The following is a 56,658-nucleotide window of genomic DNA, read 5'->3' as shown; positions in this document are numbered from 1 at the left end:
CTTGATCATGCGCAGGCTGCGGCCGGGACACTGGGTCGCCGTCGACGTGTTCGTGGCCGTTGTCCTGGCGGCCGGGTTCTCGGTGGCCGCGGTGCTGGTGCCGGAGTCCGCCCGGGTGTCGCCGTACGCGGCCGTGCCGGTGATCGTGCTGGCCTGCCTGCCGTTGGCGGGGCGGCGCCGGTGGCCGGTGGCGGTCTGCGCGCTGCTCCTGGTGGCGGCGGCGTTCGCGCCGTTCGCCGGGTGGGAGGAGGCGTTCGTGCCCTTGGCTGTCGCGCTGCACGCGGTGGCGCTGCTGGAGGCGCGCCGGACGGCGGTGGCGGCGCTGTCGGCCGCGCTGGGGGTGACCGCCGCCGGCGCCGTGATCGGCGCGCCCTCGTGGACGGAGGCGGTGTCGGCGTGCGGATTCGCCTGGACGGCGCTCGGTCTGGCGTGGGTGATCGGCCTCGCCGTACGGGAGCAGCGCGCGTACGCCGCGCAGGCCGTCGCCCGGTCGGCGCAGGCCGCGGCCACGGCGGAACGGCTGCGTCTGGCTCGTGACGTGCACGACGTCGTCGCCCACAGCATGGGCCTGATCTCCATGAGGGCCGGCATCGCCAACCACGTCGCCGCCACGCACCCCGAGGAGGCGGGCGAGGCCCTGACGATCATCGAGGAGACCAGCCGGAAGGCGCTGGTGGACCTGCGCGGCCTGCTCGGTCTGCTCCGCGACGCCTCGGGGGAGCGGGACCGTCCGACGTACGTGTCGGACTCGCTGCGCGAGCTGGTCGCGGCGATCTCGGGCGGCAACGTACGGGTGGAGCTCGACGTCGAGCCCGGCCTGACGCTCGGCGACGAGGCGGCCGTCGTCGTCCACCGCCTCGTGCAGGAGTCACTGACCAACGTGCTCAAACACGCCGGGCCGGCCCGATGCCGGGTGGCCGTCGGCACCCGGGCCGAGGGCGAACTGCTGGTCGAGGTCGTCGACGACGGTCGCGGAGGTGCGCCGCGTGCGGGAGGCCACGGGCTGGCCGGGCTGGAAGAACGGGTGACCCTGCACGGCGGGACGTTCTCGGCGGGACCGGAGCCCGGCGGCGGCTTCGCCGTTCGCGCGAGGCTGCTGTTGCCGGACGGTTCCGGGAAGGACGAGAGGTGAGCACGTTCACGGTGCTGGTCGCCGAGGACCAGGCGTTGTTGCGCGCGGGGTTGTGCCGGCTGATCGACACCGCCCCCGACCTGGAGACCGTAGGCGAGGCCGGGACGGGGGAGCAGGCCGTGGAGCTGGCCCGCGGCCTCCGGCCCGACCTGGTGCTCATGGACGTCCGCATGCCCGGCCTCGACGGGATCAAGGCCACCGAGCTGATCCGGGCCGACCCGGTGACCGCCGGGACGCGAGTGGTGATGCTGACCACGTTCGATCTCGACGAGTACGTCTATGGCGCGTTGCGGGCCGGAGCCAGCGGATTCCTGCTGAAGGACACCCGGCCGGGCGACCTGCTGGAGGCGCTGCGCATCGTGGGGGAGGGGCAGGCGCTGCTGGCCCCGTCGGTCACCACGCGCCTGATCGGGGAGTTCGCCCGGCGCGCGTCCACCGGGATCCCGGCCCGGCCGGCGGCGGGGCTGGCCCGGCTGTCCGGCCGGGAGCGGGAGGTGCTCGTGCTGGTGGCACGCGGACTGACCAACCCGCAGATCGCCGAACGACTCGGCATCGGGCAGGCGACGGTCAAGACCCATGTCCGCAGCCTGCTGGCCAAGCTCGCCGCGCACGACCGGGCGCAGCTCGTCATCGCCGCCTACGAGGGCGGCGTGGTCACGGCCGGCGGGCAGGCGACGTCAGCGGCGGTAGGAGACCTCGGGGAAGGCGGCTGACGGGCCCTGCAACAACGCCTGCGGACGGCCGCGCAGGTGCTGCTCGAAGAAGGCCGGCGGGTAGGCGCGCTGGAAGGCCAGCGCCCGTTCGGCCGGGATCGTGCCGACGACCTCCTCGAGCTGCTCCTTCCCCAGCCCCAGCGGCCCGGCCGACATGGGGATGAGCAGGACGTCGTCGCCGAAGGAGTTGTGCGCCGCCCCCTTGAGCGTCACGTTGAGCCGCCAGCCCCGCAATCCGTCCCAGAATTTGCGCAACGTCGGGTTGGTCGCCATGCCGCCCTTCCCGTCGGTGTCGACCACCATGTACGGCCGGTCGAGACCGGACTGCGCGACCTTGCCGAACACGGCGCCGTCCAGGCCGAGCCCGGCCTTGATGCGCGGGTCGGCGTACATGGCGGAGGAGGTGGCCGCGCCGCCGAGCGAATGCCCGAACATGCCGATCCGCGTGAGGTCGAACAGTGGCCTGCCGTCACGTCCGGGCAGCTTCTCCTCCAGGGAGGGCAGGCTGTCCAGGACGAACCGTACGTCGGCCACCCGGACGTCGACCGCCTTGGCGAAGTCGGTCAGCTCGGCGCCCGCCTCCACCCGGCCGCCGGGGAACTCCACGACCGCCGCGTCATAGGGATGATCGATGGTGATCACCGCGTATCCGCGGCTGGCCAGCTCCTCGGCGAGGCCGGTGCCGTACGCGCGCGAGGCGTTGGCGCCCGGCGAGTACAGGACGACCGGCAGTTTGCCCAGGCTCGTGTCGGCGGGTGCGCCCTCGTGGCCGTCGGTCCTGTCCAGCAGCACCGAGCCCGGCTCCAGGTCGTTCATCTTCAGGTACTGATCGGCCGCCGCCTTCGGCATCCAGGGGGCGACCGGGTGGGCCTGCACGTCCCGGGCCGGGTACCACAGGCTGACCATCAGCTCGCGCTTCCTGCCTGAGCCGTTCCAGGGATCCGGGCGGGACCGGTCGACCAGGTGGACCGAGACGGTCCCCACCGGGTGCGGGCCCGTCGGCTTCGGGACCGTCAGGCGCTGCGGTGGGGTGGAGCCGCATCCGGCCAGTGTGAGGGCCAGGGCGGTGATGATGAGTGCACGTTTCACCCCATTTACGTTGCCGGTCGTGTACGGCCGCCGCCTCTGGCGTGGGGAGGATCTCCCGCTCAACCCAGGAGGGTAGAAGCCGCTCTCAGGAATGGCGCTCACGGACGAACCGAGCACGCGCCGTGGTCGGCGTGCAACGCGATCGCGTACCGTCGCGATAACCCCGTGAGAGGCGAGACCGCGAACGGAGGCGACGAAGGTCCATGCCGGGGCGTCGAGGCAGGCGGAGGGCCGCCGCCCTGGCCGTTGCCGCAGTTGGGGTGGCCGCGGTGTCCGCCCTGCTGACGAACTTCGCCACCGCCGGTCCGCCGCCGGAGCCGTTCGCCTCCAGCCCGTGGCTGACCTACGTGGCGCTGGCGGCCGTCACGGTGATCAGCGCGACGCTGGCGGTCCGCATGCTGGCGAGCGGGGAAGGGCCCTCGGCGCAGGACGGCGGCCCGCCCGCCTCGAAAGCGCGCTCACGCGCGCTCGGCGACGTACGACGCGAGGCGTCAGAACGTCTGGAGATCGGGCTCCCGCCCCTGCGCCTGCGCTTCCGGGAGGCCCCCGAGCTGGTGCTCGCGCCGGTGGAGGACGCCGGGCACCGGACGCTGCGTCCACGGCCGGATGCGGAGATCGTCTCGGTGTTCGACGACCTCCGCGGGTCGATGTTGCTGGTCGGCGCGCCGGGAGCGGGCAAGACCACGGAACTGCACCGCCTGGCGCTGGCCCTGGCCGAGCGGGCCGAGGCCGAACCGGAGGATCGCGAACCGGTACCGATCGTGCTCTCGCTGGCCAGCCGTTCCGGACTGCGCGGCGACGTCTCGCCGCGCCGACGGCTGACGGGCGTGCCATGGCTGCGGCGGTGGTCCGGCTGGTCCAAGGTGTGGCCGTTCCGGCGGCGGGAGCGCGACACCCGGCAGCGGCCCGCCGGTCCGCCCGCGCTGACGGTGGAGGATCTGAAGGAGTGGATCGCGCGGGCCGCGCGGGCCCGCTACAAGATCCCGGCCGGCGTCACCAAGCGCTGGCTGGCCGACGGCGCGCTGGTGCGGGTCGTCGACGGCCTGGACGAGATCCCTCCCGGGGAGCGGGAGGTGATGGTACGGCTGGTCAACGAGCTGCATGCGGGCGATGCCGCTCCGCCCGTCGTCCTGACCTGCCGCAGCGGCGAGTACGAGAGCCTGGACGCGCGCCTCCGGCTGGAGGGCGCCGTACGCATCGAGGCGCTGACCATCGAGGAGGTGCGTGCCTACGCGGACGCGGGCGACGAACGCTTCGAAGCGCTGCGTGCGTTGTTGCGGCAGGACAGCGACCTCGACGCGCTGGTGACCACACCGCTGTGGTTGCAGATCGCCGCCGACGCGAGCACCGGCGGCTCCGGTTCCGGGCTGCCCCGGCGCGTGCTGCCCGGCGAGCTTCTGGCCCTGTACGAGCAGACCATGATCACCTCACGCCCGTCGCCGCGCATGCCGCCGGCCCGGGCGCGCCGCTCGCTGCGCCGGCTCGCGGCCGTGGACGGGGAGGACGATCTGCGCACGGTGTACCGCTGGATCGACCCGTCCCCCGAGGCGAGGACCCTGGCGCTGCTGCACGGCCTGCCCTGGGCGGGAGCGGCATGGGCGGCGGCCGGCCTGGCACTGCCGCTGGCGAGCCGGCTGGGTTTCACCGTGGCCGGTTTGGCCTACCTCGTCGCGATCTTCGTGCTGGTGGGGGCGGCCCGGGAGGTCTTCGCCCGGCTGCCGTTCGTGACCGGCTCGCCGTCGACGGGGACGCGGCATCTGATCGCGGTGCACGCGGTGGGCGCGGCGCTGGGGGTCACGTCGGGCGGCCTGCTCTGGCTGGGAACATGGGCGCTGACCGAGCTGGCGCGCCCCCTGCCCGGGCCCGTCCACTGGCTTCTGCTGCTGTCCGCCCTGGTGGCGGCATCAGGCTGGGAGACCGTCACCGCGCCCACTCCGGCGGGCCGGGCCGTGACGGGCGTCATCCTGGCGGGCCTGTTGACGGCGTGCTTCCTGCTGCCCGCCCTGCCCGTGTTCTACGTGGAGATCTACGCGGCCTTGCTGGTGGCGTTCCTGGCCGCGGTGGTCCTCGCCGGCGCGGTCGTCCTGCTCGTCCCATCGGCCGCGTCCGGCGCGGAGGGGAACGACGGCCCCGCGCGCGCCGTGGACGCCTTCCCCGAGGTGGTGACCAGCCGGAGCATCCTGCAGAACGCGGTGAGCAAGCGGATCGTCGTGCTGGCCGCGGCAGCAGCGGCGGCGGTGGTCCTGGTGACGGACGAAGGCGACTTCGACGGAGAGACCGGACTGTGGTCGATCGCGGTCCTGGCGCTGGCCGTCTTCTGGCTCGTACCGATCGCGATGATCGAGCCGGGGTCGCCGGTCAGGGCCGTGCACCACCTGATCATGCGGGTCGCGTTGCCGCTGGGCGGCTGGCTGCCGTGGCGGCTGATGCCGGTCCTGCGTTTCGGCGCCGAGCGGGACCTGCTGGTCGGCGCGCTGGGCCAGTACCGCTTCCGCCACCCGCTGATCAAGGAGCATTTCGCCGGCGCACTCGACCGGCGGGACGCCGAGGACGCGGCCGGCTACCCGGCGTCCCACGCGCTGCTGGCCGCCCGGGTCCGCGACCTCCTGGCGGAGGAGGACCGGCTCGGGATGGTCGTGATGTCGCAGGCGGCGGACGGGAGGCCCGGCGAGCCGATCCCCGTGACCGACCTGCCGGGCCGGCTCCAGGCGGAGACGCTGCTGGTCGGGCCGCCCGACAGCGGCGGCCGCATCGTCCTGGCCGAACTGGCCGCGGCCCTCCTGGACCCGGCCGACGCCACGCCATCGGAGGCCTTGGCGATGCCGGGCGGGCTGCCCGTTCTTGTGGATGTCCGTTCCTGGAGGCCGCCGCCGGAGTGGCGGCGGGGCGAGAGCGCGGACCATCCGCTGGTGGCCTGGCTGGCGACGCGCGTCGCCGCCGGCCACCGGATCCCGCGTGACATGGCCGCGCGGTGGCTGCGCGCCGGACGCCCGACCCTGCTCATCGACGGCCTGGGCACGTTGGCCGAACGACGCGTCAAGCCGCTGCTGGCCCTCCTCGCCGAGCTGTGCGAGCGGTACGGGCTGCGCTACGCCGCCCTGTCGCCCACGGCCGTCAAGGGACCGCAGGCGTTCACCATCCTGCCGCTGCCCGGACCGGTCCGTGCCGCCTACCTCACGCCGGAGCTGCTCAGGATCGCGGCCGGCGACACCGGCGTGTGGGACCTGCTGATCCGGCCGGGCCGGCTGCTGCCGATCGCCCGGGGCGCGGGCCGGCATCCGGCGCGCTACGGGTTCCTGGCCGGTCTCGTGGCCCATGGCCTGGCCCGCCGTCCCGATGACGATCCCGTACGGACGCTGCGGTCCCTGTCTCTGGCCGCCCGCGCGACCTTCCTGTCGACCGCGTTGTCGCCGGTCAGCGCCGACCTGGTCCGGCGTCTGTGCCTTCCGGTGGTGTACGTCGCCGCGATGATCACCGGGCTCGGACTGCCCCTGGCGCACCGGTATGGGTGGCCGGCGGCAGCCGCCTGGACACCCCTCGCGATGCTGGCTGCCTGGCTGACGGCCGCCTCCCTGCTCCGGCCGCGCTCGCGCTGCGCGATCGCCACGGCCGGCCGGCGGCGGCGGATCGTGTACGGGCTGTGCGGCGTGCCGCCGGGCGTGGCGCTGGGCCTGATGGTCGCGCCGCTGGCACACGTGCTGGGGCTCGCGATCCCGGCCTTGACCCGGTACGTCACGGGGCAACCCGATGTCCTCACGCCCGTCCTGAACGTCTTCCGCACCGCCTTCGAGGCCCTCGGCTGGACGGACACGGAGATCTCCACCTGGACGGGCCCGGACCTTCGTGTGCTGGTCATGCTGCTGTTCTGGGTCATGGTCCAGAACTTCGCCGACCTGTTCCACGGCCGATTGGACTTCGGCGCCAGGCTGGTGGTGCAGCTCCTGGTGCTGGGCGCGGTCTTCCTGCTGTTCGACGGGATGTCCCCGGCGCGGCTCACGGGCACCTTCTGCCTGGGGGCGGCGTTCGGCGCGTCCATGGTGGTTCCCGTTCTGTGGCTCAGGCTGGCCGAGGGGGAGGAGACCGGATCGCCGGACCGGCCGCGGGTGAACCGGTCCGTGCTCGCGGCGCTCCTCGTGATCCCTCTGCTCGCCGGGGCCGTCGAGCGGGGTCTGCTGCCCGGCGTACTCGGTGACCTGCGTCTGCTGCTCCTGGGCGTACCGGTCGGAGGGGCCGTGGCGCTGCTGCTGACGACGCCGATCTTCCTTGTCTGGGACATGGTGGTGCGCGCTCTGCCGGGGGTGCCGCGGTTCCGGTCCGACCGGTTCCTGGCCGGGCTGCGCGCGGAAGGTCTGGATCTGAACCATCCGCTGGTCCACGCGTTCGTACGGCGCATCGATCCGGACGAGGGACTGCCGCCGCCGGACGGGCACGACGCCGCCGTACGGGCGGAGCTGATCGCGAGTGTGCGGGCGGGACTGCCGGAGGTGCCCGCCGATCCCGGCCTGATACGGCGCTTCGACGCCGCAGCCGGCACGCTCATCCTCTCCGGCACGCACGCTCCCTCAGACACCCGGCACGACCGGCGCCAGGCGTTGTACGTGCTCGCCGCCGAGTTGCTGCGGCGTGCCGAAGCCGAGCCCACCGCCCCCGTCCCCGTCGTCCTGCCGGCACCGCGTGCCTTCCCGCGTACCGGACCGGCGCGCCGCCGGGTCACGTCCTGGGTCGCGGGGGAGTTGGCCCGCGAGCACGGCGTGGACGTGGAGACCGCGATCCGCTGGCTGGGCGAGAAGCGGCTCGCGCTCCTGATCGACCTGGGCCCGTGGACGCCGATCCGCCTCAGGCGCCACTTGCGGCTGGTCACCGAATGCGTCACGGCGCTCGACCTGCCGTACGCGCTGACCGCGGAACCGGCCCGCCGCCGGCGACGGGACCGTCGTACGTGGCGCGGCGGTACCTGTCACGCGGGTTCGGCGCGGCCCCCAGGGGGCGGAGGGGCCGTGACCTGCCGGGAACCGAGCTAGCCGAGCACCGGGTAGTTCGCGCGGAACACGTTGTGCGGGTCGCGGGCCCGCTTGATCTCCCGCAGCCGCGCGAGCGCACTGCCGGAGAAGGACTTCTCCGCCGTCTCACCGGGGGCCAGCAGGGTGTACGGCTTGCGACCGCTGACGTAGGCCTCCAGGTCGGCCACGACCTCGGCCTGCTTGGCGCGCGTCGCATCGGCCACGTGCGGCAGGCCGAGACCCAGCAGGCCGAGCAGGTAGGGCTCGGCCACCGCGCCGCTCGCACCGGCCCCTCCACCCGGCTCGGCGAGCGCCCCACCCAGGTGCCTGATCTGCAGGTTGATGAGCGGTTCGACCGGCTTGGCCAGCAGGAGGTCCACCGCGTCGGCGTCCAGGCCGGTGAGCAGCTCCGCACGAGTGATGGACGGGACCGGATCGGTGGGCTCGGCGGTGATGCGACCCAGGTCGGCGACCGGGACGACGCCGCGGTTGTCGGAGATCGCGCCCTCGATCTTGTCGAGGCGTCTCAACAGGTCCTCACCCTGAGCCGCCTCACCCAGGTAGGCCAGGTCCAGCGTCACCATCGGCGGCGCGCCGGGAGGCTGGAACCGGTTGATCCAGACACTCAGTTCACGCGGCGCCTCGGCGGTGATCTCCAGGAACGCGTCGTACACCTCCCTGGTCCGGTGCTCCGGCCAGATCACGCGGCCGCCGTACAGGGACGGCGCGGGATAGAGGTCCAGTTCGAGGGCGGTCACCATCGCGAAGTCCCCGCCGCCGCCGCGCAGCGCCCAGAACAGCTCGGGATCGGACTCGGCGGTCACCCGGCCCGGCTCGCCGTCGGCGTCCACGATGTCGAACGCCCGCACGCTGTCGGAGGCGAAGCCGTACTTGCGGCTGAACCAGCCGACCCCGCCGCCCAGGGTGTAGCCGGTCACGCTGACCCCCGGCGCGCTGCCGGCCAGGCCGGTGAGACCCAGGGGACCGGCCGCGGCCAGCACCTGACCCCACTTCACGCCCGCGCCCACGCGGGCCACGCGCTCGTCCGCGTGTATCTCCACCTGGTTCAGCAGGCCGGTACGCAGCAGGATCAGGCCTTCCACATCACCCGACGCGCCATGCCCGCTCGGCTGCGCGGTCACCGTCAAACCCGTGCGCCGCGCGTGACGTACGAGCGCGGCCACGTCATCGGCATCCGCGGCCTCCACCACGGCCGCCACCGGCTGCCTGACAGTCAGGTTCCATGCGGCGGCCGACTGTTCGAAGCCGTCGTCACCGGCCAGGAGCACGCGCCCCTTGAGCACACCGCGCAGGTCGTTGATCGTCATCGTCGTCTCCATCGAGTTCTCAGAAATGTGAAGAAATGCGCCGGATGTTCTAGCGGCGCTAGCTGTGATAGCGATGGTAGTCCTACCGAAGGCAGAATGTCTAGCGCCGCTAGATTGACCATGTCTGCCACAGTCCGAAGATCGAGGAGCGCTGACGACCGGCGTCCGGAAACTTCGATGAAGAAATCCGGGTGGCGGTGTCGGATCGGGGTGGTGGTGTTCGCAGCAGGGGTGAGGCCGGCGTGTACCGGCGCGCTGACCCCGCGGTGTGCGCCGGCCGAAGCACCCGCACGATGAACCACAATGTCTTGACACCACAGGAGATGATCTTCAGATGCAGTACCTGATTTCCGTGATCCACGACCAGGCCGGCCTTGCCACCCCGGACGAGGACGCGGCGATCGACGTGTTCAACGACCGGCTCCGGACGGAGGGCCACTGGGTCTTCGCCGGCGGGCTCGCCTCGCCCGCCACGGCCACCGTCATCGACAACCGGGGTGCGGAGGCGCTGGTCACCGACGGGCCCTTCGTGGAGTCCAAGGAGTACCTCGCCGGCTTCTGGATCATCGAGGCCCCCGACCTCGACGTGGCGCTCAAGCTGGCCGCAGAGGGGTCGAAGGCCTGCAACCGGAAGATCGAGGTTCGGCCGTTCCTGTGAACGGGATCGACGTACGCGAGGCGGTCACCCGGGTCCACCACGAGGAGTGGGCCCGGGTGGTCGCCGCCCTGACCAGGCGCTTCGGCGATCTCGACGTCGCCGAGGAGGCGGTGGCCGAGGCGTTCGCGACGGCCGTGGAGCGGTGGCCGGCCGACGGCCTGCCGCCCAACCCGGGCGCCTGGCTGACCACCACCGCCACCCGCAAGGCCATCGACCGGCTCCGGCGCGAGAACAGACGCGACGACAAGCACAGGGAGGCTCAGATGGTGCACGACGACACCCCACCCGAGCCGCTGGGCGCCGTCGACGACGACCGGCTCCGGCTGATCTTCACCTGCTGTCACCCGGCGCTGGCGATGGAAGCGCGGGTGGCGTTGACGCTGCGCCTGGTCGGCGGTCTGACCGTGCCCGAGATCGCCCGCGCGTTCCTGGTACGGGGGACCACCATGGAACAGCGCATCACCCGCGCGAAGGCCAAGATCAAGGCGGCTCGCATCCCCTACAGGATGCCGTCCGCCGACGATCTGCCGGCTCGTGTCTCCGGCGTCCTGGCCGTGCTGTTCCTCGTCTTCAACGAGGGCTATCTGGCCAGCGGCCCCGGCACCGATCCCGTACGACACGATCTGACCACCGAGGCGATCCGGCTCACCCGCCTGATCCGCGCGCTCCTGCCGCGGGACGGAGAAGCGGCCGGGCTGCTGGCGCTGATGCTGCTCATCGAGGCCCGCCGTCGCGCCCGGGTCTCGACGAGCGGCGAACTGGTCCCCCTGGCCGAGCAGGACCGCGGAGCCTGGGACGCGGAACTGATCGCCGAAGGTCACCGGCTGGTGCGCGAGCGCCTGGCCGCTGCAGCCGCCGGGGCGGCCCCGGGCCGCTACCAGATCCTCGCCGCGATCAACGCGGTGCACACCTCCGCCCGCGACATCCGCGACACCGACTGGTCGCAGGTCCTGGCCCTGTACGACCAGCTCGTCCGCCTCGACGCCTCACCGGTCATCGCCCTCAACCGGACCATCGTCGTGGCCGAGCTCGACGGGCCGGAAGTGGCACTGGCCATCCTCGACCGCCTCGCCGAGGTACTGGCCGGCTATCACGCCTACCACGCCACCCGCGCCGACCTGCTGCGCCGGCTGGGCCGCAGTCAGCAGTCACGCGCGGCCTACGACCGGGCCATCGAGCTGGCCGGCAACACCGGCGAGACCGCCTACCTCACCCGCCGCCGCGACCAGCTGCGCTAGCGTCCGCGCTTGATCGGCGCACGTGACTCGGCTTCGCCTCCTCAGGGAGTCGGGGCCGGTCAGTGATCTGGACTCCGGTTTGCGCTGCCCTGGCGTGTCGGTCCGCGAACGTTACCCGGCGGCGGCGTCCAGGAAGATCGCATGGGGCATAAACGCGTGCGGCTGCCTGGACCGCGGGCCGCCGCTGCGCGTGCGTGTGGATGGGATCTGATGAGCAACGCGACACCGCCGATCGGACCAGGGCAGTTCGAGACCGGTGACATCGGCAGGCTCTCACGGGACGTGAACCTGTTCCGCGGTGACGTCAACTATCCGCAGAAGCTCGTGCAACTGCCCGGCGTGCCGGGTGACGACACGCTCGCGGTCGGCGTCGCGCTGCACTACCGCAGCAACGTCAGCGACCAGGTCACCCAATGGAACCTGGACGCCCCCACCGGGATCGCCGGTCTGGGCTGGTACCTCGCCTGGGACAGGATCGAGGCCGTGGGCACCGGATCCGTGAGCGCCGCCACCCGGTACGTCTACTGGTCGGCCGGCGTCTCCAACGCGCTGGTCGCGGACTCGACGCCATGGCCGCGGGTGAGCCTGGACGCGGCCGCCACCGCCACGCTCGCCGCCGGCACGGTGTCGGCGGACGTCGTGGCCGCCTTCGCCGCGCAAGGCGTGCCGCTCGACGCGGGGGCGACGGTCGCCGGCGGCGGCACGGACTGGACGATCAGCGACGACACCTGGGAGCGCGTGTTCTCGGTGGCGGCGACCGCCACCGGCGCCGAGGTGTGCGACGGGGGATCGCGCTTCCAGTTGCAGGACTACGAGTTCTGGCAGATCTCCTACTACGCCGGCTACGAGAAATGGGAGATCACGACGGACTCCGGCGAGGTGCGGACGTTCGGCGGCGGGCTCGGCAGGACGGCGAAGCAGTATGCGACCAGCGCGGGCAACAGCGTCGAGTGGGCGGTCAAATGGGGCGGGCCGTCGGGCACGTGGACCGGGCCGTCGACCGTGGCCACGGATCAGCAGCAGTACGCGAGGGCCTGGAACCTGAGCACGCGCCGTGACCGCTGGGGATCGTCGGTGTCCTACGCCTACAACGAGTTCCCCAGGGGCGCGGACGGCCTGCTCGGGAACAACGCCGAGCAGCTGGTCGGCACCGGACTGCCGTACACCAAGGCGATCTATCCGACCAGCGTCACCAGCGTCGCCGGCCAGGTCGTGACGTTCCGCTACGGCGACAAGACGTTCACCGCCGACGCGCAGGAGTACCTCGACCCGCACAAGCAACTGCAACCGGCCGGGGCGCCGGAGACGCCGCCGGCCGATCTCGGCACGGCGAACGCCTATCAGGACCGCTACGAGACCCTCTACCTGAGCGGTCTCGAGGTGAGCGCCTCGACCGGTGCGCCGCTGTTCGCGGTCGACCTGGACTACACCGCGCCGCGGGTGGTGTCGACGACGCCGGCGGAGCTGTCGGCGACGGCCGTCAAGCGATATCTCGCCGGGGTCAGCGAGCGCAACGCCGCCGGGGCGACGCTCCCCGGCTACGCCTTCGACTACTACGTCGACGCCGCCGACGGCCCGAACCTCGGCGCGCTGCGATCGGTCACCCACCCACAGGGTGCCGTCGCCACCTGGTCCTACGCCGAGTCCAGCCTGGACGTCTGTGATCGCGCCACGCCGGACATCGCGCCGGCGGCGGCGCTCGGCGCGGGCGCGACCCCGCTGGTCTGGAGCGGCGCGGACTACGTCGTGTCGGTCTGGCTCAACGCCGAGCGGACGATGGCGACGCTGGACGTGTACACGTGGCTGGGCCGCTGGTCGCACTGGTCCGGCGGCACCGTCTACGACGACCAGGACAACCCGCTCGACGCGGGCGACACCGAGGTCGTCACGGGCGACGACACGTTCGCGCTGGCACTGGTCGCCGAGGACGACAGCCGGAGCCACGTCACGCTCTACAGCCGCACCCCGACGCGACCGGACCAGTGGGCGGCGACCGGCGTACCGGCGCTGACCGGCGTGGCCACCCTCACCGCCGGCAGCGCCTTCATCGCCGCCGTGCTGGCCGACGGCTCGTCCTACGACCTCTACCGGTGGGCGTGGGACTGGCGGACCGGATGGTCCGGGACGGACGAACCGGTGCAGAGCGGATCTTCGCCGCTGTTCGCGCTCGCCGCCGCGGAGTGCCTGCTGGTGGCCGAGACCTCCGTCGACGGCACCGACGTGTCGCTGGCCTGGCTGGACGGGTACGCGACCTGGCACGACGGCGACACGATCGCGTTGCCGGGACACACCGTCGGCGACAACGACGACCATCAGGTGCTCTGGGACGCCGGCCCGTCGGTGGCCGCGCTGTCGTTCGCGGAGGGCCGGCCCGGCATGACGTACGGGGTTCAGCTGCTGCGCTGGGACCTGACCTACCACTTCACCGACACCGACTACGCCGGAGGGCTGCAGGCGGAGCCGATCGACGCCGACCAGCCGGTGTCGTGGCCGCCCCAGCCGGAGGTGGTGGACGGCGCGTTCGTCGCCGTCCGCCAGAACCTGTTCCGCTTCGACGCGGGAACCTGGCACAGCACGAGTTTCGCCACCTCCAGCCAGGGGTGCGGCTGGCTCGCGTTCGCCTACGGCGACGACGTCGCGGTCCAGGTCGTCAACGACTACACCGACGCGGCCACCGAGCTGATGGCCTACGACCCGGACGGCGACGGGTTCGCCGCCCAGCCGACGCCGATCACGACAGCGCTGCCGCAAGGCGGCGACATCGAGACCCAGGGCTGGCCGTCCGCGTCGGGCGGGGACTTCATCGTCGCCCGCAACTCCGTCTTCTACCGGGGCACGTCGACGACCTGGGCCGAGCCGGTGCGGCAGCCGGTGTTCGCGCTGACGTCGACCTCACAGCTGGCCACGGACGTCGACTCGCGCAGCATCGTCAACCAGGCGCCGGCCTTCCTGGCCTATCTCGTCAGCGACGCGGCGGTGGCCGCGGACGACGCGGTCCAGCTGCTCGTCCTGCGCAACGGGGGCGTGCTCCAGCCGCTGCCGGACACGCTCGGGAGCTCGGCGTACTACGTCCCGGGCGTGTCGCCGGGCTCCGCGGACGGCCAGTGGCCCGCCGGGCCGTTCTCCCTCGTCGCCTACGCCGCCACGGAGGGCGGGTTCAGCCAGGCGGCGTCCTACCGGGTGTACCGGTACGCCGGTCAGGCGATGAGCGGCCCGGTCACCGCCTACCCGGTCAGCACGCTGGTCATCGGCGACGGCTTCGGCGCCACGTACACCACCGCGTACGAGTTCGACGCGGCGACGGCGGCGTGCGATCCGACGGGGCAGGTCGTCAAGTACTACCGGTCGGCGGTGTACGACGGCGCCGGCGATGCCCGCACCTCGGCCTTCGGGCGCACGGTCTACTCCTACCTCAACGGCACCCTGCCCGGGGCGAGCGATCTGTGTTTCGACGGGCTGCTGCGGCAGACGGCCGCGTTCGCCGGCGCGTTCACGTTCGCGACGGCCATGTCAGGCGCGCTCGGGCTCGACCCGGACGCCGCGCCCGGCCCGCCGCAGCCCGTACCCGACGGCCTCGCGCAGGCCTTCGCCGGCGCCGGCAGCACCCTGGGCAGCGGCGCCACGGTGCAGTACCTGCAGATCGACGGCACGTACCGCTACTGGGCGGTGGCCGACCCGGCGTCGGGCCAGGTCTACAACATCGACTACACCGGCGACCCGAGCGCGCCGGACGCGGTGCGCGTCTTCACGGGGACGCCGGTGCACAGCCGCACGACCACGTGGACGCTGTTCGATCAGCGCGGCCGGTCGCCGCAGGATCCGGCCCCGCAGCCGATCTACGGCACCTACGTGCGCCCGGCCGAGGTCGTCGAGCGCCGGGACGGCGTGCCGATGACGACGACGCTCGACTACGCCCCGATCGACCCGCTGCGCCCGTTCCTCGTCCCGGCTCCGTTCTCCGGCGGCGTCGTGGGCCGCGGCTGGCAGCTCACCACGATCACCGGGAGCGTCGAGACGCACGCCGAGCGGCTCACCTACGGCTACGAGCAGTATCCCGGGCTGCTCGCGGCGAACCTGCTGAAGCCGGTGGTCGCCTCGCTGCACACCGTGAGCGTCGACGGCGCCGCGACGGTCACCGTCAACTCCACGGCGACGACCTGGTCGTCCTGGTCGCAGCCGGGCACGGGGCTGGGCGTCATGGCCGCCGCCCGGCAGTGGGCGTGGACCGGCGACCCCTCGGGCGGCGACGACGGGAGCTTCCCGTTCGACGGCACTCCGGACCCTGCGTACTGGGTGACCACCAGCACCGCGACGGCCGTGAGCGCCCGGGGCGCGGTCTCCGAGTCCGCCGACCCGGCCGGGACGGTCCACGCGACGCTGGCCTCCGCCGACGGGCTGCTCGACATCGCGCATGTCGCCAACGCGAGCTTCACCGCCGGTCAGGCCGCCTACACCGGGTTCGAGACCTACGAGGACCTGACGGGGTGGACGCTCACCGGCGGGGCGGAATGGGACGACACCGACGCGCACACCGGTTCGAGCAGCCTGACGCTGCCGGGCGCGGGTGCGGCGGCCACCCGCGCGGCCCTGTCGCCGAAGGCCGACCAGACCTACGTCTTCACCGCCTGGTGCAAGACCGGCGCGGGCTTCACCCCGGGCACCTCGGGCTGGACGTTCACCGTCACCGCGGACGGCACGCCCGCCTCCCGGTTCCTGCCGTTCCCCGACACCGGTGGCGCCTGGGCGCCCCAGTCGGCGGCGATCGCCGTGCCGGCGGGCGGCGACATCACGCTCACCATCGAGGCCGCGAACACCACCACGGCGGCGGTGCACACCGACGACGTCACCGTGGTGCCGCTGACCGCGCAGTTCACCGCCCGGTCCTACGACGCCGCGAGCCGGCTGCCGCTGGCCCGCATCGACCGCGCCGGGCACACCTGGCACATGATCCGCGACACCTTCCTGCGCGTGATCGGCGGCACCACCTCGACAGGGGCGCCGTCGTCCCTGCAGCTCAAATACCTGTCCCGGCAGGGCAATCCGGACGGCTTCGACTGCGCCGACCCCAACGGGTCGCTGGCGGTGAGGTGTTTCTCCGGCGGCAGCCACCAGACGTTCCGGGACGGGACCGGATGGCAGGCCGACTGGACGCCGTCGGCCGCCACGGCGTTCACCGCGGCCGGCGGCGTGCTCGCCCATCAGCCGTCCGCGCAGAGCGACTCGCTCGGCTACGCGGAGTCGCCCGGGCCGACGTACGCGCTCTACGTCGAGCTGGCCCCGCTCGGCGACGGCCCGCTCCGGCTCACCGACGACTTCGCGATCACGGCCGGTGACGACGCCGCCGTCACCTTCGACCCCGCCACCACGCAGTGGCGGCTCACGCTCGACGGCACGCCGGCCGGCTCACCGGCCTCCGTCACGGGCCCGCCCACGTGGTGCCTGCTCGTCCTGATCGGCGGCCGGCTGATCTTCTACGCCGACGGCCGGCAGCTGTTCGCCGAGCAGACGCAGGCGGGCGGCGCGCCGGCCGCCGTCGTCGGCCGCAACGGGCTCGCCATCGCCAACCTCGTGCTCCTCGACGGCCCGGCGCTACGGCTCAAGCACAGCGACGCGACGGGAGCGGCCCGCCAGGATCACATCCTGACGAACGAGGACTACCTGGTGTCGCAGACCATCCGCGACGGGCGCGCCCGAAAGATCGCGCGCACCGAACCGGCGCCGGGACTGTTCGGCGGCGGCGCGTCCCTGCCGGTCCTGGCCTACCGCGGCGGGCTGGTCGACGTACCGGCCTTCCTCGCCGGGCTCGACGGCGACGCGACGATGACCGGGGACGTCGCCGACTGGTACGACGGGACCTACGACACCGACGACGGCGGTTACCCGTACACGCGCACCGTCCTGGAACCGGCGCGGCACGCCCGCCCGGTCGAACTCGGCTTCCCCGGCATCGACCACGCCGTCATCGACCGCGGATCGACCACGCCGGCCGCCCGGGCGACCGTCCAGTTCGGGTACGACGCGAACGAGGAGGCGCTGCCGTACGGGCTGAACCCGCCGGACGCGACGTTCCGGCTCACCACCCGCACGGGCCAGACGAAGACCGCGATGACCACGCTGCGCGACGCGAGCGGCCGGCCCGCCGCACGCTACGCCCCCGCCGGCGCGGACGCGGCACTCGACACGGTCGCGCCGCAGTACGCGAACGGGACGGCCGACACCGTCACGGCGTTGCCCGACTCCTACACCTACAGCGAGCCGGCGCAGTCGCTCACCCACCGGGAGAACGCGGTCGGGCAGGTGGTCGAGGACCTCTCGCCGGACACCGGGACCACCCGCTACCTGTTCGACCGGGGCGGGCGGGTGCGCTTCGTCCAGGACGCGGCCGCGGCGGCCGCCGGTCTGTTCGCCTACCACACCTGGGACGTCCTCGGCCGGCGCCTGTCGTCGGGCACCGTCACCCTCGGCTGGGACTCCGGCTCGCTCCAGCAGTACGCCGACGAGCCGTCGTGGCCGGAGGACCAGACGGAGACGCCGTACCAGGTGACGCGGCGCTGGACGTACGACGGCGACGGCGGCGATCTCGCGGCGCTGGACCACGTCGTCGGCACGGTGGCGGTCACCGGCTCGGGCGCGTCGTCGTACGAGGTCGCCGAGAGTTTCGGCTGGGCGCCGGACGGCACGCTCGCGAGCCGGACGGTGCGGATGAGCCAGAGCGGGAGCACGCTCGGCACGTTCACCACCACCTACGAGTTCGACAACCAGGGCCGGGCCACCCGCGTCGGCTACCCGTGCGCGGCCGCCACCGGGCTCACGGCCGTGCGCTACACCTTCGACGGCCGGGACAACATCGTGGGCGTCGCCGACGACAGCGGCACCCTGCTGGCGTCCTACGTCTACGACCCCCGCGGGCGGCCCGTCACGCACACCTACCCCGGCGGCTGCGCCGGAGCGGCCTCCTACGACCCGCTCGGCCGGCTGGACTCCCTCGCGGTCACGTCCGGAGAGACGGCCCTGTCGCTCGAACTCACCTACGACGCCGCCGGAAATCCGCAGACGCTCGTCGAGTCGATCAGCGGCGACGGCGTCAAGGACACCGCGGCCGTGCGCTACAGCCACGACCCGCTGCAGCGGCTGCTGAGCGCCGACGACGCCGACGGGACACGGACGGTCGGCGTCGGCTACACCACCACCGCGGGCCTGACCGACCAGAACGGCAACATCCAGACGCTCGCGCGCGGCGGCGGCGACCCGGCCCGCTTCGGCTACGCGTCGGGCACCAACCGGCTCACCTCGGTGACCCCCGCCAAGGGAAGCCCGGCGACCTACACCTACCAGGCCAACGGCCTGCTCACCCAGCGCGGCGGCGACGACCTCACGCTGACCTACCTCGACGCCACCGCCCTGCCCGCCACGATCACCGGCGGTACGGGCGGGACGACGCTGACCTTCGCCTACGACGTCAACGGCTACCGCCGCGTCAAACAGTCCGCCGGCGACGACACGCCGGCGCTCTACGTGCACGCCGGCACACCGGGCCCGCTGCTCACCGTCGACGCGTCCGGCACCCCGACCGCCTGGGTGTACGGTCCCACCGGGCTGGTCGCGATGACGCGCGGCGGCCTGCGCCACACGATCGTGACCGACCACCTGCGTTCGCCCCGGCTGGTCCTCGACGGTGACGGCACGCTCGTCGCGGCCTACTCCTTCGACGTGTTCGGCCGTCAGGTGCTGGCCCACGAGCCGTCGCCGGGCTTCGTGCCGATGTTGTTCACCGGGCAGGAACTCGACGCCGAGACCGGCCTGTACGCGTTCCCGGCCCGCCTGTACGACCCGTCGATCGCCCGGTTCCTCAACCCCGACCCGGCCGGCCAGTACGCCAGCCCGTACGTCTACGCGGGCAACCAACCGGCGCTGCTGACGGACCCGACCGGCGCGATGACCGCCATGGGCGAGGCCGGCATCGAGACCGCCCTCACCCTGCTCATCCTGGCCACCGCGATCGCCACCGCCGGGGCGACCGCCGCACTGGTGCCGGCGGCGTTCACGGCCGAGGGCATCTTCGGCGGCCTGGCCGGCGCGGCGGTGACGGGAGCCGGCATCGGCGCCGCCGGTGGCGGCATCATGGGCGCGGCCGGCAGCGGGCTCGAATACGCCGTGACCACTCCGCCGGGCAACTGGAGCGGTAAGGCGTTCGGCCTGGAGTTCGGCATCGGCCTGGCCGCCGGCGCCGCCGGAGGGCTGGTGACCGGCGGCATCAGCGGGGGGCTGTCGTCCGTGCTGGAGCCGGCGGCGGCGGCCGCCGGCGCGGCCGCGGCGCCGGGTGCCGAGTCCGTCGAGGCCGCGGGGGCTGCCGAGGCCGCGGGGCCGCCGCTGGCGCAGGCGGTGCAGGAAGGCGGCGGTGCCATCGACGAGGTCGCGCCGACCACCGAGGCCGAGCCGCCCGGGGCGCAATCACAGGCCGGCGCGGCGCAGGAGCGGGCGCCGGCGCCCGCCCGGCCCGCCTCCGCCGCCACGCGCGCGCTGCAGTACGCGAAGCCGGGGCTGGTCCGCGGCCTGATCGCGGTGACCTCCGGCGGGCCCGGCGGCGCGGTGCAGGGGGCGGTGAAACAGGTGATGTGCAACGTGGCCGAGGACCGGCCGCTGCGCCAGGGCGTCGGCATGGAGAGCCTGTCCTACCTGGGCTTCGGCATGGGGACGTCGCTGCTGGGCGTGGTGGCCCAGAGCGGCGCCGAGTGGGGGGACATCACCGCCGGCACCCTCAAGACGGCCTGGACCAACGACCCGTGGGCGACCGTCGCGATCCCCGCCCTGTCGCTGGTGCTCCTCGGCGGCGGCTACCTGTGCTACACGAATCTACGGTTCGGCTTCTAGGAGGAGTAATGGCTCATCTCAGCGTCCGTACGCAGAAGATGCCCTCGGGCAACGCCTTCGCGTCGCCGGTCGTGTTCGACTTCAGCGGCGACATCGGACAGGGCGAGCAGATCCTCGCCTACGGCGTCGCGCTGAGCGGCTTCCTGCTCAATTACGTGACCAACTCGCTGGACTGGGCCGAACCGGTGGGAGCCGTCGGCGCGTCCCTGACGCCCAACCTGTTCGGCGACACCGTCGTCCTGGGCGGCAACGTCATGCTCACCGACTACCACGGCGACACCGCGCGCTGCTTCTGGGACGGGGAGTCGGACCCCGCCAGCGTCGTGCAGGCGACCGCGCTGGCCGTGATCGGCACCTCCGCCACGACCGCGGTCTGCGGGACGACCTTCGGCCTGAAGTCCGGCGCGGACTCGCCGCCGATCGACGTCCCCGACGGCGCCGAGAACCTGGCGTTCCTCTCCGGGTTCTCCGTCGCCAGCGCCACCGGCGCGCGCGGCTACATCGGCGGCCTCACGCTGAGCTCGGGCGTCTCCTCGCCGCTGAACGACCAGGTGCAGGTCAACGGCACCACCGCCCTGACGGACTTCCAGTCCGACGGCACCGTCGACATCGGCCTGCTGTCCTACCTGCCGGACCTGACGGGGTTCGACGTGGTGCGAACGGTGGACGTGAACTGGTCCGCGCCCGACAAGGAGAACGGCATGACGGGAACGTTCCAGGCGACGTTCACCATCCCCGACGGCTACTCGCAGATCGTGAACGCGGCCATCCTGCTCCAGGACGTCACGATCGTCTACGGGGACACCACCACTCTGGAGCTCATCGAGGCGATGCAGTCGTCCGACCTGACCATCTCCGGCGCCCAAGTATCCGGAAGTTTCATCCTCAACATCTACAACCCGGACTGGGGCGCCACAACCTACATCACCTCAGACAGCACCGCGACGCTGGCCGTCGTCGCCCAGTTCGCCTGACAGGAGCGCTACCATGCCGATCGCCATCCAGACGCAGAAGATCACCGGCAGCAACTCGGGGACCTTCACCTTCACCGACACGGTGGGCCCCTTCGTCTACGCGCTGAATTACCTGAACTGGCAGACGCAGCCGCCCAACGCGCAGATCCAGAACATCGGCGTGTCCCTCCAGGTGGGCAGCGACGCCGAAGCGGACCCGGCGACCGTCATCATCGACCAGACCCTGCTCATGGACGACGTCGACCCGTCCTCGTCCTACACCTACGTCACGGTCGTCGCCTGGATCGGTTCGGACGACCCGCCGGGGCTCGTCATGCAGAACCAGCACGGGATCCCGGTCGACCAGATGTCGTCGCAGGCGGCGCAGAAGCCGTTGCCGACGTCGTATCCGCCGGTGTACGCGGTCGCGGCCATCTCCGGTTTCTCCTACACCTTCGCCGAAGACGACTCCGACTTCCTGAGTCTCGGCGTCGGCGTGGGCGTCACGTACCCGCTCACGTCGCGCACGCCCGCGGTGTCGGCGGTCGCCACCGGCATCTGGACCGGCGACTCGGCCTTCTCGGGCACGGTCGACGCCGCCGTCATCGCGATGACTCCCGAAGGAGCCGGCCTCGGCCTCGGCCTCGCCTATCTGCCCAACGCGGCCCCCGTGACCCAGACCATCGGGCCGCTGCCCGCCCTCGGGGGCGCGAGCGTGGCCTCGGCGGCCTTCCTGCTGCAGTCGTTCTGGCCCCAGTTCGACCCCACGCTCGATCCCACGCCGGACATCTCGCAGATCTGCTTCGGAGTGTCCCCGACGTCGGTGATGCTCAACGAGCCGGACGTCGGGGAGGTGACCGCCGTCTCCGAGCAGGGACTCCAGGACAATGACTACAACGGGTCGGGGGCGACGGTCACGGCCTCGAACGCGCTCGTGAACTACCTCCTCGTGGAATGCTCATGACCTTTCCGCCTCGGCTCTCCGCACTCAAGATCTTGCTCAGCGCCTAACGGTGCGAAGCCGTCCTCAACGACCGCGAGGACGTCGCCGAGATGCTCCACCAGAGTGCTGAGACGGTCGGGAACGTCGGCGGGTCGCGATGGAGGGAGACGTTGACCGCCCTGCTGCGGCAATCCGAGCGGCAGTGACCGCGGCCGGTGAGGGGCGCGAGCCGGTTGCGGCCCGGCTCAGGGCATCCAGTTCTGCGCCCAGTACTCAATGGTCTGCTTGCGGTTGAGCACGAAGGTGGCGCGGTAGGTGCCGCCGATTTTCGCGTTGTGCACGCGCGGGCGGCGATCTGGAGCACGCGCGCCTTGGACTTCCAGCTTCGGGTCGTCCAGTCCTTGGTCGGGGAGTGGGAGTCGTGCCGCAGGGTTGTCCACGTCCCTGCGGCCTCGGCAGTGCTCTTCACGTTCTCGGTGACTCTGGGCGCCTGCGTCGCGCTCACGGGCGCCGAGAACGAGGTGAGACCCAGCGTTAGCGTCGCCGCACAGGCCAGGCCGGCCAGCGGCGCCTAGCGGCGAGAATCATGGAACTTTGTCAGCGTTCATGGCAATTACTCGTGTCATGTTCGAGGACATCCGAGAGGCGACAGATGCGACACGAGAGCCAGGCGGCTCCCTCCTCCTGGCCCCACACTGCCGAGGGCCCGTCGCCCTGGCACGAATCCGAGCGGTTCGCCGTCCTGTTCACCCGTCACGCCCCCGAGCTGAAGCGCTACGTCATCCGGCGTCTGGGCCCTGAGCCTGCCGACGACATCGTGGCCGAGACCTTCGCCGTGGCCCTGCAGCACCTGGCGTCGTACGACGGCAGCAAGGGCAACGAACGGTCCTGGCTCTACGGGATCGCCACCAACCTCGTCAGCAGGCACCGGCGCCGCGAGATCGGCCTGTACAAGGCGCTGAGCCGCACCGGCGCCGACCCTGTGATCGAGCCGTTCACGGACGAGGTGGACCGGCGGGTGAGCGCGGGCGTGGCGAACAGGCGGCTGGCGAAGGCGCTGGCCGGGCTCTCCCAGGCGCACCGGGACACGTTGCTGCTGGTGGTCTGGGCCGAGCTGACGTACGACGAGGCCGCGGCGGCGCTCGACGTGCCCGTGGGGACCGTCCGGTCGCGGGTGAACAGGGCGAGGACCAAACTGCGCCGGGTGCTGTCCGACGCCGATCCGGAAGAGGGGTAGACCATGGTCGACGAGATCGAGATGCTGCGCCAGATGCGTGACGAGGTTCCCGAGCGGCCCGACGTGTCGGAGGTCCGGCTCAGGATGACCGTGTACATGGAGCAGGCTCCCGCGCGACGGCCGCGACCCGCGTACCGGCTGAGGTTCGGGCTCGCGCTGGCCACAGCGGGTGTGCTGGCGGCCGCGACCGCGGCGGTCCTCGTCCCGGACCGCGGGGGCGAGGAGGAGACGCGGCCGACCTCGCCGAGCGCGGCGACGGTGCTGGAACGGGCCGCGCTCATGGCGACCCGGAGCACACCCGTCGAGATCAGGCCCGACCAGTGGTTCTATCTCAAGGAGTCGCAGCACATGGGAGCCGATCTGCCGACGTTCGAGAGCTGGGACCGCATGGACGGGACCAGGTCGGCGCTGCGCCCGGAGGGCCGGGAGCTGAAGGTGGGCCCGGCCGAGAAGGGACCGACGACCGTGCGGCGCACCCAGCAGGAGGTGGAGGCCCTGCCCACGGACCCCGACGCGCTGCTGCGACACGTCCGTGGCGACGTTCCGGAGCGTGCGCCGTTGTCGATCTGCGGACCGTCCTGCCCGCCCGAGATCGCGCAGGACGCCAAGGCGTTCGGGACGATCGGGTGGTACCTGAAGTTCGGGCCCGTGATTCCGCAGGACACGGCCGCGGCCATGTTCCGGGCGCTGGCGAAGATCCCGCACGTCTCCGTCGAGGAGAACGCCACGGACATGGACGGCCGCCCCGGCGTCGGCGTGGTCTTCGACGCGGGGGAATCCGGCAAGCTCTACTACGTGCTCAATCCGGGCGACTACCGCTACATGGGGGTGAAGACCGTACACGACGGTCAGAGCATGGGTATGTCGGTGCTCGGCTCGGGGATCGTGGACCGGCCGGGTGACGCGCCCTGAGTCAGCGCCGGTCGGTCAGAACCCCGTGGTGGGGCTTCCGGCGCGGGCACCTCGCCGGCTGAGGCGGTTGCCGGCGCCGCTCCCCGACGGGCGGGGTGGCGTACCGGATGTTGCGAAAGCGGCGAACGCCGTCCTGTTCCGTGCCTCGTACCTCGCCCGAGGTCGTCATGGCGGTGAGGAGCGCCGCGGCCGCTCGTGTGCGGCCGGTCATCGTCCGCGGCCGCTCTGCTTGGCCTTCTTGCTGCCCCAGCAGGCCAGCAGCGCTCCGAGGACGGCGGCCAGCGCGAAGCCCGCGAGCCGCGTCGCGAATCCGCCGGGCAACCAGGCCAGCAGACCGGCGTTGTCGTGGTCGGTCAGCAGCCGGATGGCGCCCTGTGCTCCCAGGACCAGGAGCAGCATGCCGATGATCAGCACGGTGACGTGCTTCATGAGGGGGTTCGTCTCCTCTCGCCCCGAAGGGCCGTGATGGCAGGCGTGAACACGCCTCCCACTGTTTTATGGTGCGTTCGAACCATAACACCGGTCTTGATACGATCGCACCACAAACGGGTCGCAGGGGAGGGACGGCATGCCGAAACTGGTGGACCATGATCAGCGCCGCCGCCAGATCGCAGCAGCCGTATGGCGCCTGGCCACCCGTGGCGGCCTGGAGGACGTCACCTTGAGGCAGGTTGCCGCCGAGGCCGAAGTCTCCGCCCGGCTGCTGCAGTACTACTTCGGTACCCGCGACCAGTTGCTGCTCGGGGCGCTGAAGATCCTCAACGACGACGCCGAGCAACGGGCCCGCGAACGCCTCGCGCTGCTCGGCGACGCGCCCGGCATGCACGCGATCGTTCGGGGAGTGCTGCTGGAGCTGCTGCCGCTGGACGAGGAACGGCGTAACCGGCACCTGGTGTACGCCGCCTACTTCGTCCGCTTCCTGACCGACCCCGCCCTGGCCGAGGTCGCCCGCGCCGCGCCGCTCGCGCTGGAGAACCTCGTCGCCGGCCTGATCGCGCAAGGGCAGGAGCTCGGCCAGGTGCCACAGGACGTCGACGCCGCGGCCGAGGCCGTGTTCCTGCTGGCGGGCGCCGAGGGGATTCAGTCGAGCGTCCTGCTGGGGCAGCGATCCGCCGCAGACGCCGTAGCCATGATCGACCACCAGCTCGCCCGCGTCTTCACCACGACGAACCACGAGTGACCGCCTCCATGAGCCTCGACGCAGACCGACGGTTGTCAGAGGCGGCGAATCGATCTGCCGTCAGCGCATGACCTGGCCGGCCTTCGTCGCCGGCTTCAGGTGCCTCTCCGGCCGGGCGTAGGCGCCGGTTCCCCGGTTCAGCCGGGGCGGGTCTCGGTGCGCCGGGCGGCGACGCGGGCCTGGATGCGTTCGAGCACAGGGCATGTTCGCCCAGGCCACCGAGACGGAGCGGCCGAGGTCGTGCGACCAGATGTAGGCGCCGACCAGGATGCCCTTGCGGCCGTGGATGCCCGCGCTCGGGTACCACACCTGGGTGATGTCCCGGGTGGTCCAGGAGATGCCGCCGTAGATCCCGTGGTCCTGCTCCCACCAGCGCCGCTGTGCCTGGAAGGCGGTCTTGACGGCGGGCGGGTAGACGCGGGCGCCCGCCTCCACGGCCGCCTTCACCTTGGGCGAGAGGTCGTTGTCGATCGAGCTGACGACCGGCAGGGGGACGGTCACGATCACGTGGTCGGCGTCCCACGTGCTCACCCGTCCGGTGGCGCGGTCGCGCCAGGTGACCCGGGCGCCGGAGCCCAGCCTGCGCAGGGCGGTGACCTGCGCGTCGAGTGTGATGAACCGGCGGGTGCGCCGGTAGAAGGCGTGGGCGACGGCGTCCATGCCACCGGTCGGTTCCATGATCGTCGCCTGCTGCTCGTACCCTTCGCCGAACAGCATGGTCCACCGCAGCATGCCGCCCTTGGCGATGTCGACCAGGTCGAGCGGTTCGAGGATCCGGCCCGGGGTGGGACCGCCGGGCGGCTCGGCGTACCCGGCCCGGGACGAACCGCGGTACCGGTAGCTCTCGTCGAGGTCGCCGTACGACCGGACGAAGTCGCGTACGACGGCCAGGTCCTCCCCCGAGAGCCGCTGGTCCAGGTCGCGGCCGACCCAGGGCGGTCAGCGTTCCGTACGCGGCTCCCGCGCCGCCGGCGCGGCCGACCAGGTTCACGAACGTCCGACGGGTCAGATCATGGCGGTTCACGGGGCCTCCAGAAACAGCAGACAGGTGGGTCGCACGCTGCTCATCCGATCTCGGAGGGCTCCCTCATGGCGGACCGCCGTACCGCTGACCTGGGCAGATGTTGCCTCCAGGCAGCTCGAAGCGGCCCCGGATCGCGGGGCCGCTGCCGTCGGGAACCCAGAAGGATGAAGTCACACGCGGTGATCACGTCAAGGATCACGGAAGGTGACGGGCGGGAGGGGCAGCGCGTCCGGGGCGGCGCCGTGGACGGCTCATCAGGCACGACCGGCCACCGGCCGGCGGGGCCCAGCAGCACCTGTCAGCGCTGCGGGGGCGGCAGGTGGGTACGTCAGGGGGCGAACATCGGTGTGCGTTACGCAGGGCAAAGTGCCTTCTTCCGTCATACGGGCCCTGTCGCTGACACTTTCTGTGCGAACAACACGTAACCAACGCACAGAAAGTGTGGTTTCTGGTGATTCTGAACGTCGATACCCTGCGGCGTCGTCCGGGGGTTCGTCCGGTGACGACGGGGCGGGAGATTCCGCATGACCAGCTGGACCAGTTCTCGCCGCCGGAGGTGAGGGCGGCGCTGGTGGGTGAGGCGGAGGCCCTGCCGGGGGTGTTCACCGGGCCGAGTCAGGTGTCGGAGCCGTCGTCGCTGGCGTTGCGGTTGCGGCGTCCGGTGGGGCCGTGGGAGGCGTTCCTGCATCCGAGCCGGGACGAGTTCGGGCACATCCACCGCGCGGGGTTCATGCATCTGACGGTGCCGTTGCCGCTGGTGGCGCCGCTGGTGGAGGCAGGGTGGGCGGAGCCGCACCCGATCAGCCTGCGGCCGGAGTGGCCGGACACGATCGTGATGCTCTACGCCCCGCGCGATGAGGACGAGTTGGCGGTCGCGGTGGCGGTCCTCCGGGCTTCATGGGAACAGGCGTCCGGCGTCTCCGGAGAGAAGAAGTGAGCGGGACGCTCAGGAAGATCGCCGTCTCGGTCGCGGTGTGAGCTGGAGGTTCGACGTGTTTGTCATGTTCGTTGCTTATATCGTGGTGGCCGTCCTGATGGCGGTGGTGCTGGCCGGGTCGGCGCGGGCGAAGCTGGTCCGGGATGCGAAGATCACCGCGGGGTTGACCGCGGTGGGGGTGCCGGAGGGGTGGTTCCCGCGGCTGGCGGCTCTGGAGATCGCCGGGGCGCTGGGACTGCTCACGGGGATCGTGTTCCGGCCGCTGGGGGTCGCCGTGGGGGTCGGTGTGGTGCTGTACTTCGCGGGGGCGCTGGTGACTCACCTGCGGGCGCGTGACGTCAAGGGCGCACCGGTCCCGGCGGTCCTGCTGCTGGTGGCCGTCGCGCCCGTGGCCTTGGGGCTCGCCACCGTCTGACGGGCCCCGTGGACGAACGCCCTGATCTCACCGGCGCCCGGGGTCGCTCGGGTCAAGGGCCAGGCGTACGAACTGCCGGGGGACGAGCGGGGCGCCAGGAAGCCTGCGGAGGTGTGGCGAGGCACTGCGGCCTCGCCACGCCGGCCGACTTCCGCACGGACCGACCTGTGATCGGCGTCGCGCCCGCGATCACGTCCGGTATCGGAAGATGATCCGGCCGCGGGTGAGGTCGTACGGGCTGAGCTCCACCAGGACCCGGTCGTACGGCAGGATCTTGATGAAGTTCTTGCGTATCTTCCCGCTGATATGCGCCAGCACCTTGTGTCCGTTCTCCAACTCCACCCTGAAGGTGGCGTTGCGCAGACACTCGACGACGGTGCCCTCTACTTCGATGCCGCCTGCTGTTCTTGGCATGACTCCCGCTTTTCTCTGCTCGGTAACGGTGACGGAGTGGGGCGTCAGCGCAACACCAATTCCAGGTTCCGGCTCGTACACCGCGCGCCGACCCCCTCGAACAGCGCCATGGCCGCCCGGTTGGATTCGTTCACCTCGGCCGAGGCCCTTTCGACTCCCCGCCGGTGCAGCGAACCCAGTACGTGGGCGAGCAGCGCCCGCGCGACACCCCGGCGTCGCCTGTCGGAGCGGACCGCGATCAGCCCGATCCGCGGCTGCCGGACCACCGGCGCCAGTCGCAGCAGGCCCACGTACTCACCGGCCTGTGCCGCCACCACGTACTTCGACGGATCCAGCACGGTGACGCCGGCAGGGAGGGGCACCACCTCGGCCGGCATCTCCTGCCAGCCGACGGTGGCCTCGACCTCGTCGCGGATCGCGCGGTCCAGCGTGCGCAGCGGACCCTCCTCGACCTCGCCGGCCGCCACGATCGTCACGCCCTCCGGCGGCGGCACCGGGCCGAGGCCCGTGACCTCGGGGTCAGTGGTCAGGAGGTACTCCCGTTCACGGCGCCTGGTCGTGAACCCGGCTCGTTCCCAATGGGCTGCCAGGTCGAGGTCGTCCTCGTCGACCAGCGTGTGGAGCGGCCTCGGCAGGTCCGCGAGCATGGCGTCGGCGAGCCGGTCGAAGGCCGCGCCGTGCCACGCGTCGACGCTGATGAACATCCGGCCGTCGGGCCTGCCCGAGGTGTCGCCGTGGCCGACCACCCGGTCGTCCTCCACAGCGTGCCATCGCGTCTCCGAGACCCGCGTGACGACTACGGCAGGCTCGCCTGCGCCGGACGTGAATTGCGCAGAATGCATAGGTGTTGCCTTTCGGGATTGCCTGGTCAAAGGCGCTCCCGGCGACACCTACGTCATTCGCCCGACCGTGACGACGAGTGGGAGCACCCACGTCGATACAACGTTCATGGGTCTCACCTCCTCGCGTGATGTCACGGTGCGCGGAACGCTATCAACGTGAACATCATCGCGTCCAACCATTTTTCAGACGGTGGCCGTCGGATCGGCGTCTATGATCCCGGCTCGCTGTAGAGGGCGGTCATCCAGATGTGGGTGAGGACCTCGACGAGGGTGTCCTCGTCGGCGAAGGGGGCCACGTCGAGGGCGGCGAGGTAGTAGAGGCGCTCCCCGAGCCAGGTCAGCGCCGCCCCCAGGGCGGCTGGATCCACGTCCGGCGCGGTGGTGCGCTCGCTCGTGATGCGCTCGGTGGTGGCGGCCGTGAAGCCCGCCATCTGGTCGTGCCACAGCGCGGTGAGTTCCGGATCGGTCCGCCAGTTCTCCACGATGGCCCGCAACACGGGCGCCTCCTCGCGCCACAGGCGGGCCCCCTGAAGGATGCCGTGTCGTACGGAGGCCCGCCGCTGGTCGGGTTCGTCGTGCGTGAGCCAGGGCTGCGCGACCTCGTGACCACGGGCGATGGCGCGGCGTACGAGCTCGGCCAGGACCTCGTGCTTGCTCGCGAAGTAGAAGTAGAAGCTGCCGCGCGCCACCTGGGCGGCGGCCAGGATGTCGGCCACGCTCAGCTCGTCGAAGCGCCGTTCGTCGAGGAGGCCGCGTGTGGCGGCCAGGATCACCTCGCGCAGGTCACGGTCGTCGTCCTTCGGCCGTGGGGCTCGCCGGCCCGCTCTCGCCTCCATTCTCGAAATTCTAGCGTCTAGACAGCCTGTCTAGACGCTATGTACAGTCCTCCCCATGAGATACACGACGTTCGGAACGAGCGGGTTACGGGTTTCCGAGCTGATCCTCGGGACGATGGGCTTCGGCGAGGACTGGGGCTGGGGCGCTCCGCCCGAGGAATGCCGCAGGATGTTCACCGCGTACGCCGAGGCGGGCGGGAACGTGATCGACACGGCGAACAGGTACACCGAGGGCTCCAGCGAGCGCATCGTCGGCGAACTGATCGGCAAGGAGCGGGACCGCTACGTACTCACCACCAAGTACACGCTGTCCATGGACGGAGAGGACCCCAACGCCGCGGGCAACCACCGCAAGAACCTGAGGCGGTCGGTGGAGGAGAGCCTGCGACGCCTGGGCACCGACTACCTGGACCTGCTGTGGGTGCACATCTGGGACCCCGACACCCCGATCGAGGAGACGCTACGCGCCCTCGACGACCTGGTACGCACCGGCAAGGTGCTCTACCTGGGCTTCTCCGACGTGCCCGCCTGGGTGATCGCGCGTGCCAACACCATCGCCGAGTTGCGCGGGTGGACGTCGTTCATCGGCCTGCAGCTGTCGTACAGCCTGCTGGAACGCGACATCGAGCGCGAACTGCTGCCGATGGCCGAAACGCTGGGCCTGTCGGTGGCCGCGTGGGCGCCGCTGGCCCGCGGCGTACTGTCGGGGAAGTTCACCCGCACCGACGCCACCGCCGGGTCCCGGATCAGCCGCGACGCCGTACCCGAGCGCCACCTGGCGATCGCCGCCGACGTCGCCGGCGTCGCCGACGAGCTCGGCGTCTCCTCCTCCCAGGTCGCCCTCGCCTGGACCCGGGCGCACCGCACCTGGATCCATCCGATCTCCGGCGCCAGGACTTTCGATCAGCTCACCGACAACCTCGCCGCCTGCGACCTGCGGTTGCCGCCGGAGATGGTGGAACGGCTCGACGAGGCCAGCGCCTTTCCGCTCGGGTTCCCGCAGAACTTCATCCAGATGTCGCGCGAGTTCGTCTACGGCCCCTCGGCCGCCCGCTTCGACCGCCGAGTGCCCTGATCGAGGGCCACGGCGGACGGCCACGGCGGACCGCTTCTGGTGGGCACGATCGCCGACCTGCCGCAGGAAGGCCTCCAGCGCGAGCCGCCCTGACACGGCGACGCCAGAGCGCCAGGTGCGGGTGCCGTTCGACGTGTCGCCGTGGTCAGGGGCCTCGCATCGACCATCCGGGCGCGGGCGTGTCCGGCGACGGGTGAGTCGCAAGCTCCCTGGAGCACCAGGGCACGCCGGCCCGTGAGCGGTCAGCTCACCAGGTCGATGCCAGCTTGCGGCGCAGCCGTACGGGCAGCAGCGGTGGCGCCTTGGTGTGCCGCTCGTCGCCGATCACTTGGAACAAGGCCCGCCGGTCGGTCATGTCGCCCTTGCCGCTCGGCTCTCGGCCGAAGACGGCGAGGAGCGCCGTACGGGTGCCGGTGCGTTCGCTCCAGTCGACGAAGGCACGCGATTCCGCCGGGTCCTCGCCGAAGAACTCGTCGAACAGCAGCAGGCTGCCCCCGCTCAGCAAGGGGGTGAGCCAGTCGAGGGCGCATGTAGTCGACCGGCGCCGAGTCCGAGACGACCTTGAACGTCGAGCCGGGCGGGCGCTCGCCGAGCAGCGCCACCATCGACGCAGGCGTCGGTGACGCCGTCGAGTGTGCGGGCCCCCGCCGCGTACACCTTGCCCCCGTTTGTGATGCCCATGGCCTGAGGACATGGCGTGCGGCTCGTCGGCCGTTCGTCCGGGGGCCGCTGGCTAGCGGTCGTCGAAGGTGTCGTGCCAGTTCTCGGCAGCGCGGATCATTTCGTTGCTGAGGTGCTGGAGGAGCCGGCCCATGCTCTTGAGCCGGGCTCCGGCGGGAGAGGCGGGGTCGAGGGCTTCGGCTCCGTGGAGAGCGGCGGCTGCGAGCTGGGCGTTCCTGCGGGCGCTGGCCATCCAGGACGGGTACAGGATGTCGCCGTCGATGACGTAGCGGTCGCGGCGGCGCCGTGGGTCTCGCTCGCGCCGGATCAGCTGGTGCTGTTCGAGCCGGCCGACGGCCTTGGAGACGGACGCCGGGCTGACCTGGAGGCGCTGGACGAGCTCGGCGGCGGTGAGGCTGCCGCTGTCGGTGACGTACAGGCTGACGAGCACCCGGGCGGCCGTGCGCGACAGGCCGGTGTCGACGAGCATGGCGGTGAAGGTCTCCTCCAGCTCCCCGGTGGTGCGCGGGTCTCGCCCGTCGAGGACGGCCGGCGCCGGGGGAGGGACGGCGGGTCTGCGGCGGCGGGCTCGGATCGCGGTCGCATGGTGGGCGCGGTCGGCTTCGTAGCCGCCGGCGCCGCCGTTTCTGGTGACTTCGCGGGTGATGGTCGAGACCGGGCGCTGGAGACGTCCGGCGATCTCGCTGTAGGTGAGCCCGTCGGCCAGCCCTGCGGCGATCTGACGACGTTCTTCGTGGGTCAGCCTTCCACCCGGCATCGGCGATCTCCCTCCTGCGTGACTGTCCAGTATTGCGTTCGCCGACATCTCATTGCAAATCACTTTTGCGTTTGACCGCATCGTCATTGCAACCACCTGCGAAAACGCGATTGACAGCATGCTGAAGGCAACGTAGCTTTTCTTCTTGAGTAAACACGTACTATCTCGTCTGAGCGAAGGAGTTCGGCATGGTCACGCACCTCTTACTCGCCGCCGTGACGGCGGTTAGCTCCCCCGGAGTGCAGAGCGCGCTCGACCGGGCGGTCACCGACGGCGGCGCGCCGGGCATCGCCGCCGAAGTGCGCGACGCGCGGGAACGGTGGTTCGGCTCCGCCGGCCTCTCCGACACCGAGACCGGCCGCAAGCGCAGGCCGAACGAACGATTCAGGATCGGCAGCGCCACCAAGGCGTTCACCGCCACCGTGGTCCTGCAACTGGCCGGCGAGGGCAAGCTGCACCTGGACGACTCCGTGGAGCGCTGGCTGCCCGGCCTCCTCCAGGGCAACGGCTACGACGGCGGCCAGGTCACCATCCGGCAGCTGCTCAACCACACCAGCGGGATCTTCAACTACACCAGCGACACCGAGTTCTTCGCCCAGGGGCAGGGCGCGGCCTGGCTGGAGCACCGCTACGACACCGTGACCCCGGAGCAGCTGGTGAAGATCGCGCTGCGCAACCCGCCGTACTTCGGCCCGGGCGAGGGGTTCGCCTATTCCAACACCAACTACATCCTGGCCGCCATGATCATCGAGAAGGCGACGGGCCACACCTTCGGCCAGGAGGTGACGCGGCGCGTCATCCGGCCGCTGCGGTTGACCGGAACCTACTTGCCCGCGCTGGAGGCGAAGATCCGAGGGCCGCACCCCGTGCACTACTCCACCCTGTTCTCCCAGGACCCCGACCCCACGATCTACGACGCCACCGACATGAACCAGTCCGGCGCCTGGTCGGCGGGAGGCATGGTCTCGACGGTCGGCGACCTCAACCGGTTCATGGGCGCCCTGCTGGGGGGACGCCTGCTGCCCGACGCCCAGCAGAAGGAGATGTTCACCACCGTCGCCACCCAAGGGTGGATCCCCGACACCCGGTACGGCCTCGGCGTCTTCACCCAGAAGCTGCCGTGCGGCGTCTGGGTCTGGGGCGCCGCCGGGGCCACGTACGGCTCCTGGACGTACGCCATGGGGGCGCGTGACGGCAGGCACATGCTCACCACCGAGATCAACGGCGACTGGAGCGGCCTGAGCGTCTTCTCCGACGTCTTGTCGGCCGAATTCTGCCCCAAGGGGCCGCGTTGACCACACCCGTCCGGACCGCCCGCTCGCCGGCGCCCCGGCCTGAGCGCAACAAGAACGGTGTTCGTGCTATGCCGAGCTGACCTCGCCGTCGGAGGCCGGCCGGGTGGCGGCGAAGTACGGCCGGTCGGCCAAACGATAGAGCACGACGGTCAGGACGACGAGCGCGGCGAACCACCCGACGACCAGGACGGATGACAGCTCGGCGTAGCCGTAACCGGCCAGCAGGCCGGCCGCGCCCAGGCCGGCCACCGCCCAGCGCAGTACGTCCAGCAGGGCGACCCGGGAGTTGTCGCCGCGTGAGCGCATCCGGGTCATGAGGGCGTCCACGATCAGCCAGACCGTGACCAGGGCGCCGGCCGTGGCGGCGGCCTGGGCCCTGGCGAAGGCGTCGCCCGGCCGCTGCAACAGGAGCAGCCCGGCGGCGCACATGCCCCAGCCGACGGGGTCGAACAGCAGGTCGAGGCCATTGAACCGGAGCGCGCCGAAGACGATGACAAGCCCGGTGGCGATCTTCGTGACAGGACGCACGTGCAGTGCCCTTCTCTCCTGGGCGGCTCTCGCCGGGCGGCCCTCATGGGACGGACGTCAGAATTCGCCGCTCACTGCCTTGTCGCACACCACGTTGGCCAGGGCGCGTTGCCAGGCCACGGGAACGCCGCCCCCGCTCCCGGTCATCTGCCACGGGTCCAGCATGACCTCCGACGAACCCGAGACCAGCCAGGTCCGGTAGGTGAATCGGATCGGCTGCGGCTCGTGCGGCACCGCCGCGCAGTCGGTGATGACGATCCGCCGGGTCACCGTCCTGGTGCCGTCGCCCCGAACGGTGATCTCGGCGGGGTCGTCCTCCGTGCTTTCGGGAGGGAGCAGACGCAGGCCCGGGATGGCCATCGAGATATCCGTGACGGTGAACGGGGAAAACGCCTGGTTCTCGAGCTCGACCCAGGCACTGGTGGACAGCACACCATTGTCGTCCACCTGGGCACTGAGAAAGAAGCTGTCGATTTCCCAGCGGATGCGCGGCGTTATCGACCCCGACCACCACAAGCCGGCCGCGAGGCACATCAGCACGAGGCAACTGGACACCACGAACGGTAATCGCGTACGCGGGGCGACGCCAAATTGCTGCCATATATCCGCTGAACTCACGAGACGGAACCATATATCGTGGCGCCTTGTGACGATACCCCCATTGATCTTCTGGGTGGCGGCGGTGATCACCGTGCTCGCGGCGGCCACGCCCCTCAGCCAGGGGCGTCTCGGCAGGTTCGCCGCCCTGACGGGACTCACGGTCGTCGAGACCGATGCCCGCCGGATCGTCGGCCATTTCGCCGGGCTGCGCCGATGGCGGCTGGCGGCCGTCATCCTGGCGGCTCCCGTGGCGGGTCTGACGGGGGATCCGTTCTATCTCGTCGTGGGCTGGTGCGCCGTTCCGGTATTCCGCGTCGTACGGCCGCCGGTCGCTGACGCCATTTATCGCCGGGCCTGGTTGCTCGCCGTTTCCGCTGCCGCCGTTACAGGCTGCTGTCTTCTCGTGGCGCGGGGAATCACACCGACGCGGATTGCCCATGTTGTCGTCGTGGTCGCGGTGGTGGCGGCGATATCGTACGCCGAACGGAAAAGCGGGCCCGAAATGCCGGACGAAACAGGGACCGCCATTCGCCGATGGTCCGTTCGCACCGGCTATTTGGCGGGAAGCGCGATTGTGCTCGCCGGCGTTCTCGTCACTCCCGGGCGGGCGCTGCCGAGCGAACCGCCGCAGTACACGATGCCCAGGGAGTTCCCGGAGCGGCAGGTCTCCTTCGAGAAGATCGGCGAGGTCAAGAGGCCCACCTGTCCGTGGATCGACCAGATGGACGACCCGTGCCGCTACTGGCTGGTCGACGACGAGCCGTTTCCGCAGGCCGCACCCTATGTCGTCATGAAAGGCGGGGCGCCGACGGCGGCGCCGTTCGTGGTGAGCCCCGACCGGCGATCCGTCGTCTACCTGGACCGGGCCTCGCGCCGCGTGGTCCACCAGCACGGAGGGAACCGGCGTGACCTCAGCGGGCCGCTCCCCGACGCGGACGTGCCCGAGGTGAGCATCAGCGAGCGCGGCAGGTACGTCGCCCTGACCAGGAACGGCACCCGCGTCATCGACACCGGTTCCCGGAGCGGGATCACGCTCCCCGGCGTGCTGAAGGTGCTCGAGGTCAGTTCGCCGGGGGTGGTGGTCACGACGGCTTCCGGCCTGATCGTCTACGACCGTCGCGGCAAGGAACGTCTGAACATCGCCGTCCCCTCCCTGCTCCTGGAGTCCCGTACCGCCTTCCTCAAACCGGACGGCAGCCGGCTCGTGGTCATCAGCGACGACGGCGACCTCGTCGAGACCTACGACCTCACCACCCGCGAGCGGATCCATCGTGTACGCCCCCGGCTCCCCGACGGGGATCCGGTCGAGTCGGGCGCCGGCTGGTCGAGCAAGGGCCGGTTCCAGATCCGCCGGGACGCGGGGGCGGAGGAACGCAGGGACTTCTTCCTCGACCTGGCGACCGGCAGGACCAGGCACGTCACGTGAACCAGGTGATCGCCTGGCCGTGGGATCGGGTCCAGGCGAGCGGCCTTCCGTCCAGCGCGAGCACGTTGTGCAGCGCCTCGCCCGGCGGCGTCGGGAGCGTGCCGTGGGGCAGCACGTCCGGGGCCTCGTTCGCGATCCAGTGTCCGGGGAGCCCGCGTACCGTCTCGGCGAACGCCGCCCGTCGCGGCATCGGCACGTGGTACAGCACCGAGCTGTGGAACACCACCAGCGTCGCGTCGGGCGGGGACTGCGCGGCCAGCGCCGGCAGGTCGTCCACCAGGTCGCCCCGTACGAGCAGCGGCGGGTCGGCCGCGACGACGGCCGCCGCCGCCCGCAGCCTGGCGCGGCGGTGCGTGTGTTCTGGCCAGATGAGGGCGTCGAGCCAGGCCAGATCCGCGGGGTCGGTCACGTCGAGCGGGTTCAGGTCCAGGCCGGCCCGCCACACCACCTGGGGCAGCCTGGTCGGCGGCGCCAGGTCGGTGGGCGTGCAGGCGAGGACCGGGTCGCCGGAGCCGACCGGATGGTCGCCGTAACGGTAGGCGTACCGGTCGGGGTAGAGGCACAGCCCGGCGGACGCGCCGACCTCCAGCAGCGCGAGCGGCTGCGGGAGCGCGTTGAGCACCGGGAGCAGGACGGCGCACCGTCCGGCCTCGTTCGTCTGTGTGGTCCGGGTGCGCGTCTCCGCCTCGATCACCGGCCAGTTCGCCACCGTGTAGTCGTGGAACGCGGCCGGATCCTCGACCGGCCCGCCGAGCAACCGGACCACGCCGAACAGCAGGTTCGGCTGCCGCTTGGCCGGCGGAAGCCCGGCGAGCAGAGCCATGAGCTCGGGATCCCGCGTCACCGCGTACGCCAGGCGCTCGTACGTGGGCGACACACCTTGCGCCTCGCGCGCGGCGAAATCAGCGTAGATCGCGGCGATCGTCATATTCCGATGATCGCAGCGAACTCCTCCCGCACCCAGCCGGACGTGGCCCCGGACGGACCTCCGAGTCCGGAACAGGCACACGTGATCTCGGCCCCGGGGCCGGGCCGTCACTGCGTATAGGACTTCAGCGTCGAGGTCAGCGGTCCGAAACCGCGTTCCATCCCGCCCGGCCGGTTGCGCGCGAGCCAGCATCGCCGGTACTCCGTGATCAGCGTGTCGAGGTCCGCGCGCAGCTCATCGTCACCGGGGGTGACCAGCCCCGCCGTACGGCCCAGCCGCCAGGCCCCGTGCCGCGCGAGCCCGATGGCCGCGGCGAGTTCGCGTACCGCCAGCGCGCCGTCACCCGAGGCCGGCCGGGCCCGTTCCAGGTCGGCCAGCGCCTGGTCCAGCGTCGTGATGACCGCCTCGACCAGGCCGGCGTCGGGTTCGTGCGTGACAAGATGTTGCTGCGCGGGGATCAGGGCCGCCTGAAGCGGGCTGCCGTTGAACGAGCGCCGCCCGGTACGCCCCCAGACCCGCCCCACGGCGTCGAGCACGCCGCCGAGCACACCGGCGTGGTCGCGGAAGACGTGCCGGTCGAGTACGGCGGGCAGGTCGATGTCCGCGTTGCCGGCCAGGCACCAGCTCACCGCGCCGGCGTACACGATGGGTGGGTAGGACGTACAGAACGCCTGCAAGTGGCCGTTGTCGCCCCATTCGGTGAGCAGGAGGCCGGAGGCTCCGCTCGCCAGGCCGGTGCCCACCGCGTCGGCGATGTTGCCCATCGCGTTGTCGATGCGGCCGACCAGCGAGTTCCACGTGCCGGTGCCCGGTGCGACCAGGAACGGCACCCCGCTGCCCGGCAGCCCCTTGAGGGCCTCGGAGAAGCCGTCGAAGGCGATGTTGATGCCCAGCTCGTCGATGACCTGCTGGAAGTCCGGCGGGATCTCGATGCGTTCGTCGTCCGGGCGGGGAGCCTCGTACGTCCAGGCGACGGCCGTGCAGCCCGCCGGGAGTCTTTCGACGAGTTCGGGATGGTGGGTGATGAAGTCGGCCCAGAACTGCGGCCGGTAGCCCTGGTCGATCAGGGGCTCCAGCAGGCGGCGCAGGTGCCTGAGGTAGACCTCGCCGGCTCCGAGTTCGGCCACCTGGGCGGCGCCGGCGCCCCTGCCCAGTTCGAGGGGCTCGTCGCAGTTGACGTTGACCTGGCGGCTGGTGAAGTTGGGCAGCAGTTCGGCGAGCAGGCCGTGGGCGAACGCCGCGCTCTCCTCGTCCGATTTGAGGGTGAAGGCGGGCATCGAGAACCCGGCCACGGAGAAGCCGTCCTGGCATTCGGCGAGGTGGCGGTAGGTGTCGTGGGAGAGCCAGGACTCCATGTGGGTGTACGTGCTCTGGTTGGGCACCAGCTCGATGCCGGCGTCGGCGCACATCGCGTCGAGGTCGCGGATCTCGGCGGCGGTCATGGGGGACGCGTCGCGCCACACGTCCTGGTGGCCGGTGTAGGCGAAGGTGTGCTCGGTGTAGAGCTGGAGCTGGTTGTAGCGGGCGATGCGCAGCACCTCGATGAGGTGGACGAAGCTCTCCCTGGTGGGGACGCGGCCGCGGCTGACGTCGAGCAGGAAGCCCCGTACGGGGAGGTCCGGCCAGTCCGCGATGTGCACCGCCGGCCAGGTGCCGTCGCCTTGGGCGCGCAGCTGCTCAAGGACGTCCCTGCCGTAGCGGAGTCCGGCGTCGTCGGCGTATCGCAGGGTGACGTCCGGTCCGGTGGTGTCGATGGTGAAGCCTTGGGCCGGAAGGCTTCCGTCGAGAATCTCGGCGACGGGCGCGGAAAGGGCGGCGCCCTCTTCTGTGACGGTCATGAGCCGGGGGCGGGGGAACAGCTCGATCATCGGACTCCCCTTGAAGCGGTCGAAGGGTAGCGTTCGCACACGGTCGTGGAGGTACATGGACAGCATCGCCGCTTAATCGACCGAGCGGTAGATTGCGTTACATGTTCGTTATATTTGGAGGTGGTTGCCGTGCAGCAGAAGCGGCGCAAGCGTGCCGACGAGCGACGCGCGGAGATCCTGGCCGCTGCCGAGAGCGTCTTCGCGGAACGCGGCTACCGGGCCGGCTCGCTCGCCGCCATCGCCGAGGCCGTGGGCATCTCCAAGCAGACCCTGCTGCACCACTTCCCGACCAAGGAACACCTCCTGGTCGCCGTACTGGAACACCGCGACCTGCACAACCTGGGCATCGTCGCCGACATGGGACTGACGGTCGAGGCGATGGCCCGGCTGGTCGACTTCAACCTCGACTGGCGCGGGCTCGTGCACTCCTACACCGTGTTGTCCGCCGAGAGCGTCGCCGAGGACCATCCCGCCCACGAGTTCTTCACCACGCGCTACGACCGCTCCCGCCGCGCCCTGGCCGACAGCCTGCGCGCGGAGCACGGCGACCGGTTGCCCGGCGGGCTGACCCCGGAACAGGCCGCGCCCCTGATCATCGCGGTCAACGACGGGCTTCAGCTCCAATGGCTGCTCAACTCCCGGGACGTGGCGATCGGCGAGCTGTTCCGGGCGTTCCTGGCCACGGTGGTGGAAGGCGAACCGCCCGCGAGCACCTGACCCGGCAGGACCTCGCTACCGTACGGTGAGCACCAGCTTCCCCGCGGTGCGGCCGGTCTCGCCGGTCGCGTGCGCCTTGGCCGCGTCCGCCAGCTCGAACGTGCCGGCGATCTCCGCGCGCAACCGGCCCTCGGCCACGAGCCGGGCGATGGCCAGCATCCCGGCGTGGTCGTGCTCCACCAGCTTGACCTCCGCCCGCACGCCGAGGCGGGTCGCTTCTCGGGTGAGCGCCGGAGTGCCGTCGTCGAGGCGCAGGGAGACCAGGAGGCCGCCCGCGCGCAGGCTGCGCAGAGAGCCCATGGCGTGCTCGCTGCCTTGGGCGTCCACAACGACGTCGGCGTCGCGGACGGCCTCGGTGATGTCCGTGGTGCGGTAGTCGAGGACCTCGTCGGCGCCCAGCTTCCGTACGAAGTCGTGCTTGGGGGCACTGGCGGTGCCGATCACGTACGCACCGTGGGCCTTCGCGATCTGTACGGCGAGGTGGCCGACGCCGCCCGCTGCGGCGTGGATCAGCACCCGAGACCCGTCCTGGACGCGCGCGGTGTCCACGAGGGCCTGCCAGGCGGTGAGGGCGGCCAGCGGCAGGGCGCCGGCCTGCACGTGGTCGATGGCGGCGGGTTTGGGGGCGAAGGCACGAGCGGGCCCGGTGACGTACTCGGCGTGCGAACCGGCTCCGTGCGGATACGGCAACATGCCGAACACCTCGTCACCCGCCTTGAAGAGGGTGACCCCGGCACCGGCGGCCTCGACCACTCCGGAGACGTCCCAGCCGAGGACGAACGGCGGCTCGCCGAGCATGAGCCCGGGGATGGCGCGGTGTTTCCAGTCGGTCGGGTTGACGCCGGCGGCGTGCACCCGCACGAGAATCTCGCCCACGCCCGCCGCCGGTCGCGGCAGCCGGATCTCTTGGAGCACCTCGGGGCCGCCGATGACGTCCTGGCTGATGGCACGCATGGTGGTGATGTCGTTCATGGGCCCAGCCTGCTGTGCCCGGCCGCCCGCCGGGAGTGGCAGGAATGTCATTCGTCGATAGGATCGTGCCATGCATCGTGTGGTCGTCATGGCGCTCGACGGGGTCTATCCGTTCGAGCTCGGCATCCCGCAGCGCGTCTTCGGCACCGCGCAGGGCCTCTACGAGGTGCTCACCTGCGCGGTCGACGGGCACGCGGTGCGTACGTCCGCGGACTTCACGATCAGCACCCGGCACGGCCCGGAGATCCTGGCCACGGCGGACACGGTGGTCATCCCCCCGTACGCGTCGGCCTCCCTCTCGGCGCAGCTCCCGGCCGGTGTGGCGGACGCGTTCAAACTGATCCCGGCGGGCACCCGGGTCGTGTCCATCTGCACCGGGGCGTTCGCGCTCGCGGCGGCTGGGCTGCTCGACGGCCGCAGGGTGACGACCCACTGGAACCAGACGGCCCGCTTCGGCGAGCTGTTCCCCCAGGTGACTCTCGACGCGGACGTGTTGTTCGTCGACGACGGCGACATCCTCACCTCGGCCGGCGCCGCGTCAGGCGTGGACGTGTGCCTGCACCTCATACGCAAGGACCACGGCAGCCGGCTGGCCAACCACGTCGCGCGCCGGTGCGTCGTGCCACCCTGGCGGGACGGCGGCCAGGCGCAGTACATCGAACAGCCCGTGCCCGAGCCGTCCGTGGCGGGGACCTCCGCGACGAGGGAATGGGCGCTCGAACGGCTGGCCGAGTCGCTGACGCTGACCGACCTCGCCGCACACGCCCGGATGAGCCTTCGTACGTTCGCCCGCCGTTTCCAGGACGAGGTCGGGGTCAGCCCGGGGCGGTGGCTGACCCAGCAGCGGGTCAACCGGGCGCGGGAGCTGCTGGAGTCGAGCGACCTGCCCGTCGAGCTGGTCGCCCGCCAGGTGGGATTCGCCACCGCCGCGTCTCTGCGTCAGCATCTCCACGCCGCGATCGGGGTCTCGCCGCAGGCGTACCGCCACACCTTCCAGACCGCCGGCGACCGCTGACCCGGCGTCGGGGCTTTACTGCTGAGGGCCGCAACCGTCCAGGATGCTCCGGACCAGGGCTTGGACGGTGTCCCTGTTGACGCTTTCCGGCGGTGCGGTGACCAGGGTGAACAACGCGCCCTCGTAGAGAGTGATCAGGGAGTGAATCCTCTCGAGGGGGAGGACGAGACCGAGTTTGTCGTGCTGCCCGGCGGTGACCTTCGCCGCCGCGTCCCAGAGGCCGGCGAGTGCCGTGGCGAGCACCGGACGGCGTACGGCCTCCAGCTGGAGCTCGAAGATCGCCAGGTAGCGGTCGCGCAGTGTGGTCGCCGCCGTGAGCAGCGACTCGGTCAGCAGGTCGGCCAGCGTCGCGGGCTGCTCGACGGACCGGTCGACCGCCCGGTCGGTGTCGGCGTGGTGCAGCTCGATGATGCGCTCCGCGGCGGCCACCAGCAGCGCCTCCCGGTTACGGAAGTAGTTGGAGGCGGTTCCCGATGGAAGGTCCGCCTCCTTCTCCACCGCGCGATGGGTCAGCCCGTGCACCCCCGACGACGCCAGCAGTGCGATGGCGGCATCGGTCAGAGCGCGGCGGCGGGCTGGATTGGTGGGCGGCATACGGTCATGCTATACCAATAGCCGTACTAGTACGATCGTAGTGAATCGAGGTGATCCTGTGAGGATCGTGGTGGTCGGCGCCGGGCTCGGGGGAGTGGCGGCCGCGGTGGGCCTGCATCGCCTGGGCCACGAGGTGACACTGATCGAGCGCGGCGCCGAGCTCAGGGAGGCGGGAACCGGGATCGTGGTCATGCCCAACGGGCTCCGGGCGCTGGACGCGGTGGGGCTGGCCGAGGGCGTACGCGAGCACGTCATGCGTGAAGGCCGCGGTGGACTGCGCGACCGGCGCGGACGCCCACTGCTGATCACCGACCTGGACCGGGTGCGGCAGCAGATCGGCACACCCGTCATCATCGACCGGGCGCGCCTGCACCGGGCACTACGCGCCCCGCTCCCCGCCGAACTGGTGCTGACCTCCACCCCGGTCGAGCGCCTGGACGCCGACTCCACCAGGGTGACCGTGATCGCCGACGGTGAACCCGTCGCCCGGGCGGACGCCGTGATCGCTGCCGACGGCATCGGCAGCAGGCTGCGGGCACAACTCTTCCCCGGCCATCCCGGGCTGCGGCGGACCGGCCGGATGGATCTGCGCGGTATGCTGCCCCGTCCGCCCGGCCTGGATGCGGACCTGCTGACCAGTCAGTTGGTCGACCGCCGCAACGGGGCGATGTTCGGCCTGTACCCCGTCGGCGAGAACCTTCTGTACTGGTTCACCGACTCCGCCCTGCACGGCACACCTCCGGACGCGGACGAGGCACGCCGGCAGATGTTGTCCCTGATGGCCGACTGGCATCCCGTCGTCGCGACCCTGATCGAGGCCACCCCGGCCGCCGACATCTACGTCGACCCGATCACCCGTCTGGCCGAGCCCCTGCCCTCGTTCGCGGTCGGCCGGATCGCTTTCCTCGGCGACGCCGCGCACGCCATGCCACCCGACCTCGGCCAGGGGTCCAGCCAGGCCTTCGAGGACGCCGCCGCGCTGACCCGCCACCTGACCGGCGCCGAGCCGGCGGACGTCCCCCGGCGGCTCCTGCGTTACGACGCCGAGCGCAGGCCCAGCGCCAACCGCATGATGCGGGCGGCGTCCCGGCAGTCGTGGCTGACCTCCCGGACCGGCGTCACCGCGTCGCTGCGCGACGCCCTGCTGCGCGCGGTACCGTCCCGGCTGGCCACTCGGCAGCTTGCCGCCCTCTGGCGCGTCTGACGATGGCACCCGTCCAGCTGCATCACCTCGTCACCCCGGCTCGTCAGCAGCAGGCGGGGGTCGATCAGCCGGCGGCCGTCTCCTGATCCTGGGCGATACGGCCGCGCAGCATGACCTCCATGACCTTCATGAAGCGCTGCGCCCTTGCCCGGCCGATGACGAACGGGTTGGCCGCCCCCGTCGTTCCGGCGCGCAGCTGCTCGATGAGGGCCAGGCCGTGGTCCACGCCGCCATGGTTGTTCAGCTCGACCTCCACCCCCGCCCGCCGCATCGTGGCGGCGAAGGCGAGTACGGAGGCCAGGCTGGTGCGTTTGTCCGCGGTCGCGGCGGGCGGGTTGGTGCCGCCCCACAACATCGCGGTGTGCCGCCGCCCCTTCCAGTGCACGGGGAAGATCGGCGAGACGGTGCCGGGCGTGTGGCCGGGCGTGTGGTGGAAGGCGATGGTGGTGCCGCCGAGGGTGAGCTCCTGGCCGTCGGCGATCTCCAGGTCGCGCTTGGGCGCGTTCGCGGGACGTTCGGCGGCGATGAGGTTCCAGTCGGTCCGGCTCATCATGACGCGGGCGCCGTACCGGTCGGCGAGGAACTGGGCGCCGCCGAAGTGATCGGCATGGCCGTGGGCGACCACCACGTACTTGATCTGCGCGGGGTCCGCGCCCACGGCGCGCAGCCCCGGGACGATGATCTTCTCGGCTTCGTCCGGCGATCCCATCGCGTCGACGAGGACGATGCCCTCGGCGGTGAACAACGCCGTGGCCTGAATGAAGCTGTTGCCCAGCACCGCCACGTCGTCGAAGGTGCGCAACGGGCGGAGGGGCGTCGGTTCCGGCATCGTGAGGCCGGGCGCGAGCGCTTTGACCAGGGCTTTCAGGACCGGGTCGGCGCCGGCCAGCGCGGCCGCGCGGTCGTAGTAGTGCTGGGCGCGCTTGGGGGCGGTGGCGGCCGCGGCTTCGGCCGGACGGCCTGCCAGCGGCAGGAGGGCCGCGGTGGCCAGCAACGTACGGCGGGACGGGACGGACTGCCCGAGAGGCATGGGCGAACACCTGCTCTTTCACGGGCCGCGGATCTTGACGCGATCGGCCCAGACGGACGTCGATGCCCCTCCAGCAGATCAGAACAGATCTTGTGGCGTCCAATACTGGTCTGGGCGGTCCGGCGATAGGGAAGTGGATATCGACCCTGCTCCGGCCCTTGGCGAGCCTCAAGACGGGCCGGAGGCAGGACGTCAGGCCGTCGTTCCGGCGTCGACAGTGATGGATGTGCCGGTGATCGTACGGCCGGCGGGGCCCGCCAGATGCAGGACGGTGGCGGCGATGTCGTCCGGGGTGCTGTAGCGGCCGAGGGCGGTGTAGGAACGTTCGTCGTCGGCGTCGGGACCGTCGGCGGGATTCATCTCGGTGTCGGTGGAGCCGGGGTGGACGAGGTTGGCCGTGATGTCGCGGGGGCCCAGGTCGCGGGCGAGGCCCTTGGTGAGGCCGATCAGTGCGGACTTGCTCATCGAGTACAGGGTCCAGCCGGGGTAGGGGACGCGTTCGGCCAGGCTGCTGCCGATGTTCACGATCCGCCCGCCGGCCCGCATGTGGCGTACGGCGGCCTGCGACGTGAGGAAGGCGGCTCTGGCGTGGATGGCGAGGGTGCGGTCGAGTTCGTCCAGGGAGACGTCCTCCAGCGGGCCGAAGGGGGCGATTCCGGCGTTGTTCACCAGGATGTCGAGGCGGCCGAAGGTGGAGACGGTGCGGGCGACGGCTGCCTGGAGTGCCTCGGCGTCGGTCGCCTCGGCGGCCATGGCCAGGCCTCGGCGGCCGAGTGCCTCGATCTCCTCGACCACGGTCTGCGCCCGGCTCGCCGCCGTCGCGTAGGTGATCGCCACGTCGGCGCCCGCCGCGGCCAGGTGGCGGGCGATGGCCGCGCCGATGCCCCTGCTGCCACCGGTGACGAGCGCGCTCTTGCCGTTGAGCATCTGTCCTCCTCTATGCGGAATCAGTTCCGGTTAAGGCTATTCGGAACGCGTTCCGCTTTGCAAGCCGATAGGGTGACCATGTGGCACAGGAACGGGCCGATGCCGCCAGGAACCGCGCGAAGATCCTTGCCGCGGCCGCGGAGATCGTCGCCACCTCGGGGATGAAGGGGCTGGCGATGGCCGACGTCGCGGCCGCCTCGGGCGTCGGGATCGGGACGCTGTACCGGCGGTTCGGCGACAGGTCGGGGTTGGCGTACGCGCTCATCGACGAGAAGGAACGCGAGTTCCAGCAGGCGTTCCTGACCGGCCCTCCGCCGCTGGGCCCCGGGGCGCCGGAGATCGAGCGGGTGCGCGCCTTCCTGCACGCGCTGACCGATCGCACCTTCGCCCAGCTCGACCTGCTGCTGATGGCCGAGACCGCCGGGGAGTTCGCACGGTTCGGCGGGGCCTATGAGGCGTACCATCAGCATCTGGTCGTACTGATCGCACGGATCAGGCCGGAGGCGGACGCGGGGTTCCTCGCCGATGCCCTGCTCGCGCCGATCGCGGCCAACCTGATCGTTCACCGGGGGCGTGCGGCTCCCGCGGTGAAGGCGGGTCTCGACGCGCTGCTCACGGGCCTCGGCTAGCGGGCCTTCCGTTCCGCGCTCGCGATGAACCGCTTTCGCCGACGACGGCTAGCCGGTGACCCCAGGTTGGGCCGAGTCGGCCAGGACGGCCGCCAGTTTGAGGCCTTCGTCGGCGAAGAGCCGTCCTGCCTGCTCTCCCTTGGCACGCGTTTCCAGCAGGACGAGCCGGGAGGAGCCGTCGCGTTGGGGTACGACGCGGATCTGCCGCACCTCGCTGAAGCCGACCTCCTGTAGTTCGGGGTGGATCGCCGTCGGAGACCAGCTCACCTTCCAGGCACGGTCGAAATCGATGATCTCCAGTTGGCCGTCATAGGTGTAGGGGACCGGCCCGTCGAGGGTGACGGCGAACGAGGCGTAGTAGGTGGCGGTCTCCCCGAAATTCAAGTAGGCCTTGGGGTGGACGCGGATGTCCTGGACGGTTATCCGCCTGGCCTGGGAGCCCTTGGTGAAGGCGTTGTAGACGCCGTCGAAGTCCAGGGGCGGCTCCACCACCTGGGCTTTCATGGCGGACAGGTCGCCGCGCTGCCAGGCCGTCAGGAACGCGGTCGCCGTCTGCTGAGGCGACCCTTTCGTGCGTACCGTCAGGTAGACGGCAAATCCCAACCCGAGGACGGCGGCCAGGGCTACGGCGATGGTGATCCCTGTCCGTCGCCGCCGACGAGAAAATATGGGCATATCGGGCGATCCTATTAGCTGGGCCACAACCCACAGAACCCGACAGACGGGCCTCTTCCTCGAAGGAGACTCATGTCCGGCTCTCAAGTCCCGCCTGTGATGTGCCGCCCTCCTCCACGCGGCGTGAGCCCCCACTCGACCGCGGTGGAGCAGTAGATCGAATCCTGTTGGATCTTCTGCGGGAACAGGCCCTACGATCCGGGTTCATGATTGTTCACGCGTTGGCCGGCTTGTTGATCCTGTCCGGTTCGGCGGTGGCCGCCCCGGTCGAGGACGTCCCCAAGCTGACCCGCAACGCGCTGTACGCCAAGGGCAGGCTTGCGAAGAGGACCTGTACGGCGAAGAAGGGGCTGACCGCGGCCTCCACCGAGAAGTACATCAAGGACGTGGTCGCCTGCCTGGACAAGGTCTGGGGAACGAAGAAGACCCCGGTCGACATCGATCACACCCCCGGCGACGACAGGGGGAAGACCTTCGCCGGGGTCGCGCTCGGCGGGATCATGGTGTTCCTCCAGCAGGACTGGATCGATGCCGAGCCTGAGTACGAGTACGTGATCTTCAACGTGCTCGCGCGGACGCACGGCGAGGTCATCATGGTGCGAGCCGGCATCCAGAAGGCGTTCTTCGACATGGACCACCGCGCCGACCAGAAAGAGCTCGACCGCCGCTACTCCCTGCAGACGGTCTGCCTGGGTGGCGCCTCGAACAAGGCGCTCGGCCGGCCGCTGAAGACGAGTTTGAAGGGCAACGAACGCCGCTGGTTCGCGCGAGGTTACAAGGCGGGCGGTCCCGGCGCCTGCAACACCTGGACGGTGCCCAGCTCCAGAGTTTCCTGATCTTTGTGGACCACGCCAGGCTTCCGCCCCTAACATCCCGCTTCATGATGATCCGCGTGCTGGCTGCCACGGCAGCCGGACTGATGGCGTTCTCCGGTACGGCAGCCGCCTACCCGGTCAAGGGCGTTCCCGAGCTGACCCACAACGCCCTGTACAAGAAGGGCAAGCTCCCCAAGATCAGCTGCAAGCTGAGCAAGGGCACGACGAAGTCCTCGACCACCAAATACCTGAACACCCTCGTCGGCTGCCTGAACGACGCCTGGGAGCCGTTCATCCCCGACTTCAAGCCGGTCAAGACCGATATCAAGGCCACTCACGACGAGGGCCCCTGCCACAACGGCATAAAGATCACCGGCTCGTTCGCCATCAGCTGCTACACCCAGCTCCAGATCCAGCTCGGCGCCGACTGGATCAGCGCCAAGGACGACCTGCCGATCCTCACCCAGGTCGCCCAGGCGTGGAGCGGCGTGGTCATGGGCCGGACGGGCATCGGCGCGGCCTACTGGGCCATGCCGAACGACGCCGACGAGAAGCAGCTGGACGAGCAGGAGCGTCGCTTCAGCATGCAGCAGCTGTGCCTGGCCGGCGTGACGCTCAAGGCCCTGGGCGAAAAGTCGAAGAACTGGAAGGCCGCGCTGAAGGCCGAGGAGCCCACGCCGAAGGACAAGTACTGGCGCGACCGCTTCAGCAAGGACAAGATCAGCGCCAACGACCTCTACTGGTTCACGCAGGGCTACACCAAGGGCACTCCGGGCGCGTGCAACACCTGGACGGCGCCGGCGTCCAAGGTCGCGTGACGAACTCCTCCGACGCCTTCTCGTAGGCGGCGGGCTTCACATCCCACGACCCCACGTGCCCTCCGCCGCTGGGGTGGACGAAGATGACGAGATCGGGCCGGGCTCTGGCACGCTCCAGCGCGGGCCCGATCGGCACCCCCGTGTCGTCCGTATCAGCAAATATCGGGATCGGCGGCGACGCGCAGGGGTTCACTCGGTGCGAAGGCCAGGCGGTAGTCGCGGGGCGGCAGGCCGACGTGGCGGGTGAAGTGGTGGCGCATGGTGAGCGGAGTGCTGAAACCGCAGCGGCGCGCGATGGCGGCGATGGGCAGATCACTGACCTCGAGCAGGTGCTGGGCGGCCAGGACGCGCTGCGTCAGTAGCCATTGCAGCGGTGTGTCGCCGGTGCTCTGGACGAAGCGGCGGGCGAAGCTGCGCTCGGACATGCGGGCCAGGTTCGCCAGTTCCGGCACGGTCCACGGGTGGGCCAGGTCGTTGAGGATGCGTTCGCGCAGACCAGCCAGGCTGTCGGACGGGCTCTGGCCGGTGGGGACGGGACGTGTGATGAACTGCGCCTGGCCGCCCGGCCGGAACGGTGCGGTCACCATGGTACGGGCGATCTCGGCCGCGGCGGCGGCGCCGTGGTCGCGGCGGACCAGGTGCAGGCACAGGTCGATGCCCGCGGCCACGCCCGCGGAGGTCCACACGGTGCCGACGCCGACGAACAGGACGTTGGGGTCGACGGTCACCTCGGGGTAGTGGCGTGCGAGCTGCTCGACGTCGAGCCAGTGAGCAGTGGCCTTGCGGCCGTCCAGCAGGCCCGCGGCGGCCAGCAGGAACGCGCCCGAGCACAGGGACGCGACGGTCGCGCCACGGCCGTGCGCGGCGCGCAGCGCGATGATCACGTCCGGGTGGACGGGACCGGTCGGGTGCTGGACGCCGGGAACGACCACCAGGTCGCACTCGTCCAGACCGTCGAGGCCGTGGTCGGGAACGCAGGTCACACCCGGTGTCATGGCCAGCGCGGAGCCGCGCGGCCCGCACGTGCGCAGGTCGAACGCCGGGACTCCGCGATCGGTCCGGTCCAGGCCCCAGACCTCGGTGGCCACGGCGTAGTCGAAGACGCGGACGTGCTCGGTGACCAGGATCCCTACAGAGCGCATGGCGGAAAACTATCCCACATGTGCGTTTCTGCCACTCACCGCGCGACAGGCCCTGCGACCAGGCTCGTAAGCGATTGTTTCCGCTGTTTCCGCGAGATGAGGAGCGCAATGTCATGCCGCTGGCTCTGCTGGCCCTGGCCGTCGCAGGTTTCGGTGTCGGAACCTCGGAGTTCGCCATCATGGGCCTGCTTCCGCAGGTCGCCGCGGGGGTCGAGGTGTCGATCCCGGCCGCCGGCGTGCTGATCAGCGGGTACGCCGTCGGCGTGATCGTGGGGGCGCCGCTGCTGACCGCGATCTCGGCACGCCTGTCGCGCCGCACGACGCTGCTGATCGTCGCGGCGCTGCTGGTGGCGGGCAGCGTCCTGTCGGCGGTCGCGTCCGGCTACGGCGTGCTGTTGGTGGCCAGGGTGCTGGCGGGCATGCCGCAGGGCGCGCTGTTCGGGGTCGGGTCGGTGGTGGCGGCCGAACTCGTTCCGCCGGAACGGCGCGGATGGGCGATGTCGATCATGTTCGGCGGGTTCACCATGGCGAACGTGGCCGGGGTGCCGCTGGTGACCTGGCTGGGGCAGGCCGCCGGCTGGCGGGCCACGTTCTGGGCCATCGCCGCGCTCGGTGCGCTGTCCCTCGTGAGCATCGCGGCGTTGGTGCCCGGCCGGCTGCGTCCCGAGGGCGAGGCCGGGCTGCGTTCGGAGCTGTCGACCCTGCGCCGGCCGCAGGTCTGGCTCGCGATGGCAGTGACGACGGCCGGTTTCGGCGGCGTCTTCGCCTCGTTCACGTACGTCGCTCCGATGATGACCGAGGTCGCGGGCTTCAGCGGCTCCAGCATGACGGCGCTGCTGGTCGTCTTCGGGCTGGGCATGGCCGCGGGCAACCTGCTGTCGGGCCACTTCGCCGGACGCAGGCTCATGCCCAGCCTGTACGTGTTCCTCGCCGGACTCACCGTCGTGCTGAGCCTGTTCACGGTGACGGCGCACAGCCGGATTCTCGCTGTCTGCACCCTGTTCCTGCTGGGATTGTTCGGCTTCGCGACCGTCCCCGCTCTGCAGATGCGCATCCTGGACAAGGCCACCGGCGCCCCCACCCTCGCCTCCGCGCTGAACCTGTCGGCGTTCAACGTCGCCAACGCGCTCGGCGCCTTCCTCGGCGGGCTGGTGATCAGCGCCGGGTTCGGCTACACCAGCCCCAACGCCGTCGGCGCCGTGCTGGCCGCCGCCGGGCTCGCCCTCGCCGTCTGTTCGGGAGCGATCGACGCACGCGCCAAGGAGACGGTTTTGCGATGACTCCCGACCTCGAACGCTACACACCCGGTCACGACACCTGCGCCGTCGATTTCATGGCCGCCAGGCGCGCCGCGACGCACGCGGGCTTCTTCCTGCCCCATCTCGCGCCGGGGATGTCGCTGCTGGACCTCGGGTGCGGGCCCGGGACCATCACCACCGACCTCGCCGCCGCCGTCGCGCCAGGCCACGTGCTGGGCCTCGACCAGCAGGCGGCCCAGCTCGCGGGCGCACGTACGCGGGCCGGGCAGCGGGGCCTCACGAACGTCGAGTTCCAGGAGGGATCCTGCTACGAGATCCCGCTGGACGACCGATCGGTGGACCGCGTCTTCTCCCACGCCCTGCTGGAACACCTGGCCCACCCGGCCCGCGCGCTGGCCGAGATCCACAGGGTCCTGCGGCCCGGCGGTATGGTCGGCCTCTGCAGCCCCGACTGGGGCGGCTTCCTGCTGAGCCCTCCTCTGGACGACGCCGTCGCCGCCTACACCCGCCTGCAGCAGGCCAACGGCGGCGACCCCTACGTCGGCCGCAAATTCGGCCGATATCTGCGCGACGCGGGATTCGCCGACATCTTCCTGGACGCGCACTACGAGCGTTATGCCGACCCGTCCCGCATCGCCGGCTACCTCGCGACCCAACTCGACCTGGCAGCACAGCCCACCCATGCCGGCCGGCTCCGCGCCTGGGCCACCCAGCCGGACGCGATGTTCGCCCAGGCATGGGTCACCGCCACCGCCGTACGTCCTGGCTGAAGCCCGGTCCGTTCTCAGAGCCCGTTCACGTGGACGGCCTCGGCGGCCTCCTTGCGGCGGGACCTGAACTCGTACGCGACCAGGGTGCCGCCGACGGCCGCCGCGACCGCGCCGACGACCGGGAGCGCCCCGGCGGACGAGGCCACAGCGGCGAACGCCAGGACCAGCAGCGCCACCACGACCCGGCTCAACCAGGGGAAACCCCACATCCGCAGCCGGAGCAACTCGGGCGACTCGGCCTCCATACGGCGGCGCAACCGCAACTGGCTGAGCGCCACGAAGACGTAGAGCAACAACACCAGCAGCCCGGCGGTGTTGATCAGCAGGTCGAAGGCGTCGTCGCCGGCCGCGAACGCGGCGGCCATCAGGGCCAGCGCGAGCACGGAACCGCCGAGCAGCGCGGGCCCGGGGACCCCGGACGCGCGCGCCGGGGTCGGCGGGGCCGGGGCGTCGCCGCGGGCGGCCATCGCGCAGAGGACGCGCGAGGCGGCGTACAGCGCGGCGTTCATCACCGACACGACCGCGACCAGGATGACCCAGGTCATCAGGGTCGCCGCGCCGGGGACGCCGAGCCTGGCGATGGCGGTGGCGAACGGGCTGTCGGTGCCGTTGGCCGGTACGCGGTCCCACGGCACGATCAGCAGGATGACCAGCACCGAGCCGACGTAGAAGATCAGCACCCGCCACACCACCCGCAGGGTGGCCCGCGCGACCTCCTTGGCGGGTTCGGCCGACTCGGCCGCCGCGATGGTGACGATCTCCGCGCCGAAATAGGAGAACAACACCGTGACGAGGGCGGTGAGGACCGCGCCCCAGCCCTTGGGGGCGAACCCGCCGTGCCCGGTCAGCGTGGCGAGGCCGGCGCCGGCGCCGTCGGACGGCCACAGTCCCAGGACGTACAGCGCCCCGGCGCCGAGGAACGCCACGATCACCACGACCTTGGCCGAGGCCAGCCAGAACTCGGTCTCGCCGAACAGCCGTACCGAGACCAGGTTGGCGGCGGTGAGCGCCGCCAGCAGCGCGACGGCCGTCGGCAACACCGGGACGGCACCGGACAGGGAGTGCAGCAGCTTGGCCCCCGCCACGCCCTCGAACGCGACCGCGACGATCGCGAACAGCCAGTAGCACCAGCCCACCAGGAACCCGGCGCGCGGGCCCAGGGCGGTGCGGGCGTAGTCCGCGAACGAACCCGCCGAGGGCCGGGCGGCGGCCATCTCACCGAGCATCCGCATCACCAGGATGACGATCAGTCCGCCCAGGGCGTAGGCGACCAGCGCCGCCGGGCCGGTGTCGGCGATCACCCTGCCGCTGCTGACGAACAGGCCGGCGCTGATGACGCCGCCGAGCCCGATCATGGTCATGTGTCGTCTTTTGAGTCCGCGGCGGAGCGATCCTCCGCTGTCGTGCCCGGTCATGGCGTTCGGCTCCCTGCTGTTCTGGGATAGGGGAGATCGGACCCCCGGCCCATGGGCGGGCCGGGGTCTCGGGTGATCGCGGGGGCGGTACGGGCGGTGGGCGCGGTCGGCGTCCCACCGCGTGGCGGTCAGTTGCCGCGGTAGACGGCGGGGCGCCGTTCGACGAAGGACCGGACGCCTTCGAGCACGTCACGGCCGCGCAGGCAGGCCAGCAGCCCCTCGGTCTCCAGGTCGAGCACCTCTTCCAGGTCCAGCTCCCAGACCCGGTGCATGGCTTCCTTGATCAGGCGTACCGGGGTGGGCGCCGCGGCGGCGATGCGTTCGGCCAGCTCCAGTGCCGTGTCGAGCAGGTCGGCGTCGGGGACGAGCCGGCTCACCAGCCCGGCGCGGTACGCCTCGGCGGCGCCGACGGTCTCGCCCGACAGCAGCAGGTCCACCGCGCGGCCGTGGCCGATCAGGCGGGGCAGCGCATACAGGACGCCGTTGCTCGGGAACAGCCCGCGGTGCACCTCCTTGAACGCGAACGAGGCGGCGTGGCCGGCCAGTCGCAGGTCGCTGGCGATGGCCAGCTCCACGCCGACACCGACCGCGATCCCGTTCACCGCCGAGATGATCACCTTGGGGTGGGCGGTGAAGCGGCGGGTGAGGTCCTGGAGCGCGGCGGTCCGTTCGACCAGGTCGGCGTCGGACCCCGCGGCCAACTGCGCGCCGGCCTCCTTCAGGTCGGTGCCGGCCGAGAAGGCGCGGCCGGTGCCGGTGAGCACCACCGCGCCCACCGTGTCGTCGCGGGCGGCCTCCTCCAGTACGGCGACCAGCTCGCCGTACGTGCGCTGCCGGAAGGCGTTGAGCACCTCGGGCCGGTCGAAGGCGACCACCAGGGCCGAGCCGGCGCGGCGTACCCGCAGATCGGTGCTCATCGGAGGTCCTCCCGGGAGTCGTAGGCGCCCCCCGTCCGGCGGGCAGCAGGTGCTTGGCGATGCGTTCGGACGGTGTCATCGGGAACGACTCGACGAACTCCACGAACCTCGGCGTCTTGAAGTCGGCCAGCCGCGCCCGGACGTAGGCCACCAGCTCGCGCGGCTCGACGGGCTCGGCGACCTGGACGAACGCCTTGACCTCCTCGCCGAACAGCTCGTCGGGCACCGGGACCACGGCGGCGGCGCGCACGGCCGGGTGATCGGCCAGAACCGCCTCCACCTCGGCGGCGGCGATGTTCTCGCTGCCGCGCCGGATCATCTCCTTGAGCCGCCCGACCAGGTGGTAGTGGCCGCGCGCGTCCCGGTAGCCGAGGTCGCCCATGGGGTACCAGCCGTCGCGCAGCAGCGGCTCGTCCCGGTTCCAGTAGCCGGTCAGCATCGGCTCGCCGCGTACCACGATCTCGCCGACCTCGCCGTCCGGGGCGTCGGATCCGTCCTCCTGGACGACCCTGGCCTCCTTGCCGGGGACGGGCCGTCCCATCGCGCCGGTGCCGACGCACGCGGTGTCCTCGGGCCGGACGGCCAGCACGACCCCCGCCTCGGTGCTGCCGTACGCCTCCCGCCAGGGCGCGCCCCAACGTTCCTCGATCGTGGCGTGCAGGGCGGGCGTGATGCCCGAGCACAGGACGAGCCGTACGCGGTGGGCCCGGTCCAGTTCGGCGTCCGGCGGCTGCTTGAGCAGCAGCAGCGGCATCGTGCCGAGGACGTAGAAGAAGGTGACACCCTGGTCTCGTACCGACGGCCAGAAGCCCGAGGCCGAGAAGCGCGGCAGGATCACCAGCGGGATACCGGTCAGCAGGCACAACACCGTGTTCCACTGCGGATCCATGTAGTAGAAGGGCTGCGCGGTGAGGTCCACGTCGGCCGGTGTGACGGCGGCGACGTCGGCCGCGAGCTCGGCCAGGTGCAGCCAGTAGCGGTGGGTGAGCATGCAGCCCTTGGGGAACCCGGTCGTCCCCGAGGTGTACTGGAGGTTGACGAGGTCGTCCCAGCCGACGTCGGGCAGGTCGCCTACGCCGGACGCGGCGGCCAGCGCGGCACCGGCGTCGAAGGCGCCGGAGGCCCGGACGGGTTCGGGCGCGGGCCCGGCGTCGGCGGGGTCGAGCAGCCCGACCTCGCCGAAGTCCAGCGCCAGCAGCGCCTCGGCGGCGGCGGCCGAGCCGGCCAGGGCCAGCACCGGGCCTGAGTCCTTGACGACGTGGGCCAGGTCGGCGCTGCGGTAGCCGGGGTTCAGCGGGACGATCACCGCGCCGAGCTTGGCGATCGCCAGCCAGGCGACCGGGAAGCCGACGCCATTGCCCAGCATCACCGCGACCCGGTCACCCCGGCGTACGCCGCGCGCGGCCAGTACGTTCGCCAGCCGGTCAGTCCGCTCCTCCACCTGCGCGACGGTGGTCTCGACGCCGGCGAAGCGGAACAACACCCGGTCGCCGTGGGCGGCGGCCCGGTCCCGGAGTAATCCGCCGAGGCCACCCGCGATGTCCCCGGCCGTCCTCCCGCCGGACGGCGGCGCGGTGGTCACGCCCGCCGCCGGGTGGCCATGTCGAACATCATCACGAGCTCGGCGGCGCAGTCGGCCAGGTCGACGGCCGCCTCGTCGAAGACCCACTGGAGCATCACACCGTCGATCGCCCCCTGGACGGTGGCGGCCAGCGTACGTGGCGAGAAGTCGCGGAAGTCGCCGTTCTCCTGGCCGCGCCGAAGGATGCCCTCCAGGTGGCGGCGGCACGGGTCGTACATGTCGGCGTTGAAACGGCGTTTGGCCTCCGGCGACCCGAAACTGCCCCAGATGTCCACCAGCGCGACGAAGTTGGCGCGGTTGGCCGCCATGAACTCGAAGCTGGCCTCGATGAAGGCACGCAGCCGGTGCGGGGCGTCCGGTGCCCGGTCCACCCGGGCCTTGATGAACCGGTTGGTCTCGGCGAACAGGGCATTGACGACCTGCTGGATCAGTTCGTCCTTGCCGGCGAAATGGTAGGAGATCACGCCTCTGCTGACGCCGACGTCCTGGGCGATCCGGGCCAGCGACGCCTGTGGCAGTCCGGCGCTGGCGATGGTGGAGATGGCGCCCTCCACGATCTGCCGTCGCCGGGCCTCCTCGATGAACGAGGCCTTGTTCTGGCCGACCTGATCGATTTTTGACCGCATGGCCAGGATTCAAGCCGCTGGGCCGTCGTACGGCAAGCTCCGGCCGGCGACTGTACGGTTTCCCCCACCCCCGGTCAGGGCCGTCGTTCGCCGGCGCGCGCGCCGGCCCGGCCGGTCGCCGCGAGGTAGTGCAGCACCGCCAGGACCCGGCGGTTGCCGGCCGCCGACGCGGGCAGCCCGAGCTTGGCGAACACCGCGGTGACGTGCTTCTCGACCGCGCTCAGCGACACATATAACTGGTCGGCGATGCCGGTGTTGGACCAGCCGTCGGCCATCAGGGCCAGCACCTCGCGCTCTCGGGGGAGCAGGGAATCGTCCCAGTCGGAGTCGGGCATGGCGGCACCTCCTCGGTGTGTGGGAAACCGCAGAATCCGCGCGAACCTCTTGTCTCACTCATACCAGCTGGATTAAATCCTGGCCATGCGGTCAAAAATCAGCCATCGTGTCCAGAAGTCCCGGGTGCTCGGCGCCGTCCTGGCCGGCGTGGTGCTCAGCGGCGGCCTCGCCGCACCGGCCCTCGCCCGGACGGCACGCGTACCCGCCGCGGGACAGGACACCACGAACGCGCAGCTCCGCTGTCTGCTGGACGGCGTCGTCACGCCGCCCGTACCCGGCGCGATCCTCACCGTGACCGGGCCCGGCCGGCGCTTCGACGGCGCGGCCGGCGTGTA

49 protein-coding genes and 2 pseudogenes (2 of these 51 cut by a window edge) are annotated in these 56,658 nt (G+C 71.3%); 25 read left to right on the top strand and 26 right to left on the bottom strand.

The window, feature by feature from the left end:
* Both DMB42_RS55670 and DMB42_RS45170 read left to right on the top strand, forming a co-directional pair.
* A protein-coding gene (locus tag DMB42_RS55670) for a sensor histidine kinase (RefSeq protein ID WP_125646062.1) crosses the window boundary here: on the top strand, window positions 1-1,132 show its 3' portion. The gene continues 17 nt to the left of window position 1, outside the view; 1,132 of the gene's 1,149 nt are visible here — the last part of the coding sequence; the start codon falls outside the window, past its left edge; it ends in the stop codon at window positions 1,130-1,132.
* Window positions 1,129-1,845 (top strand): response regulator transcription factor, encoded by a 717-nt coding sequence (locus DMB42_RS45170; RefSeq protein WP_260478319.1) that lies wholly within the window; start codon window positions 1,129-1,131, stop codon window positions 1,843-1,845. Before DMB42_RS55670 ends, DMB42_RS45170 begins: the two co-directional genes overlap by 4 nt.
* Here DMB42_RS45170 and DMB42_RS45165 read toward each other — a convergent pair.
* Window positions 1,810-2,934 carry a lipase gene (locus DMB42_RS45165; RefSeq protein ID WP_221762650.1) on the bottom strand — a complete coding sequence of 375 codons (1,125 nt, stop codon included), beginning with the start codon at window positions 2,932-2,934 and terminating at the stop codon, window positions 1,810-1,812. The genes DMB42_RS45170 and DMB42_RS45165 overlap by 36 nt on opposite strands.
* 269 nt (window positions 2,935-3,203) lie before the next feature.
* Here DMB42_RS45165 and DMB42_RS53820 point away from each other — a divergent pair, with 269 nt between their 5' ends.
* Window positions 3,204-7,955 (top strand): hypothetical protein, encoded by a 4,752-nt coding sequence (locus DMB42_RS53820; RefSeq protein ID WP_185845200.1) that lies wholly within the window; start codon window positions 3,204-3,206, stop codon window positions 7,953-7,955.
* On the opposite strand, the gene DMB42_RS45155 is transcribed toward DMB42_RS53820, so the two are convergent.
* Complete coding sequence (locus DMB42_RS45155) at window positions 7,952-9,262, bottom strand: FAD-binding oxidoreductase (protein ID WP_125646056.1); 1,311 nt, start codon at window positions 9,260-9,262, stop codon at window positions 7,952-7,954. The two genes, DMB42_RS53820 and DMB42_RS45155, sit on opposite strands and share 4 nt — an antisense overlap.
* A 334-nt stretch (window positions 9,263-9,596) precedes the next feature.
* Here DMB42_RS45155 and DMB42_RS45150 point away from each other — a divergent pair, with 334 nt between their 5' ends.
* From DMB42_RS45150 to DMB42_RS45130, 5 genes are all read left to right on the top strand, one after another.
* Entirely contained in the window at window positions 9,597-9,920 is a 324-nt protein-coding gene (locus tag DMB42_RS45150; protein ID WP_125646054.1) for a YciI family protein, read from the top strand.
* Window positions 9,917-11,158 carry an RNA polymerase sigma factor gene (locus DMB42_RS45145; RefSeq protein WP_125646052.1) on the top strand — a complete coding sequence of 414 codons (1,242 nt, stop codon included), beginning with the start codon at window positions 9,917-9,919 and terminating at the stop codon, window positions 11,156-11,158. Before DMB42_RS45150 ends, DMB42_RS45145 begins: the two co-directional genes overlap by 4 nt.
* Window positions 11,159-11,368: 210 nt before the next feature.
* On the top strand, window positions 11,369-20,029 hold the full coding sequence (locus DMB42_RS45140) for an RHS repeat domain-containing protein (RefSeq protein ID WP_125646050.1): 8,661 nt from the start codon (window positions 11,369-11,371) through the stop codon (window positions 20,027-20,029).
* 8 nt (window positions 20,030-20,037) lie between these two features.
* A complete protein-coding gene (locus DMB42_RS45135; protein WP_125646048.1) occupies window positions 20,038-21,003 on the top strand; it encodes a hypothetical protein in 966 nt (321 codons plus the stop codon).
* 13 nt (window positions 21,004-21,016) lie between these two features.
* Window positions 21,017-21,946, top strand: a complete 930-nt coding sequence (locus DMB42_RS45130; protein ID WP_125646046.1) for a hypothetical protein — start codon at window positions 21,017-21,019, stop codon at window positions 21,944-21,946.
* A 224-nt stretch (window positions 21,947-22,170) separates the two neighbouring features.
* Here DMB42_RS45130 and DMB42_RS45125 read toward each other — a convergent pair whose 3' ends face one another.
* Complete coding sequence (locus DMB42_RS45125) at window positions 22,171-22,365, bottom strand: hypothetical protein (protein ID WP_125646044.1); 195 nt, start codon at window positions 22,363-22,365, stop codon at window positions 22,171-22,173.
* A gap of 212 nt (window positions 22,366-22,577) precedes the next feature.
* On the opposite strand from DMB42_RS45125, the gene DMB42_RS45120 reads away from it, so the two are divergent.
* A complete protein-coding gene (locus DMB42_RS45120; protein WP_125646042.1) occupies window positions 22,578-23,162 on the top strand; it encodes an RNA polymerase sigma factor in 585 nt (194 codons plus the stop codon).
* A 3-nt stretch (window positions 23,163-23,165) separates the two neighbouring features.
* Window positions 23,166-24,074 carry a CU044_5270 family protein gene (locus tag DMB42_RS45115; RefSeq protein ID WP_125646040.1) on the top strand — a complete coding sequence of 303 codons (909 nt, stop codon included), beginning with the start codon at window positions 23,166-23,168 and terminating at the stop codon, window positions 24,072-24,074.
* Between the two features lies 1 nt (window position 24,075).
* Here DMB42_RS45115 and DMB42_RS56530 read toward each other — a convergent pair whose 3' ends face one another.
* Both DMB42_RS56530 and DMB42_RS45105 read right to left on the bottom strand, forming a co-directional pair.
* Window positions 24,076-24,243 carry a carboxylesterase family protein gene (locus DMB42_RS56530; RefSeq protein WP_125646168.1) on the bottom strand — a complete coding sequence of 56 codons (168 nt, stop codon included), beginning with the start codon at window positions 24,241-24,243 and terminating at the stop codon, window positions 24,076-24,078.
* Between the two features lie 38 nt (window positions 24,244-24,281).
* Window positions 24,282-24,503, bottom strand: a complete 222-nt coding sequence (locus DMB42_RS45105; protein ID WP_125646039.1) for a hypothetical protein — start codon at window positions 24,501-24,503, stop codon at window positions 24,282-24,284.
* A gap of 139 nt (window positions 24,504-24,642) precedes the next feature.
* Between DMB42_RS45105 and DMB42_RS45100 the strand changes: the two genes are divergently transcribed.
* Window positions 24,643-25,254, top strand: a complete 612-nt coding sequence (locus DMB42_RS45100) for a TetR/AcrR family transcriptional regulator (protein WP_125646037.1) — start codon at window positions 24,643-24,645, stop codon at window positions 25,252-25,254.
* 60 nt (window positions 25,255-25,314) lie between these two features.
* Here DMB42_RS45100 and DMB42_RS45095 read toward each other — a convergent pair whose 3' ends face one another.
* Complete coding sequence (locus DMB42_RS45095; RefSeq protein ID WP_125646035.1) at window positions 25,315-25,986, bottom strand: FAD-dependent oxidoreductase; 672 nt, start codon at window positions 25,984-25,986, stop codon at window positions 25,315-25,317.
* Window positions 25,987-26,717: 731 nt separating this feature from the next.
* Between DMB42_RS45095 and DMB42_RS45090 the strand changes: the two genes are divergently transcribed.
* Together DMB42_RS45090 and DMB42_RS45085 are read left to right on the top strand one after the other, a co-directional pair.
* Window positions 26,718-27,215, top strand: coding sequence for a luciferase family protein (locus DMB42_RS45090; RefSeq protein ID WP_125646033.1), 498 nt, complete (start codon window positions 26,718-26,720; stop codon window positions 27,213-27,215).
* Between the two features lie 64 nt (window positions 27,216-27,279).
* Window positions 27,280-27,630, top strand: coding sequence for a DoxX family protein (locus DMB42_RS45085; protein WP_125646031.1), 351 nt, complete (start codon window positions 27,280-27,282; stop codon window positions 27,628-27,630).
* Between the two features lie 189 nt (window positions 27,631-27,819).
* On the opposite strand, the gene infA is transcribed toward DMB42_RS45085, so the two are convergent.
* From infA to DMB42_RS45070, 3 genes are all read right to left on the bottom strand, one after another.
* Window positions 27,820-28,044: a translation initiation factor IF-1 gene (gene infA, locus DMB42_RS45080; RefSeq protein WP_125646029.1), complete on the bottom strand. Its 225-nt coding sequence runs from the start codon at window positions 28,042-28,044 to the stop codon at window positions 27,820-27,822.
* Between the two features lie 44 nt (window positions 28,045-28,088).
* Window positions 28,089-28,805 carry a GNAT family N-acetyltransferase gene (locus DMB42_RS45075; protein ID WP_221762649.1) on the bottom strand — a complete coding sequence of 239 codons (717 nt, stop codon included), beginning with the start codon at window positions 28,803-28,805 and terminating at the stop codon, window positions 28,089-28,091.
* A 290-nt stretch (window positions 28,806-29,095) separates the two neighbouring features.
* A complete protein-coding gene (locus DMB42_RS45070; RefSeq protein WP_125646025.1) occupies window positions 29,096-29,722 on the bottom strand; it encodes a TetR/AcrR family transcriptional regulator in 627 nt (208 codons plus the stop codon).
* 55 nt (window positions 29,723-29,777) lie between these two features.
* On the opposite strand from DMB42_RS45070, the gene DMB42_RS45065 reads away from it, so the two are divergent.
* Entirely contained in the window at window positions 29,778-30,797 is a 1,020-nt protein-coding gene (locus tag DMB42_RS45065) for an aldo/keto reductase (RefSeq protein ID WP_125646023.1), read from the top strand.
* Between the two features lie 247 nt (window positions 30,798-31,044).
* Here the strand turns inward: DMB42_RS45065 and DMB42_RS45060 are convergent, their stop codons facing one another.
* Complete coding sequence (locus DMB42_RS45060) at window positions 31,045-31,302, bottom strand: hypothetical protein (protein ID WP_125646021.1); 258 nt, start codon at window positions 31,300-31,302, stop codon at window positions 31,045-31,047.
* A 228-nt stretch (window positions 31,303-31,530) separates the two neighbouring features.
* A complete protein-coding gene (locus DMB42_RS45055; protein WP_125646019.1) occupies window positions 31,531-32,235 on the bottom strand; it encodes a MarR family transcriptional regulator in 705 nt (234 codons plus the stop codon).
* Window positions 32,236-32,423: 188 nt separating this feature from the next.
* On the opposite strand from DMB42_RS45055, the gene DMB42_RS45050 reads away from it, so the two are divergent.
* On the top strand, window positions 32,424-33,530 hold the full coding sequence (locus DMB42_RS45050; protein WP_125646017.1) for a serine hydrolase: 1,107 nt from the start codon (window positions 32,424-32,426) through the stop codon (window positions 33,528-33,530).
* A gap of 66 nt (window positions 33,531-33,596) precedes the next feature.
* Here the strand turns inward: DMB42_RS45050 and DMB42_RS45045 are convergent, their stop codons facing one another.
* Entirely contained in the window at window positions 33,597-34,058 is a 462-nt protein-coding gene (locus DMB42_RS45045; RefSeq protein WP_125646015.1) for a hypothetical protein, read from the bottom strand.
* Between the two features lie 57 nt (window positions 34,059-34,115).
* Window positions 34,116-34,892, bottom strand: coding sequence for a hypothetical protein (locus DMB42_RS45040; RefSeq protein WP_125646013.1), 777 nt, complete (start codon window positions 34,890-34,892; stop codon window positions 34,116-34,118).
* A 340-nt stretch (window positions 34,893-35,232) separates the two neighbouring features.
* Between DMB42_RS45040 and DMB42_RS45035 the strand changes: the two genes are divergently transcribed.
* Window positions 35,233-36,084, top strand: coding sequence for a hypothetical protein (locus tag DMB42_RS45035; protein WP_125646011.1), 852 nt, complete (start codon window positions 35,233-35,235; stop codon window positions 36,082-36,084).
* Here DMB42_RS45035 and DMB42_RS45030 read toward each other — a convergent pair.
* On the bottom strand, window positions 36,077-37,012 hold the full coding sequence (locus tag DMB42_RS45030; protein WP_125646009.1) for a DUF2332 domain-containing protein: 936 nt from the start codon (window positions 37,010-37,012) through the stop codon (window positions 36,077-36,079). The genes DMB42_RS45035 and DMB42_RS45030 overlap by 8 nt on opposite strands.
* A 107-nt stretch (window positions 37,013-37,119) precedes the next feature.
* Complete coding sequence (locus DMB42_RS45025) at window positions 37,120-38,880, bottom strand: glycoside hydrolase (protein ID WP_125646007.1); 1,761 nt, start codon at window positions 38,878-38,880, stop codon at window positions 37,120-37,122.
* 129 nt (window positions 38,881-39,009) lie between these two features.
* Between DMB42_RS45025 and DMB42_RS45020 the strand changes: the two genes are divergently transcribed.
* Window positions 39,010-39,597: a TetR/AcrR family transcriptional regulator gene (locus DMB42_RS45020; protein ID WP_221762648.1), complete on the top strand. Its 588-nt coding sequence runs from the start codon at window positions 39,010-39,012 to the stop codon at window positions 39,595-39,597.
* Between the two features lie 15 nt (window positions 39,598-39,612).
* On the opposite strand, the gene DMB42_RS45015 is transcribed toward DMB42_RS45020, so the two are convergent.
* Window positions 39,613-40,569 carry an NADP-dependent oxidoreductase gene (locus DMB42_RS45015; protein WP_125646003.1) on the bottom strand — a complete coding sequence of 319 codons (957 nt, stop codon included), beginning with the start codon at window positions 40,567-40,569 and terminating at the stop codon, window positions 39,613-39,615.
* A gap of 70 nt (window positions 40,570-40,639) precedes the next feature.
* On the opposite strand from DMB42_RS45015, the gene DMB42_RS45010 reads away from it, so the two are divergent.
* Window positions 40,640-41,584 (top strand): GlxA family transcriptional regulator, encoded by a 945-nt coding sequence (locus tag DMB42_RS45010; RefSeq protein WP_125646001.1) that lies wholly within the window; start codon window positions 40,640-40,642, stop codon window positions 41,582-41,584.
* Between the two features lie 15 nt (window positions 41,585-41,599).
* On the opposite strand, the gene DMB42_RS45005 is transcribed toward DMB42_RS45010, so the two are convergent.
* On the bottom strand, window positions 41,600-42,178 hold the full coding sequence (locus DMB42_RS45005; protein ID WP_125645999.1) for a TetR/AcrR family transcriptional regulator: 579 nt from the start codon (window positions 42,176-42,178) through the stop codon (window positions 41,600-41,602).
* A 58-nt stretch (window positions 42,179-42,236) separates the two neighbouring features.
* Here DMB42_RS45005 and DMB42_RS45000 point away from each other — a divergent pair, with 58 nt between their 5' ends.
* The gene (locus DMB42_RS45000) at window positions 42,237-43,382 is read left to right on the top strand and encodes an NAD(P)/FAD-dependent oxidoreductase (RefSeq protein WP_185845198.1); all 1,146 of its coding nucleotides are present in this window, start codon (window positions 42,237-42,239) and stop codon (window positions 43,380-43,382) included.
* A 64-nt stretch (window positions 43,383-43,446) separates the two neighbouring features.
* On the opposite strand, the gene DMB42_RS44995 is transcribed toward DMB42_RS45000, so the two are convergent.
* Both DMB42_RS44995 and DMB42_RS44990 read right to left on the bottom strand, forming a co-directional pair.
* Entirely contained in the window at window positions 43,447-44,412 is a 966-nt protein-coding gene (locus DMB42_RS44995; protein WP_125645994.1) for an MBL fold metallo-hydrolase, read from the bottom strand.
* 192 nt (window positions 44,413-44,604) lie between these two features.
* A complete protein-coding gene (locus tag DMB42_RS44990; RefSeq protein WP_125645992.1) occupies window positions 44,605-45,339 on the bottom strand; it encodes an SDR family NAD(P)-dependent oxidoreductase in 735 nt (244 codons plus the stop codon).
* Window positions 45,340-45,419: 80 nt separating this feature from the next.
* Between DMB42_RS44990 and DMB42_RS44985 the strand changes: the two genes are divergently transcribed.
* A complete protein-coding gene (locus tag DMB42_RS44985) occupies window positions 45,420-45,968 on the top strand; it encodes a TetR/AcrR family transcriptional regulator (protein ID WP_260478318.1) in 549 nt (182 codons plus the stop codon).
* A gap of 48 nt (window positions 45,969-46,016) precedes the next feature.
* On the opposite strand, the gene DMB42_RS44980 is transcribed toward DMB42_RS44985, so the two are convergent.
* Window positions 46,017-46,571 carry an NTF2-like N-terminal transpeptidase domain-containing protein gene (locus tag DMB42_RS44980; RefSeq protein ID WP_185845197.1) on the bottom strand — a complete coding sequence of 185 codons (555 nt, stop codon included), beginning with the start codon at window positions 46,569-46,571 and terminating at the stop codon, window positions 46,017-46,019.
* 239 nt (window positions 46,572-46,810) lie between these two features.
* Here DMB42_RS44980 and DMB42_RS44975 point away from each other — a divergent pair, with 239 nt between their 5' ends.
* Both DMB42_RS44975 and DMB42_RS44970 read left to right on the top strand, forming a co-directional pair.
* Window positions 46,811-47,479 carry a hypothetical protein gene (locus DMB42_RS44975; RefSeq protein ID WP_125645988.1) on the top strand — a complete coding sequence of 223 codons (669 nt, stop codon included), beginning with the start codon at window positions 46,811-46,813 and terminating at the stop codon, window positions 47,477-47,479.
* Between the two features lie 44 nt (window positions 47,480-47,523).
* Complete coding sequence (locus tag DMB42_RS44970; RefSeq protein ID WP_125645986.1) at window positions 47,524-48,276, top strand: hypothetical protein; 753 nt, start codon at window positions 47,524-47,526, stop codon at window positions 48,274-48,276.
* Window positions 48,277-48,428: 152 nt separating this feature from the next.
* Here DMB42_RS44970 and DMB42_RS44965 read toward each other — a convergent pair whose 3' ends face one another.
* Window positions 48,429-49,418, bottom strand: coding sequence for a GlxA family transcriptional regulator (locus DMB42_RS44965; RefSeq protein WP_125645984.1), 990 nt, complete (start codon window positions 49,416-49,418; stop codon window positions 48,429-48,431).
* 113 nt (window positions 49,419-49,531) lie between these two features.
* Between DMB42_RS44965 and DMB42_RS44960 the strand changes: the two genes are divergently transcribed.
* Together DMB42_RS44960 and DMB42_RS44955 are read left to right on the top strand one after the other, a co-directional pair.
* Window positions 49,532-50,698: an MFS transporter gene (locus DMB42_RS44960; protein ID WP_125645982.1), complete on the top strand. Its 1,167-nt coding sequence runs from the start codon at window positions 49,532-49,534 to the stop codon at window positions 50,696-50,698.
* Window positions 50,695-51,447 (top strand): methyltransferase domain-containing protein, encoded by a 753-nt coding sequence (locus DMB42_RS44955; protein WP_125645980.1) that lies wholly within the window; start codon window positions 50,695-50,697, stop codon window positions 51,445-51,447. Before DMB42_RS44960 ends, DMB42_RS44955 begins: the two co-directional genes overlap by 4 nt.
* 14 nt (window positions 51,448-51,461) lie before the next feature.
* Here DMB42_RS44955 and DMB42_RS44950 read toward each other — a convergent pair whose 3' ends face one another.
* The 5 genes and pseudogenes from DMB42_RS44950 to DMB42_RS44930 form a co-directional block, all read right to left on the bottom strand.
* Complete coding sequence (locus tag DMB42_RS44950) at window positions 51,462-52,808, bottom strand: amino acid permease (protein ID WP_185845196.1); 1,347 nt, start codon at window positions 52,806-52,808, stop codon at window positions 51,462-51,464.
* Between the two features lie 182 nt (window positions 52,809-52,990).
* Window positions 52,991-53,779 (bottom strand): enoyl-CoA hydratase/isomerase family protein, encoded by a 789-nt coding sequence (locus DMB42_RS44945; protein ID WP_125645976.1) that lies wholly within the window; start codon window positions 53,777-53,779, stop codon window positions 52,991-52,993.
* 127 nt (window positions 53,780-53,906) lie between these two features.
* Window positions 53,907-55,262: pseudogene (locus tag DMB42_RS44940) on the bottom strand (AMP-binding protein); the annotation flags it as partial.
* 95 nt (window positions 55,263-55,357) lie between these two features.
* A complete protein-coding gene (locus DMB42_RS44935) occupies window positions 55,358-55,987 on the bottom strand; it encodes a TetR/AcrR family transcriptional regulator (protein WP_125645974.1) in 630 nt (209 codons plus the stop codon).
* Between the two features lie 74 nt (window positions 55,988-56,061).
* Window positions 56,062-56,322, bottom strand: coding sequence for a helix-turn-helix transcriptional regulator (locus tag DMB42_RS44930; protein ID WP_125645972.1), 261 nt, complete (start codon window positions 56,320-56,322; stop codon window positions 56,062-56,064).
* A gap of 85 nt (window positions 56,323-56,407) precedes the next feature.
* Between DMB42_RS44930 and DMB42_RS55665 the strand changes: the two are divergent.
* A pseudogene (locus DMB42_RS55665) lies at window positions 56,408-56,658 on the top strand (serine hydrolase domain-containing protein) (it continues 928 nt past the right edge of the window).

Origin of the sequence: Nonomuraea sp. WAC 01424, assembly GCF_003947315.1 — a bacterium.
In the GTDB taxonomy this organism is placed as follows: Bacteria; Actinomycetota; Actinomycetes; order Streptosporangiales; family Streptosporangiaceae; genus Nonomuraea; species Nonomuraea spiralis.
The sequence above is the reverse complement of the archived record's forward strand: the minus strand, read 5'-3'. Positions and strand labels throughout refer to the sequence as shown.

What these genes read in the sequence shown, in the direction of transcription:
- DMB42_RS45155 (WP_125646056.1), bottom strand. Translation starts at nt 9,262, where the DNA reads ATGACGATCAACGACCTGCGCGGTGTGCTCAAGGGGCGCGTGCTCCTG.
- DMB42_RS45150 (WP_125646054.1), top strand. Translation starts at nt 9,597, where the DNA reads ATGCAGTACCTGATTTCCGTGATCCACGACCAGGCCGGCCTTGCCACC.
- DMB42_RS45140 (WP_125646050.1), top strand. Translation starts at nt 11,369, where the DNA reads ATGAGCAACGCGACACCGCCGATCGGACCAGGGCAGTTCGAGACCGGT.
- DMB42_RS45135 (WP_125646048.1), top strand. Translation starts at nt 20,038, where the DNA reads ATGGCTCATCTCAGCGTCCGTACGCAGAAGATGCCCTCGGGCAACGCC.
- DMB42_RS45130 (WP_125646046.1), top strand. Translation starts at nt 21,017, where the DNA reads ATGCCGATCGCCATCCAGACGCAGAAGATCACCGGCAGCAACTCGGGG.
- DMB42_RS45120 (WP_125646042.1), top strand. Translation starts at nt 22,578, where the DNA reads ATGCGACACGAGAGCCAGGCGGCTCCCTCCTCCTGGCCCCACACTGCC.
- DMB42_RS45115 (WP_125646040.1), top strand. Translation starts at nt 23,166, where the DNA reads ATGGTCGACGAGATCGAGATGCTGCGCCAGATGCGTGACGAGGTTCCC.
- DMB42_RS56530 (WP_125646168.1), bottom strand. Translation starts at nt 24,243, where the DNA reads ATGACGACCTCGGGCGAGGTACGAGGCACGGAACAGGACGGCGTTCGC.
- DMB42_RS45105 (WP_125646039.1), bottom strand. Translation starts at nt 24,503, where the DNA reads ATGAAGCACGTCACCGTGCTGATCATCGGCATGCTGCTCCTGGTCCTG.
- DMB42_RS45100 (WP_125646037.1), top strand. Translation starts at nt 24,643, where the DNA reads ATGCCGAAACTGGTGGACCATGATCAGCGCCGCCGCCAGATCGCAGCA.
- DMB42_RS45095 (WP_125646035.1), bottom strand. Translation starts at nt 25,986, where the DNA reads ATGCTGCGGTGGACCATGCTGTTCGGCGAAGGGTACGAGCAGCAGGCG.
- DMB42_RS45085 (WP_125646031.1), top strand. Translation starts at nt 27,280, where the DNA reads ATGTTCGTTGCTTATATCGTGGTGGCCGTCCTGATGGCGGTGGTGCTG.
- infA (WP_125646029.1), bottom strand. Translation starts at nt 28,044, where the DNA reads ATGCCAAGAACAGCAGGCGGCATCGAAGTAGAGGGCACCGTCGTCGAG.
- DMB42_RS45070 (WP_125646025.1), bottom strand. Translation starts at nt 29,722, where the DNA reads ATGGAGGCGAGAGCGGGCCGGCGAGCCCCACGGCCGAAGGACGACGAC.
- DMB42_RS45065 (WP_125646023.1), top strand. Translation starts at nt 29,778, where the DNA reads ATGAGATACACGACGTTCGGAACGAGCGGGTTACGGGTTTCCGAGCTG.
- DMB42_RS45055 (WP_125646019.1), bottom strand. Translation starts at nt 32,235, where the DNA reads ATGCCGGGTGGAAGGCTGACCCACGAAGAACGTCGTCAGATCGCCGCA.
- DMB42_RS45050 (WP_125646017.1), top strand. Translation starts at nt 32,424, where the DNA reads ATGGTCACGCACCTCTTACTCGCCGCCGTGACGGCGGTTAGCTCCCCC.
- DMB42_RS45040 (WP_125646013.1), bottom strand. Translation starts at nt 34,892, where the DNA reads ATGACGGCCGCCAGCCGCCATCGGCGCAGCCCGGCGAAATGGCCGACG.
- DMB42_RS45030 (WP_125646009.1), bottom strand. Translation starts at nt 37,012, where the DNA reads ATGACGATCGCCGCGATCTACGCTGATTTCGCCGCGCGCGAGGCGCAA.
- DMB42_RS45025 (WP_125646007.1), bottom strand. Translation starts at nt 38,880, where the DNA reads ATGATCGAGCTGTTCCCCCGCCCCCGGCTCATGACCGTCACAGAAGAG.
- DMB42_RS45015 (WP_125646003.1), bottom strand. Translation starts at nt 40,569, where the DNA reads ATGAACGACATCACCACCATGCGTGCCATCAGCCAGGACGTCATCGGC.
- DMB42_RS45010 (WP_125646001.1), top strand. Translation starts at nt 40,640, where the DNA reads ATGCATCGTGTGGTCGTCATGGCGCTCGACGGGGTCTATCCGTTCGAG.
- DMB42_RS45005 (WP_125645999.1), bottom strand. Translation starts at nt 42,178, where the DNA reads ATGCCGCCCACCAATCCAGCCCGCCGCCGCGCTCTGACCGATGCCGCC.
- DMB42_RS44995 (WP_125645994.1), bottom strand. Translation starts at nt 44,412, where the DNA reads ATGCCTCTCGGGCAGTCCGTCCCGTCCCGCCGTACGTTGCTGGCCACC.
- DMB42_RS44990 (WP_125645992.1), bottom strand. Translation starts at nt 45,339, where the DNA reads ATGCTCAACGGCAAGAGCGCGCTCGTCACCGGTGGCAGCAGGGGCATC.
- DMB42_RS44970 (WP_125645986.1), top strand. Translation starts at nt 47,524, where the DNA reads ATGATGATCCGCGTGCTGGCTGCCACGGCAGCCGGACTGATGGCGTTC.
- DMB42_RS44965 (WP_125645984.1), bottom strand. Translation starts at nt 49,418, where the DNA reads ATGCGCTCTGTAGGGATCCTGGTCACCGAGCACGTCCGCGTCTTCGAC.
- DMB42_RS44960 (WP_125645982.1), top strand. Translation starts at nt 49,532, where the DNA reads ATGCCGCTGGCTCTGCTGGCCCTGGCCGTCGCAGGTTTCGGTGTCGGA.
- DMB42_RS44955 (WP_125645980.1), top strand. Translation starts at nt 50,695, where the DNA reads ATGACTCCCGACCTCGAACGCTACACACCCGGTCACGACACCTGCGCC.
- DMB42_RS44950 (WP_185845196.1), bottom strand. Translation starts at nt 52,808, where the DNA reads ATGACCATGATCGGGCTCGGCGGCGTCATCAGCGCCGGCCTGTTCGTC.
- DMB42_RS44945 (WP_125645976.1), bottom strand. Translation starts at nt 53,779, where the DNA reads ATGAGCACCGATCTGCGGGTACGCCGCGCCGGCTCGGCCCTGGTGGTC.
- DMB42_RS44935 (WP_125645974.1), bottom strand. Translation starts at nt 55,987, where the DNA reads ATGCGGTCAAAAATCGATCAGGTCGGCCAGAACAAGGCCTCGTTCATC.
- DMB42_RS44930 (WP_125645972.1), bottom strand. Translation starts at nt 56,322, where the DNA reads ATGCCCGACTCCGACTGGGACGATTCCCTGCTCCCCCGAGAGCGCGAG.